The sequence below is a fragment of the Clostridium sp. D43t1_170807_H7 genome (assembly GCF_015555905.1).
Classification (GTDB): Bacteria; Bacillota; Clostridia; order Clostridiales; family Clostridiaceae; genus Clostridium.
Genome location: NZ_JADNLK010000012.1, coordinates 1 through 57,671 on the forward strand (window position 1 = coordinate 1; position 57,671 = coordinate 57,671).

At 26.6% G+C, this 57,671-nt stretch carries 59 protein-coding genes and 1 pseudogene (1 of these 60 running past the window's edge); 38 read left to right on the forward strand and 22 right to left on the reverse strand.

Annotation, left to right across the window (positions count from 1 at the left end; all coding sequences use genetic code 11):
- Positions 1-79 precede the first annotated feature (79 nt).
- A pseudogene (locus I2E98_RS09145) lies at positions 80-556 on the forward strand (alpha/beta hydrolase); the annotation flags it as partial.
- Positions 557-675: 119 nt separating this feature from the next.
- Here the strand turns inward: I2E98_RS09145 and I2E98_RS09150 are convergent.
- Positions 676-1,170, reverse strand: a complete 495-nt coding sequence (locus I2E98_RS09150; protein ID WP_195468612.1) for a DUF308 domain-containing protein — start codon at positions 1,168-1,170, stop codon at positions 676-678.
- Between the two features lie 171 nt (positions 1,171-1,341).
- Here I2E98_RS09150 and I2E98_RS09155 point away from each other — a divergent pair, with 171 nt between their 5' ends.
- The 4 genes from I2E98_RS09155 to I2E98_RS09170 all read left to right on the forward strand — a co-directional run bounded on the left by I2E98_RS09155 (position 1,342) and on the right by I2E98_RS09170 (position 5,239).
- Positions 1,342-1,968 carry a zinc-ribbon domain containing protein gene (locus I2E98_RS09155; RefSeq protein WP_195468613.1) on the forward strand — a complete coding sequence of 209 codons (627 nt, stop codon included), beginning with the start codon at positions 1,342-1,344 and terminating at the stop codon, positions 1,966-1,968.
- Positions 1,969-2,325: 357 nt separating this feature from the next.
- A complete protein-coding gene (locus I2E98_RS09160; protein WP_195468614.1) occupies positions 2,326-3,096 on the forward strand; it encodes a formate/nitrite transporter family protein in 771 nt (256 codons plus the stop codon).
- 128 nt (positions 3,097-3,224) lie between these two features.
- On the forward strand, positions 3,225-3,881 hold the full coding sequence (locus I2E98_RS09165; protein WP_195468615.1) for a superoxide dismutase: 657 nt from the start codon (positions 3,225-3,227) through the stop codon (positions 3,879-3,881).
- An 83-nt stretch (positions 3,882-3,964) separates the two neighbouring features.
- Positions 3,965-5,239, forward strand: coding sequence for an HAD hydrolase family protein (locus I2E98_RS09170; protein ID WP_195468616.1), 1,275 nt, complete (start codon positions 3,965-3,967; stop codon positions 5,237-5,239).
- A 57-nt stretch (positions 5,240-5,296) separates the two neighbouring features.
- On the opposite strand, the gene I2E98_RS16180 is transcribed toward I2E98_RS09170, so the two are convergent.
- Complete coding sequence (locus I2E98_RS16180) at positions 5,297-5,419, reverse strand: hypothetical protein (RefSeq protein WP_279324973.1); 123 nt, start codon at positions 5,417-5,419, stop codon at positions 5,297-5,299.
- 192 nt (positions 5,420-5,611) lie between these two features.
- Between I2E98_RS16180 and I2E98_RS09175 the strand changes: the two genes are divergently transcribed.
- Positions 5,612-5,947, forward strand: a complete 336-nt coding sequence (locus I2E98_RS09175) for a hypothetical protein (RefSeq protein ID WP_195468617.1) — start codon at positions 5,612-5,614, stop codon at positions 5,945-5,947.
- A gap of 313 nt (positions 5,948-6,260) precedes the next feature.
- The gene (locus I2E98_RS09180) at positions 6,261-6,848 is read left to right on the forward strand and encodes a CAP domain-containing protein (RefSeq protein WP_243251042.1); all 588 of its coding nucleotides are present in this window, start codon (positions 6,261-6,263) and stop codon (positions 6,846-6,848) included.
- On the opposite strand, the gene I2E98_RS09185 is transcribed toward I2E98_RS09180, so the two are convergent.
- Positions 6,806-8,032: a helix-turn-helix transcriptional regulator gene (locus tag I2E98_RS09185; protein ID WP_195468619.1), complete on the reverse strand. Its 1,227-nt coding sequence runs from the start codon at positions 8,030-8,032 to the stop codon at positions 6,806-6,808. The genes I2E98_RS09180 and I2E98_RS09185 overlap by 43 nt on opposite strands.
- 703 nt (positions 8,033-8,735) lie before the next feature.
- Here I2E98_RS09185 and I2E98_RS09190 point away from each other — a divergent pair.
- The 7 genes from I2E98_RS09190 (at position 8,736) to I2E98_RS09220 (ending at position 16,915) form a co-directional block, all read left to right on the forward strand.
- Positions 8,736-10,064 carry a sugar ABC transporter substrate-binding protein gene (locus tag I2E98_RS09190; RefSeq protein ID WP_195468620.1) on the forward strand — a complete coding sequence of 443 codons (1,329 nt, stop codon included), beginning with the start codon at positions 8,736-8,738 and terminating at the stop codon, positions 10,062-10,064.
- A gap of 82 nt (positions 10,065-10,146) precedes the next feature.
- Complete coding sequence (locus I2E98_RS09195) at positions 10,147-10,608, forward strand: hypothetical protein (RefSeq protein WP_195468621.1); 462 nt, start codon at positions 10,147-10,149, stop codon at positions 10,606-10,608.
- A gap of 40 nt (positions 10,609-10,648) precedes the next feature.
- Positions 10,649-12,736 (forward strand): sugar ABC transporter permease, encoded by a 2,088-nt coding sequence (locus I2E98_RS09200; RefSeq protein WP_195468622.1) that lies wholly within the window; start codon positions 10,649-10,651, stop codon positions 12,734-12,736.
- Positions 12,737-12,741: 5 nt separating this feature from the next.
- Positions 12,742-13,638: an ABC transporter permease subunit gene (locus I2E98_RS09205; RefSeq protein WP_195468623.1), complete on the forward strand. Its 897-nt coding sequence runs from the start codon at positions 12,742-12,744 to the stop codon at positions 13,636-13,638.
- 17 nt (positions 13,639-13,655) lie between these two features.
- Complete coding sequence (locus tag I2E98_RS09210) at positions 13,656-14,738, forward strand: ABC transporter ATP-binding protein (protein ID WP_195468624.1); 1,083 nt, start codon at positions 13,656-13,658, stop codon at positions 14,736-14,738.
- A 208-nt stretch (positions 14,739-14,946) separates the two neighbouring features.
- A complete protein-coding gene (locus I2E98_RS09215) occupies positions 14,947-16,572 on the forward strand; it encodes a Na/Pi cotransporter family protein (RefSeq protein WP_195468625.1) in 1,626 nt (541 codons plus the stop codon).
- 97 nt (positions 16,573-16,669) lie between these two features.
- On the forward strand, positions 16,670-16,915 hold the full coding sequence (locus tag I2E98_RS09220; protein WP_195468626.1) for a hypothetical protein: 246 nt from the start codon (positions 16,670-16,672) through the stop codon (positions 16,913-16,915).
- A 301-nt stretch (positions 16,916-17,216) separates the two neighbouring features.
- On the opposite strand, the gene I2E98_RS09225 is transcribed toward I2E98_RS09220, so the two are convergent.
- The gene (locus I2E98_RS09225; protein WP_195468627.1) at positions 17,217-18,053 is read right to left on the reverse strand and encodes a patatin family protein; all 837 of its coding nucleotides are present in this window, start codon (positions 18,051-18,053) and stop codon (positions 17,217-17,219) included.
- 186 nt (positions 18,054-18,239) lie between these two features.
- On the opposite strand from I2E98_RS09225, the gene I2E98_RS09230 reads away from it, so the two are divergent.
- The 3 genes from I2E98_RS09230 (at position 18,240) to I2E98_RS09240 (ending at position 20,322) form a co-directional block, all read left to right on the forward strand.
- Positions 18,240-18,626: a zinc ribbon domain-containing protein gene (locus I2E98_RS09230; protein ID WP_195468628.1), complete on the forward strand. Its 387-nt coding sequence runs from the start codon at positions 18,240-18,242 to the stop codon at positions 18,624-18,626.
- Positions 18,627-18,778: 152 nt separating this feature from the next.
- Positions 18,779-19,795 carry a D-alanyl-D-alanine carboxypeptidase family protein gene (locus I2E98_RS09235; protein WP_195468629.1) on the forward strand — a complete coding sequence of 339 codons (1,017 nt, stop codon included), beginning with the start codon at positions 18,779-18,781 and terminating at the stop codon, positions 19,793-19,795.
- A 107-nt stretch (positions 19,796-19,902) separates the two neighbouring features.
- Complete coding sequence (locus tag I2E98_RS09240; protein ID WP_195468630.1) at positions 19,903-20,322, forward strand: NINE protein; 420 nt, start codon at positions 19,903-19,905, stop codon at positions 20,320-20,322.
- Positions 20,323-20,369: 47 nt separating this feature from the next.
- Here I2E98_RS09240 and I2E98_RS09245 read toward each other — a convergent pair whose 3' ends face one another.
- A complete protein-coding gene (locus I2E98_RS09245; protein ID WP_195468631.1) occupies positions 20,370-21,782 on the reverse strand; it encodes an MDR family MFS transporter in 1,413 nt (470 codons plus the stop codon).
- Between the two features lie 294 nt (positions 21,783-22,076).
- On the opposite strand from I2E98_RS09245, the gene pulA reads away from it, so the two are divergent.
- Positions 22,077-25,505 (forward strand): type I pullulanase, encoded by a 3,429-nt coding sequence (pulA, locus tag I2E98_RS09250; RefSeq protein ID WP_195468632.1) that lies wholly within the window; start codon positions 22,077-22,079, stop codon positions 25,503-25,505.
- A gap of 58 nt (positions 25,506-25,563) precedes the next feature.
- On the opposite strand, the gene I2E98_RS09255 is transcribed toward pulA, so the two are convergent.
- The 3 genes from I2E98_RS09255 to I2E98_RS09265 all read right to left on the reverse strand — a co-directional run bounded on the left by I2E98_RS09255 (position 25,564) and on the right by I2E98_RS09265 (position 27,350).
- Positions 25,564-25,773: a cold shock domain-containing protein gene (locus tag I2E98_RS09255; RefSeq protein WP_195468633.1), complete on the reverse strand. Its 210-nt coding sequence runs from the start codon at positions 25,771-25,773 to the stop codon at positions 25,564-25,566.
- Between the two features lie 57 nt (positions 25,774-25,830).
- Positions 25,831-26,568, reverse strand: coding sequence for an ATP-binding protein (locus I2E98_RS09260; protein WP_195468718.1), 738 nt, complete (start codon positions 26,566-26,568; stop codon positions 25,831-25,833).
- 89 nt (positions 26,569-26,657) lie between these two features.
- Positions 26,658-27,350, reverse strand: coding sequence for a cyclic nucleotide-binding domain-containing protein (locus tag I2E98_RS09265; RefSeq protein ID WP_195468634.1), 693 nt, complete (start codon positions 27,348-27,350; stop codon positions 26,658-26,660).
- A gap of 160 nt (positions 27,351-27,510) precedes the next feature.
- On the opposite strand from I2E98_RS09265, the gene I2E98_RS09270 reads away from it, so the two are divergent.
- The 3 genes from I2E98_RS09270 to I2E98_RS09280 all read left to right on the forward strand — a co-directional run bounded on the left by I2E98_RS09270 (position 27,511) and on the right by I2E98_RS09280 (position 29,282).
- On the forward strand, positions 27,511-27,933 hold the full coding sequence (locus I2E98_RS09270) for a DMT family transporter (RefSeq protein ID WP_195468635.1): 423 nt from the start codon (positions 27,511-27,513) through the stop codon (positions 27,931-27,933).
- Positions 27,934-27,947: 14 nt separating this feature from the next.
- Entirely contained in the window at positions 27,948-28,400 is a 453-nt protein-coding gene (locus I2E98_RS09275; protein ID WP_195468636.1) for a DMT family transporter, read from the forward strand.
- A 219-nt stretch (positions 28,401-28,619) separates the two neighbouring features.
- Positions 28,620-29,282, forward strand: coding sequence for a hypothetical protein (locus I2E98_RS09280; protein ID WP_195468637.1), 663 nt, complete (start codon positions 28,620-28,622; stop codon positions 29,280-29,282).
- A 299-nt stretch (positions 29,283-29,581) separates the two neighbouring features.
- Here the strand turns inward: I2E98_RS09280 and I2E98_RS09285 are convergent, their stop codons facing one another.
- From I2E98_RS09285 to I2E98_RS09295, 3 genes are all read right to left on the reverse strand, one after another.
- Positions 29,582-30,076 carry a VanZ family protein gene (locus I2E98_RS09285; RefSeq protein ID WP_347708025.1) on the reverse strand — a complete coding sequence of 165 codons (495 nt, stop codon included), beginning with the start codon at positions 30,074-30,076 and terminating at the stop codon, positions 29,582-29,584.
- The gene (locus tag I2E98_RS09290; protein ID WP_195468639.1) at positions 30,076-31,236 is read right to left on the reverse strand and encodes an FtsW/RodA/SpoVE family cell cycle protein; all 1,161 of its coding nucleotides are present in this window, start codon (positions 31,234-31,236) and stop codon (positions 30,076-30,078) included. Before I2E98_RS09290 ends, I2E98_RS09285 begins: the two co-directional genes overlap by 1 nt.
- Positions 31,237-31,367: 131 nt before the next feature.
- On the reverse strand, positions 31,368-31,712 hold the full coding sequence (locus I2E98_RS09295; RefSeq protein ID WP_195468640.1) for a helix-turn-helix transcriptional regulator: 345 nt from the start codon (positions 31,710-31,712) through the stop codon (positions 31,368-31,370).
- A gap of 229 nt (positions 31,713-31,941) precedes the next feature.
- Between I2E98_RS09295 and I2E98_RS09300 the strand changes: the two genes are divergently transcribed.
- Entirely contained in the window at positions 31,942-32,706 is a 765-nt protein-coding gene (locus I2E98_RS09300) for a DeoR/GlpR family DNA-binding transcription regulator (protein WP_195468641.1), read from the forward strand.
- A 24-nt stretch (positions 32,707-32,730) separates the two neighbouring features.
- Positions 32,731-33,516, forward strand: a complete 786-nt coding sequence (locus I2E98_RS09305; protein ID WP_195468642.1) for an HAD family hydrolase — start codon at positions 32,731-32,733, stop codon at positions 33,514-33,516.
- A 71-nt stretch (positions 33,517-33,587) separates the two neighbouring features.
- Here the strand turns inward: I2E98_RS09305 and I2E98_RS09310 are convergent, their stop codons facing one another.
- The 6 genes from I2E98_RS09310 to I2E98_RS09335 all read right to left on the reverse strand — a co-directional run bounded on the left by I2E98_RS09310 (position 33,588) and on the right by I2E98_RS09335 (position 37,421).
- Positions 33,588-35,177, reverse strand: a complete 1,590-nt coding sequence (locus tag I2E98_RS09310) for a hypothetical protein (RefSeq protein ID WP_195468643.1) — start codon at positions 35,175-35,177, stop codon at positions 33,588-33,590.
- On the reverse strand, positions 35,170-35,880 hold the full coding sequence (locus tag I2E98_RS09315) for an ABC transporter ATP-binding protein (protein WP_195468644.1): 711 nt from the start codon (positions 35,878-35,880) through the stop codon (positions 35,170-35,172). Before I2E98_RS09315 ends, I2E98_RS09310 begins: the two co-directional genes overlap by 8 nt.
- Positions 35,881-36,074: 194 nt before the next feature.
- The gene (locus tag I2E98_RS09320; RefSeq protein WP_195468645.1) at positions 36,075-36,653 is read right to left on the reverse strand and encodes a manganese catalase family protein; all 579 of its coding nucleotides are present in this window, start codon (positions 36,651-36,653) and stop codon (positions 36,075-36,077) included.
- A 3-nt stretch (positions 36,654-36,656) separates the two neighbouring features.
- A complete protein-coding gene (locus I2E98_RS09325; protein WP_195468646.1) occupies positions 36,657-36,920 on the reverse strand; it encodes a spore coat protein CotJB in 264 nt (87 codons plus the stop codon).
- A complete protein-coding gene (locus I2E98_RS09330; protein ID WP_195468647.1) occupies positions 36,917-37,192 on the reverse strand; it encodes a spore coat associated protein CotJA in 276 nt (91 codons plus the stop codon). The genes I2E98_RS09325 and I2E98_RS09330 overlap by 4 nt, the downstream gene beginning before the upstream one ends.
- A gap of 76 nt (positions 37,193-37,268) precedes the next feature.
- Complete coding sequence (locus I2E98_RS09335) at positions 37,269-37,421, reverse strand: hypothetical protein (RefSeq protein ID WP_195468648.1); 153 nt, start codon at positions 37,419-37,421, stop codon at positions 37,269-37,271.
- A gap of 204 nt (positions 37,422-37,625) precedes the next feature.
- Here I2E98_RS09335 and pepV point away from each other — a divergent pair, with 204 nt between their 5' ends.
- The 3 genes from pepV (at position 37,626) to I2E98_RS09350 (ending at position 42,018) form a co-directional block, all read left to right on the forward strand.
- On the forward strand, positions 37,626-39,029 hold the full coding sequence (gene pepV, locus I2E98_RS09340) for a dipeptidase PepV (protein ID WP_195468649.1): 1,404 nt from the start codon (positions 37,626-37,628) through the stop codon (positions 39,027-39,029).
- Positions 39,030-39,059: 30 nt separating this feature from the next.
- A complete protein-coding gene (gene pepT / locus I2E98_RS09345) occupies positions 39,060-40,274 on the forward strand; it encodes a peptidase T (protein WP_195468650.1) in 1,215 nt (404 codons plus the stop codon).
- 358 nt (positions 40,275-40,632) lie between these two features.
- Positions 40,633-42,018 carry an FAD-binding oxidoreductase gene (locus tag I2E98_RS09350; RefSeq protein WP_195468651.1) on the forward strand — a complete coding sequence of 462 codons (1,386 nt, stop codon included), beginning with the start codon at positions 40,633-40,635 and terminating at the stop codon, positions 42,016-42,018.
- 152 nt (positions 42,019-42,170) lie between these two features.
- Here the strand turns inward: I2E98_RS09350 and I2E98_RS16185 are convergent, their stop codons facing one another.
- Entirely contained in the window at positions 42,171-42,305 is a 135-nt protein-coding gene (locus I2E98_RS16185; protein ID WP_279324974.1) for a hypothetical protein, read from the reverse strand.
- 101 nt (positions 42,306-42,406) lie between these two features.
- A complete protein-coding gene (locus I2E98_RS09355; protein ID WP_195468652.1) occupies positions 42,407-43,528 on the reverse strand; it encodes a hypothetical protein in 1,122 nt (373 codons plus the stop codon).
- Positions 43,529-43,741: 213 nt separating this feature from the next.
- Between I2E98_RS09355 and I2E98_RS09360 the strand changes: the two genes are divergently transcribed.
- The 5 genes from I2E98_RS09360 to I2E98_RS09380 all read left to right on the forward strand — a co-directional run bounded on the left by I2E98_RS09360 (position 43,742) and on the right by I2E98_RS09380 (position 47,410).
- The gene (locus I2E98_RS09360; RefSeq protein ID WP_195468653.1) at positions 43,742-44,326 is read left to right on the forward strand and encodes a BRCT domain-containing protein; all 585 of its coding nucleotides are present in this window, start codon (positions 43,742-43,744) and stop codon (positions 44,324-44,326) included.
- Between the two features lie 42 nt (positions 44,327-44,368).
- On the forward strand, positions 44,369-45,163 hold the full coding sequence (gene hisJ / locus I2E98_RS09365; RefSeq protein WP_195468654.1) for a histidinol-phosphatase HisJ: 795 nt from the start codon (positions 44,369-44,371) through the stop codon (positions 45,161-45,163).
- 26 nt (positions 45,164-45,189) lie between these two features.
- Complete coding sequence (locus I2E98_RS09370; protein ID WP_195468655.1) at positions 45,190-45,840, forward strand: hypothetical protein; 651 nt, start codon at positions 45,190-45,192, stop codon at positions 45,838-45,840.
- Positions 45,841-45,999: 159 nt separating this feature from the next.
- Positions 46,000-46,872, forward strand: coding sequence for an ATP-binding protein (locus I2E98_RS09375; RefSeq protein WP_195468656.1), 873 nt, complete (start codon positions 46,000-46,002; stop codon positions 46,870-46,872).
- Positions 46,873-47,221: 349 nt separating this feature from the next.
- Entirely contained in the window at positions 47,222-47,410 is a 189-nt protein-coding gene (locus tag I2E98_RS09380; RefSeq protein ID WP_195468657.1) for a DUF4250 domain-containing protein, read from the forward strand.
- Between the two features lie 902 nt (positions 47,411-48,312).
- On the opposite strand, the gene I2E98_RS09385 is transcribed toward I2E98_RS09380, so the two are convergent.
- Entirely contained in the window at positions 48,313-49,032 is a 720-nt protein-coding gene (locus I2E98_RS09385) for a polysaccharide deacetylase family protein (protein ID WP_243251044.1), read from the reverse strand.
- Between the two features lie 312 nt (positions 49,033-49,344).
- Between I2E98_RS09385 and I2E98_RS09390 the strand changes: the two genes are divergently transcribed.
- From I2E98_RS09390 to I2E98_RS09405, 4 genes are all read left to right on the forward strand, one after another.
- Positions 49,345-50,646 (forward strand): uracil-xanthine permease family protein, encoded by a 1,302-nt coding sequence (locus I2E98_RS09390; RefSeq protein ID WP_195468658.1) that lies wholly within the window; start codon positions 49,345-49,347, stop codon positions 50,644-50,646.
- Between the two features lie 181 nt (positions 50,647-50,827).
- Positions 50,828-51,532, forward strand: coding sequence for a prealbumin-like fold domain-containing protein (locus tag I2E98_RS09395; protein WP_195468659.1), 705 nt, complete (start codon positions 50,828-50,830; stop codon positions 51,530-51,532).
- Positions 51,533-51,704: 172 nt separating this feature from the next.
- A complete protein-coding gene (locus I2E98_RS09400; protein WP_195468660.1) occupies positions 51,705-52,145 on the forward strand; it encodes a deoxyuridine 5'-triphosphate nucleotidohydrolase in 441 nt (146 codons plus the stop codon).
- Positions 52,146-52,313: 168 nt separating this feature from the next.
- On the forward strand, positions 52,314-52,937 hold the full coding sequence (locus tag I2E98_RS09405; RefSeq protein WP_195468661.1) for a cyclase family protein: 624 nt from the start codon (positions 52,314-52,316) through the stop codon (positions 52,935-52,937).
- A 160-nt stretch (positions 52,938-53,097) separates the two neighbouring features.
- Here the strand turns inward: I2E98_RS09405 and I2E98_RS09410 are convergent, their stop codons facing one another.
- Positions 53,098-54,639 carry an ATP-binding protein gene (locus tag I2E98_RS09410; RefSeq protein WP_195468662.1) on the reverse strand — a complete coding sequence of 514 codons (1,542 nt, stop codon included), beginning with the start codon at positions 54,637-54,639 and terminating at the stop codon, positions 53,098-53,100.
- 221 nt (positions 54,640-54,860) lie between these two features.
- Between I2E98_RS09410 and I2E98_RS09415 the strand changes: the two genes are divergently transcribed.
- A complete protein-coding gene (locus I2E98_RS09415) occupies positions 54,861-56,306 on the forward strand; it encodes a hypothetical protein (RefSeq protein ID WP_195468663.1) in 1,446 nt (481 codons plus the stop codon).
- A 146-nt stretch (positions 56,307-56,452) separates the two neighbouring features.
- Here I2E98_RS09415 and I2E98_RS09420 read toward each other — a convergent pair whose 3' ends face one another.
- Positions 56,453-56,833 (reverse strand): VOC family protein, encoded by a 381-nt coding sequence (locus I2E98_RS09420; protein WP_195468664.1) that lies wholly within the window; start codon positions 56,831-56,833, stop codon positions 56,453-56,455.
- A 203-nt stretch (positions 56,834-57,036) separates the two neighbouring features.
- Between I2E98_RS09420 and I2E98_RS09425 the strand changes: the two genes are divergently transcribed.
- Both I2E98_RS09425 and I2E98_RS09430 read left to right on the forward strand, forming a co-directional pair.
- Complete coding sequence (locus I2E98_RS09425) at positions 57,037-57,564, forward strand: thioredoxin family protein (RefSeq protein ID WP_195468665.1); 528 nt, start codon at positions 57,037-57,039, stop codon at positions 57,562-57,564.
- Between the two features lie 53 nt (positions 57,565-57,617).
- Positions 57,618-57,671, forward strand: partial view of a radical SAM/SPASM domain-containing protein gene (locus tag I2E98_RS09430; RefSeq protein WP_195468666.1) — the 5' portion only. It continues 822 nt past the right edge of the window; only the first 54 of its 876 coding nucleotides appear in the window; its start codon is at positions 57,618-57,620; its stop codon lies beyond the right edge, outside the window.

Sequence of the window (57,671 nt, forward strand, 5' to 3'; positions counted from 1 at the left end):
ATCAATGTGAATTATTAGCTAGAAGTGCAGCATAAAAAAGTTTGACTTTTTGTGTCCAAAATATTGACATAAGACCAATGACTGTTTAATAGAAGAAGGATATAGATGTATTGGAATAGATCAAAGAGGATTTGGAAGTTCTGATAGGCCAGTATGCGGATACGATTATGATACATTAAGTGATGATGTAAAAGCAGTAGTAGATACATTAGGTTTAAATAAATTTGGAGATATGTTTTTTTATAAAAAGGTTAGCAAACCTTTTATGGAATGGTTTTTTCAGCTAGGCTTACAAGCGGCTGGTTGGTCAACGGCTAAAATTGCTCAGACCTGGTTAGGTGAAGAATCTTTATTTGATGATATGAAAAAAATAAAGGTTGAAACTTTAATTATACATGGTATTCACGATAGAGTTTGTTTATTTCCTTTAGCAGAGGAGCAAAAAAAATTAATTAAGAATAGTAATTTAGTGAAGTTTATCAATAGTGGACATGCTACCTTTTATGATGAAAGAGATAAATTTAATGAAGAGATAACAAAGTTTATTGAGGAATAGATTATTAAAAATTTAAATAATAAAAAATAATGGCAATAATATTTTAAAATATTTATATAGGGATTTATTATAAAAAGTGTTTTATCAAAATATGATAAAACACTTTTTATAATATTTATTTAAATTTTAAATCCTAAATATATTTCACATACTGCTGAAATTATAAAGAAAGTACCTATAATATAAGGAGTTGCTAGTACTGTAACTGAAGGATTAATTAATATTAATAATCCTAAAATAAATAAAAGAATAATATAAACAGTATGAAAATTAAAACCTAAATTTCTATATTTAATTGCCATTATGAATAAGTAAACTCCTCTAATAATAGCCCATACACCAAAGAATAGAGCAAGTGTATCAATTGTTTCAATAGGCGAGAAACAGAGAAGTAGACCAAATAAAATTGAAATTGTACCATTTGCTATTAAAAAAACATTATTGATAGACCCAAATGCTCTAATAATGCTAAATATACCAACAAGAATTATTAATACTCCACAAATATTAATAAAATTTGCTAAAGTACTGAAAGGATTTATAAAGAATAAGACACCTATTACTCCAAATAATATTCCTTCGATAATAAATAGATATTCTAAAAATCTTTTCAAAAATATCACCACCTAAATATATTTAATAAGGAAATATACTTTTAGTTTGTGATAAATTTATAATATTATAAATTTATTAAAGAACTTTTTTAAAATATATGATAACATATTAATTATACTATAAAGTTAAATAACTCTATAATATTAAAATAAATTAAAGGGAGGTTAAATGTGATAAAAAGAAATTGTAAGCAATGTGGAAAGGAATTTGTGTTAACAGATTCAGAGATTAAATTCTTTAATGATAAGAATTTAGAACTACCTAAGAGATGTAGTGAGTGTAGAAAGGAAAATAAAAACAATAATAAAAGTTATAATATAAATAGTAGTAAAAACGAAAACATAAATAATAATTATAAAAATGATAGTTCTGAGAATAATAATTATAAAAGCGATAACAAGAAAAAAACATTAAGAAATATTATAGCTGCTGGATTAGTGCTTGTAGTTTTATTTTTAGGTAAATTATTTAATATAGATATTAACTGGCAAGCAATTGGGACAAACTTTGGAACTCAAGAAAGTAATCTTTCTCTTCAATTCCGTAATGAAACAATGTGGGAAGATCACTTTGAAAAGCATGGAAGTGAATTTGGTTATAAAACTAAAGAGGAGTATCTAAAAGGAGCTAATGAAGTTATTAATTCATCTACTTCAAAACATAAAACAGAAGCAGAAGATGGTGATGAGATATACTATGATGAAGATAAAAATGAAATAGTATTTGTATCGGCAGATGGATATATTAGAACATATTTTAAGCCTAGTGATGGAATAAACTATTATAATAGGCAGTAGTAAAACTGTAATCATATAATAAGAAGAATATCTCCTATAATAAATAAGTTATAGGAGATATTTTTATTATATTATTTTAATATTTGTAAAATATATAATGATAAAAAAATATCAATATTAAATGGAAAAATAGGGGGATTTCATTTATAAGAAAAAACAAAATTTATTTAAATAATTTTTAAAATTACAATAATATAGATAAAATTAATATAAAAAGGAATTAAAATGAAAAAATATGTGTAAAATTTACTAAAAATAATAAGAATTCGTGATTTTAATCACTGTATATCTTTTATAAAGAATATATAATAACCTCATAAATTGTTATTTAAATAACAATAAAATGGAGGGAATAATATGTTTAATGAAGAGTTTAATAAAGTTGCAGGAGCAGCTAAAGCAAAAAGTGATTTATTAAAAAATAATAAGTTAGGATATTTTGTTTCGGCAATGTTAGCAGGAATTTTTGTAGGTATGGCTATAATGCTTATATTTACAATTGGAGGCTTGTTAACAGCAGCAGAATCGCCAGCAACTAAGATTGTTATGGGAATTTCATTTGGTGGAGCTTTAAGTTTAGTTGTTTTTGCAGGTTCAGAGTTATTTACTGGAAATAATTTTGTAATGGCAGTAGGTTCATTAAATAAAAGCTTATCATGGGTAGATACTATAAAAGTATGGATAGTTAGTTTTATTGGTAACTTAGTTGGATCAATATTAGCAGGATATATGTTTTACTTAACAGGGCTTGCAAAGGGGCCAGTTGGAGAATTTATAGCAAATACTGCAGCTACAAAGATGAGTTTACCAGCTCAAGAATTATTCTTTAGAGGATTATTCTGTAATATACTAGTTTGTTTAGCAGTATGGTGTACTTTTAGATGTAAAGATGATGTTTCAAAATTAATAATGATATTTTGGTGTTTATTTATATTTATTACAGCTGGATTTGAACATAGCGTTGCTAATATGACATTACTTACAATTGGACTTTTATCTCCAGGTACAGCGGCTGTAAGCATTACAGGTTATATATATAATATAGGAGTTGTTACTTTAGGAAATATGATTGGTGGAATATTCTTTGTTGCAATACCTTATTATTTAATATCAAGAAAAAATAAATAACACTATTATTATGAGAGTTAGTATAGATGCTAGCTCTTTTTTTATTAATATATTTGAAAAAGTAGTTATATTTATGAATATAAAAATAATAAATAAAATATTAGTAAAATAAGGGGTGAGAAGATTATATGAAATATGATAAGTGGCCATTACAATATAAGTATAAAGATTTAGAGCCTTATATTGATACAGAAACAGTATGTATACACTATACAAAGCATTTACAAGGATATGTAGACAAACTAAATAAAGCACTTGAGGGATATGAAAAATTTACTGAAGGAAAAACATTGGAAGAAATACTTTATAATGTTGAAAAAATACCCAAGGAAATAAGAAAGGATGTAATTAATCAAGGTGGAGGTGTAGCAAATCATAATTTATATTTTTCTATTTTATCAAAGAAGCCTAAGAAATGTCCCAATGGTAAGTTATTAATGGAGATTAATAAGAAGTATGGTGATATAGAAAAATTAAAAGATGAAATATCAAAGAGAGCTATAAATCAATTTGGATCAGGGTATTCATGGCTTGTAGTTAATGAAAAAGGAGAACTTGATGTAATTTCAACATCTAACCAAGATTCTCCATTAATTTTCAAGATGAAACCCATATTAACAATTGATGTATGGGAACATGCATATTATTTAAAATATAAAAATTTAAGGGCTAATTATATAAAAAATATTTGGAATATATTAGATTGGTCAAAGGTTGAAGATAACTATCTACGAGAATGCTCCAAGCAAAGCTTAAAGAATATCAATATTGAAATAATAAATTGATGATGATATAGTTTAAGCTATATTAACTTTACATTAAGTTAAATAATAACTAAAGAAAGATTAAATAGATATGGGGGATATTAATGAAAATTAAATCAACAGCACTTCCACCAATAGGAATGCGTATTATTAAATCATCAATTGGAGTACTGTTAGGATTTATTATTTATTTGCTTAGAGGAAAGCAAGGAGCTCCTTTTTATACTGCATTATCAGTTTTATGGTGTATGCAACCGTATCCTAGTAATGCAAAAGCAAATGCAAGACAAAGAACTATAGGAACAATGATAGGAGCATTTTATGGATTAATAATGATATTACTAGAATATTATTTTTTACCATTTGATAATGAGTTTATTAGGTATTTAATAATATCTGTACTAATAATACCAGTTATATATACAACAGTAGTAATAAATAAGAAAAACGCATCATACTTCTCGTGTGTAGTTTTCTTAAGTATAGTTGTTAATCATCTTAATGATAAAAATCCATATTTCTTTGTTTTTAATAGAGTTTTAGATACAATGATAGGAATAGTTTTAGCTTTAATAATAAATACTGCTAGAATTCCTAGAAAAAAAAGAGACAATTTATTGTTTGTTTCAGAGCTAGATAAAGCTTTATTAAATATGCATAATACATTAACTCCATATAGTAAGATTGAGTTAAACAAGATGTTAGATGATGGACTTAAATTTACTATTGCAACAATGAGAACTCCAGCAGCGTTATTAGAGGCATTAAAGGATATTAGAATAAAACTTCCTGTTATTGCTATGGACGGAGCTATATTATTTGATGTAAAAGATAATAGATATTTAAAAGTATATGAAATGACACATTCAGAAACAAAAGAATTTCTAGAATTATTTAAAGAAAATAATTTACATTGTTTTGTTAATGTAGTAGTTGAAGACTCAGTAATTATTTATTATGATGATTTTAAGAACGAGGTAGAAAAAAAGATTTATGATACTCTTAGATCATCTCCTTATAGGAATTATATTAAAGAAGAACTACCAGAACGATATGGTGCAGTTTATTTAATGCTTATAGATGAAAATAAAAAAATTGAAAATTTATATTTACAAATGAAAAAACTTGGATATACAAAAAAGTTTAAAATTTTAAAATATAGTTCCGATGATTTTCCAGGATATTCTTATATAAAGGTATATAATAAAAAAGCAATTAAAGAGAATATGATCCAATATATTAAAGAATTAACTAAAGCTGATGATATAATAATTTTGGAAAGTACTGAAGAAGGAAAGAACTTAAGAGTAAATAAAAATGAATCAAATGAAATAGTTAGAAATTTAAAAAGAATATATGAGCCTTATTTTTGGAAGTAAATAATAGTGGCTTACTTTTCGGAAGAAAAGTAAGCTACTATTACTATTTAGAAAACTTTAGTGTTTATAGCCACTTCCAGCGCCAGTTTTAGCCTTGATTTCATGTAAGTTCAAGTTGCCATCATGTTCATTAATAACATTTTCAATTTTTTGGCTTTTATGACTTTTATATTTTTTCATTTTAACCTCCTATAAAATAATAGTAGAAAATATATTTTCTATTATTGTTTTATGTTAATTAAAAATAAAGATACGTTGTTTTTATTACCATTTTAGTATTAAAATAAAAAAATATTGTTAGTATTATTTAAAAAATAAGTGAATATACATTAGTATGTAAATGTATACAAAGAGGTTTGGGAGGGATATTTAATGAGAATAAAAGTTACATTACTTTCAGTTGTTAAGGAGACAAGTATAGCTAAAAAATTAGGAAATAATAAGGTCTTTAGAGTAAAGTATATAAGAGTAAATACTGATTCTGAAAGTTTAGAAAATTACGGAGAAAAATCAGATATATTAAGGTGTTTAAAGAGTTGTATAAAGGATAATGGAAAGACAATAGATTATAATGAAATAAGCGAATTAGTTGATTCTAGTAACATAATAGGAAATAATTTCTGGAATGAGAATGAATTTGAAAAAGTTTTTAGATTTGAATATAGAGATTATTTTGATTTTTCAGAGTGTAAGTTCAATTACGTGTAAAATAAAAAGATTAAATAAAAGTCGAGCAATAGATATGATACATCTATATAAAATAAATTAAACTATTATTATAAAAGTATCATATTGAAGGTTCGACTTTTTTTAGAGTTAAGATATAAATTAATACCATTATTTAAACATATATGATAATTATTTTTTTATAGGATATATAATATAGTTTAACCAACAATATACTATTATAAAATTTATATTGTTATGTTAGCATGAAGTGGACAAGTTGTTAAAGACGTAAAAGTACATAACGACTAAAAATGAATTATTAATAATAGTTCAAATTATAGGAGGAATGGAAATGAAATCGAAAATAATTTCATTAGTATTATTAGGAAGTATATTTGTTGGGGGAGTACAAGCTCATGCAGCTACTATTAGTAATAGTGATAGTTCTAGAAAAGTAACAGTTTCTAGACCTAATAGACCAAGTAGGCCATCAAATGGAAGTGCTTCAACAATAACACCACCATCAAGTGGAGAAAGTACAGAGAATAATAGTACAACAGACAATAATACAACTGTTAGTGATAAATTTATGGCAGAAGTTGAACAAGCTATCTATAATAAAGTAAATGAAGAGAGAGCTAAGGCTGGAGTACCAGCATTAAGCTATAATACTACTATGGAGAAGTATGCGAGAATTAAATCTCAAGATATGGGAGATAAAAATTATTTTAGCCATACAGATCCAAATGGTAATTATATAACTACACAGATGAAGGCTGATGGAGTTACATATAATGCTTGGGGAGAAAATATTGCATGCATAGGTGGAATTACTGATCCAACAGCATTAGCCTTACATAAGAATAGAGGGGTTGTAGTTGGACAACCCCTCTATTCTTATAAAAATAAAGCATCTTTATATCGTCTATTAGTTATATAATAATCTTTTAATAAAGTAGTAAAAACTTTTTTTAGCTCTACTAACCTTTTAATATTATCAATTATTTTAATTAATAATTCTTCCCAAAGTGGATTTTTCATATAATTATCGTCATTAATGAATATGTCAAATAGTTCATAAATTAAACTTGATAAATCTGAGCTAACATGTTGCAATGTATATTCGCTATTTAAGTAATTAATAACAGCTTTTAGGGAAGTTTTATCACTTAATGAAAAGTAAACTAAGGATTTAATAATAGTATCAGGAATTATTATGCGATGATCTATTAATTCTGTGTTATAATTCAAGTATTCTAATGATCTTTCATAATCACTTAGTCTATAATAAGCCCAGGCTAAAATAGAATTAATATGTTCAATAAAATAAATATTATTGAACTTTTTAGCCATATTTAGAGAAATTTCTAAGTAATGAATGGCATCACTATAATTATCTAACATGAAATATACCTCTGCAAATTTCTCATAAGTATTCATTATACTTATTATGTTTCCTTCAGTAACATATAAATTTAATGCTTTTTGAATTGAATCATAAGCTTTGATAGGATTATTTTCTATTCTGTAAGAGTATGATAACCAAAAATAACAATGGCCACTTTCTTTATAGCTTAAAGCTTCTTGAAGTAGTTTTTTTCCAAGATTCTTATTGTTAGATAATATTAATATATCAATTGCAACATAAAAATTATATATAAATTTTTGTTTATTTGATAGCAAATCAAATGATGATAAAATCATATCTTTAGAATTCTCAAATTTATCTCTACAAGGAGTAGAAGAATATCTTGCAAGCTTTGCTAAAAGGTAGTCAATAATTAAAGGAGAGGCTAGATATTTATCTTCATCCTTTTCTAATATATCAAATAACTTATTTGTATAATCAAATTCGTTAAGATTAAGATTATTAAAAAAGTCTTTTAAATGACTTGTACCTCCATTTATAAAGTTTGGAGAATCATTAAATTCGAGACCAAGTCTATTAAAAATTATAGATAAAACATCTTCACTAGGTAATAATTCACCATTTTCAATACGACTTAAATATGATGGTACACATATACCTTGTGATAATTGTTTTTGACTAATATTATTATTTATTCTATTAAATTTTATTATTGATCCAATTATTTTTTTATTATTGCTGTATGTATCAATCATTTATTAACCCTTTCATATTATCCCATAAATTAAATATCATTAATAATAACAAAAAACATAAATTATATCAAATAACAATATGAAATGTTAAAAAGAAAGAGTTAAAGGATTACAATGAGAAATTCTAAAAATAATATAGAATTATATTTTTGAGGATTAAACTATTAAAAAAGTAAAATTATTTTAAAAAAAATAATAATAAAAAAATAAAAGTGTGAAAGTGTGAATAAAAAAACCATATTTAAACATTAATATGTATATAAAATTGAACACAATAAAAGTTATGAATTTTATTGACTAGTTTTTGTAAATTTATTATAATGTAAATGTAAACAAAGAAAAAAACACAAAAAATTAAAAAAATTACCAAATATAAATTTTTTAATTTTATGAATGTGTTTTTGATACTACATATATGTTTGAAACATATCAGAAACGATACCTAAAAGGGAAAAAATTCAAAAAAATATGTAGACAAGCATCCGTTTTAGAAATATAATGGATTATGTTAACAAGTTATGAAATCAATTACAAATAGATTTTCATATTAACATGATTTGGAGATGTTAGAGTAAAAGAAATAGTAGAATCAGAAATGATTTCTGTAAAAATAATTGGAATCGGTTTCTGAACCTTAGAGGGTATTTAAGTTATATTTGATTAACTTAAAATAAATAGATTTTTAAAAGTGGAGGAGAATATTATGAAAAAACTATTAGTTACATTACTTGTTGCAGCAACTTCAATTAACTTTGTAGCTTGTGGATCAAGTGATAAAGGAGACAAAAAAGGAGAGGAAAATAATAGTACTGCTACATCTACTGATGCAAAGGTAACATTAACAGTTCAAGCAGAAAAAGATTGGATGCCTTACTATGAAAAGGTTAAAGAAACAATTGTTGAAAAATATCCAAATGCAACAATTGAATTAATGGAAACAGGTTCATTTGATCATTTAGATACTATAGATAAAACTGACGCAACTAATTCAGATGTTGCAGACGTATTTGCTTTACCTGCTGATAGATTATATGGATTAGCTAAGAACCAAGTTTTAGCTGCTATGCCTGCTGATGAAATGGCAAAAGAAGTTGGTGGATTTGCTAATTTTGATAAAGGATTAGGAGGAAACTTCGAAATAGATGGTGAATACTTAGCATTCCCTTACAATATAGAAACATTAGTCGGGTATGTTAATGTTGAAAATGCTAAGGCTGCAAACATAGATACAACTCAAAATATAGAATTTACAGATTTAGAGTACAATCAAATCTTAACAACTGTTCATGATGCTTGGTATGGAGTTGCATTTACAAACTCAGTTGGTTTTGAATTATTAAACTTCAATGATTCAAAAGAATTATATTCTACAGCTACTAAAGAATGGGCTGATTTAACAGATGAACAAAAATCATTATTTGAAGGTTTATTCAACTACTGGAAAGCTCACAAAGATAATAACACATCCTTATGGGATAAAGATGCTGCAGCTGGATATATTGATGAGCAATTCAAAACTGGTGGAAGCGATGTTATAAAAATCGACGGACCATGGGCAACATCTACAGTTAGTGAATTAGTAGGAAGTGCTGATAATATGGAAATCATTCCATTAAGCCAAATCACATTTAATGGACAACCTTTAAAACACTGGAAAGGTGGATGGGGTCTTGGAATTAATGCAAGATGTGAAGAAAAACCAGAAAAAATGGAAGTTGCACAAGCTTTCATTAAAGAAATTGTAAATCCAGATAATGCAAAAGAATTATTCGAAGCAACTGGTAAGGTATTAGAAAATGCTACAATTGAAAGCTATGAAGGAATTGATGAATTACAATTAAAAGTTATAGAAGCTACTTATGCAAGTTATGAAGTAGCAGAAAGCAGACCTTTATTCAGTGAATATGGACAAGTATGGGCAACTTGGCAAAATTCTTTATTATCATGGTCAGCTAATAACCCTGCAAATGCAGAAGAAGCTTATAAAGAAGTTAAAGCTGCATTTGACGCTATGATGAGTAACTTTCAATAATTAAGATTATTTAGATTGTTTATATAAAAGGGGACTAAGTCCCCTTTTATATAAGTTAAACTGATTTTAAGGAGGATTCCACATGAGAGATAGTATAGAGATGCCTAAAGGTATATTTTATACAATTGAAGCAATATGCGCAGTAGTTATGATGATGATATCCATAGAGATGTTAATTAAAGCAAAAGATTTAGATTTATTTAATATGTGGTTATCCAATGGAAATTTAGATAAAGATTTATTAAACCAAACAATAGATCAACAATATTCAACGTATCTAAATATGTGTATATCAATATTTTTTGTTAGAGTAATAACTCCAATTGCTGTAGCTATTCATAGTTATTTTGTATTTACAAAACTTAGAGTAAATAAGATGTTTATAATAATTTGGAGTGTTATATTAGTAGGAGCATTTGCACTAACGTTTTTAGGAGAACAATATTTTTCAATATTCTTTATCGGAAGTGGAATTGGTTATCTGGCATTAGTTTTAACAATGTTTTACTTAGGGAAGTGTTTAAAAAATGTTAAGAGTTTATAGTTATAAAGTTATTCAGAGGGTATAAAAGGAGGTAGTAGTGTTGAAAAAAATCAATAAGTATTTATATGATAATATTAATCGAGAGTATGAAAGAAAAAATTTATACCTTTATGAAGTTTCGGCTTTACAAGAAGAAATTGAAGCTGCAACTGGTAAGGAAAAGGATGACTTAAAAGATAAGTTAAAGAAATTAATTAATAACAAAAAAGAACATTCTTATAATAAAAAATTAGAAGAATATAAGAATAAAGAAAGAGTATTTTTAGGAGAGTTAAAAGTTAAAGTATCAAACTATAAGTCAAAAGTTGATACTTCACTGCCTAAGAATGTTCAAAACTTACAAGTAAGACTTTTTAAAGCAAAAGAATCAGTTAATTTTTATAAAAATTATATAAAATTAACTTATGATGCAGAATTAATATATGAACAAAGTAAATTAGAAATAGCTCAAATACCACCAGTAATTGAGTTTGCTAAAGAGACTGTAAAAGAATTAAAAAGTGCTCAAGATAAGCTTTCAAAGTTAAAAAATGTAAATAATGAAAAATTTAATGCAGAATTTAAAGCTTTTAAAGAAGCAGAAAATAAAAAGTTACAAGAAAGAATAAAAGAAGTTAAGTCTAAATGTAAAGAAGGCTTAATCTCAGGACAAGCAAAAGATAATACAATAAAAGAATTAAAAAGAAAATATAAAGAAGTTGTATTAGTAAAATCATTTGAATGTGAAAAAATATACAACAAAGAAATAGTAAAAAATAAGAAATATGAACTTTCAAAAACGGTTAAACAAAAAATTAATACTGTAAACATTAATGTTGCAGATTTAAGAAGAGTTTATCCGATTGAAACAGAAAAAACTATGCCATGGGTATCTTGGGTTACATTCTTAATTCCAGGTTTAGCTCAAGTAATTAACAAACAATATGTAAAAGCGATAATTATGTTCTTTGCAACAATATATATATATTTTATGGCTATTCCATATGCTTTAGGTTACGGAAACTATAGGGGAGATGGTGTAGCAGGTCTTCTAACACTAGCAGCAGAGGGTGGTAGACTAGATAGATCAATCATATTCATGATTGAAGGTGTATTAGCAATATTCTTAGTTATAATAGGAATATTCTTAATGTTTATATGTTTTAAAGACGCAAATAATGTAGAAAAAGACACTATTAAAGGTAGTAGATATAAGACTTGGGTGGAAACTAAACAAACAGTATTTGAAGATGGATTCCCATACTTAGTTTTATCACCAGCAGCTATAATAACAATCTTTATAGTATGTATACCAGTTGTTACAACTATACTTTTAGCATTTACAGGAATGGGACCTGATACTCAAGCTAAGTTTGGATGGGAAGCATTAAAGAATTACAAGATGATCTTCTTAGGACAAGGTATGGTAGGAACAGTCTTCTGGAGAATATTAGGATGGACAATAGTTTGGACTATTGGAGCTACAACTTTAGCAATAGCTTTAGGATTTATCTTAGCAATTGTTCTTAATAACGATAGAATTAAAGGTAAAGTATTATTTAGATCAATATATCTTTTACCATGGGCAGTACCAGCATTTATCACTATACTATTCTTTAGTATATTAGCAGCAGATGGAGGTACAATAGTTAACTCATTAAGAGAAGTGTTTGGACCAGACTTTTCAATAAAGAATGATCCTTTTGTAATAAGAGTAACATTAATTTGTATGCAAGCATGGCTTGGTAGTGCATATGTATTCTTATTATCTACAGGAGTACTTCAATCTATAAATGCAGAGTTATATGAAGCTGCTGATATAGATGGAGCAACAAGCTTTAAGAAATTAACGAAGATAACAGTACCATTAGTATTATTCCAAACAGCACCACTTTTGGTTGGACAATACACATTTAACTTTAATAACTATAGTATTATAGCATTATTTAATGATGGAGGTCCTTTTAACCCAAGTAAATATGGTCAGTTAGCAGGTTCATCAGATCTTTTAATATCTTATATATTTAAATTAACAATGGAGAACAATTATCAAGCTATAGGAGCTACAATTACAGTTGTTATCTCTGTAGCACTTATGATAATTGCATATATAGGATATAGAAATACAGATGCATTTAAGAGGGGGTAGGAATGATGAGTATATTTAAAAAGAAAAAAAGTGATTTATATCTTTCTGATAAGCAACCTCTTACTGTAGGAGGAAAAATTGCACTTGCAATATCTTATGTATTTTTAATAGCATGGGCAATTATAGTAATATGGCCAATATCACAAGTAGTAATATCATCATTTAATGGAGCACAAGCAAATAGACTTATAATAGGTGGAGAGTTTAGTTTCTCATTTAAACACTTTGAAACATTATTTAAAGACACTCTTTATTTAAAATGGATGGGTAATACTTTATATATAAGTATTATAACAGCAATCTTAGTAATAATAATAGTTTCATTTACTGGATATGCTTATTCAAGATATAGGTTTAAAGGTAAAAAAGCATCCCTTATGACAGTTATGCTTATACAAACAATACCAGCTTTCGTTGGAATTACAGCACACTTTACAATGTATTCTATAGCATCAGATATAATTCCAGTATTTAGTAGACAAATGATGTTAATATTAATATACGCCGGTGGAGGTATAGCAGGTAATACTATTATATTAAAAGGATACTTAGATTCAATATCTACAGAGCTTGATGATGCAGCTAAAATAGATGGATGTTCTAGTATGAAAATATATAGCTTAATCATTATGCCAATAGCAAGACCAATGCTTGCAATAATAGGACTATGGTCATTTATAACACCATTTGGTGATTTTTTATTACCAAGAGTATTATTAAATTCAGCATCTGATTATACATTAGCAGCAGGTCTGCAAACTCTTATATCAGATGAAAGAACAATAAATCAACCAGCCTTTACAGCAGGAGCACTTTTAACGGCAGTACCAATAGTAATACTATTTATTGTATTACAAAAACAATTAGTATCAGGTCTTTCAAATGGGGCTACAAAGGGATAGGATAGGAGATAGTAGATATGAAGGTAACATTAAATAATATAGGTAAAAAATATGAAAATAGAGAAGATTTTACTTTAAGAAATATAAACTTAGAAATTGAAGATAAAGATTTCTGTGTAATATTAGGTCCATCAGGATGTGGTAAAACTACATTATTACGTATGATTGCAGGACTTAACTCAATTACTGAGGGTGATTTAATATTTGGTGAAAAAAGAGTTAATAAATTAGCTTCTAAGGATAGAGATATAGCAATGGTTTTCCAAAGCTATGCTTTATATCCACATATGACAGTTTATGATAATATGGCATTTTCATTATCAATGAGAAAAGAAAGAAAAAATATAATTAATGAACGTGTTAATGAGGCTGCAAAATTACTTCAAATAGAAAAGTATTTATATTCTAAGCCATCAGATATATCTGGAGGTCAAAGACAAAGAGTTGCTTTAGGAAGAGCTATAGTTAGAAAACCAAGCGTATTCTTAATGGACGAGCCTCTTTCAAACTTAGATGCTAAGTTAAGAGAGCACATGAGAGTTGAGTTAGTTAGAATTCATAAAGCGTTAGGTACAACTTCTATTTACGTAACACATGACCAAGTAGAAGCTATGACAATGGCAACTAAGATTGTTCTTATGAATGATGGTAAGATTCAACAAGTTGGTAAACCATATGAATTCTATGAAAAACCACAAAATATGTTTGTTGCTAAATTCATTGGATCACCTACGATTAATATGATAAAAGGTAAGATGGATGGAAAGAAATTTGTATCTGAAGATGGATTAATATCATTAACTCCATCAGATGAGGACTTAAAAGCATTAGCTAGTTATAATGGTAAAGATGTATACTTAGGAATTCGTTCAGAAAGATTTGTTGGAGATTCTGAAAAAGATGCATTTGAATGTACAGTTGATGTAATAGAAGTTTTAGGTAAAGAAAAAACTTTATATGTTAAATTAAAGAGCGGAAAAGATCTTGTTATTACAGTTCCTGGATATCATCCATATGAAGCTGGAGAAAAGCATAAGTTTGGATTTGACTTAGGTGCTTTACATTTCTTTGATGCAGAAACTGAATTAAGAATAAATTAATTTAAGTACAAAGGTTAGAGCTATTTTGTATATAGCTTTAACCTTTTTTCTTTTTAAATCATAGAGCTATAAAAATTATATTTAATAAATGTACTTATTTAATATAATATGGAATATAGTTTTAAAGGGATAAATGAAAGTTCATATATTATTTTTAGGATATCTAATAAAATTTATTATAAATAAAATAAGGGGAATTAGAGAGTATATGAATAGTTTCGAAATATTTACAGGTATATTTGGTGGATTAGGATTATTCTTGTATGGAATGAAACTAATGAGTGATGGACTTGAAAATATTGCAGGAGAAAAATTAAAAAGTATATTAGAAAAAATAACTAAAAATAAAATAATGGGAGTATTAGTTGGAACAGTTGTAACAGCAATTATACAGAGTTCAAGTGCTACCACTGTAATGGTTGTTAGTTTTGTAAATGCGGGATTAATGACATTAACTCAAGCTACAGGAGTCATATTAGGTTCAAACATAGGTACAACAATTACAGCTCAAATGGTAAGCTTTAAATTAGAAGTTATAGCACCAATATTTATTGGAATAGGTGCTATAGTTATGATGATTGCAAAGAAGAAAAAGACTAAAGACTTAGCTTATATAGCATTAGGTTTTGGAATCTTATTTATGGGAATGGGGTTAATGTCATCTTCCTTGAAGCCAGTATCTGAACTAGCTATATTTAATAATTTTATTTTATTGGTGGGAAAGACTCCAATATTGGGAGTGATAATTGGAATGTTAATGACAGCAATATTACAAAGTTCATCTGCAACTACAGGTATTTTAGTAGCATTAGGGGCATCAGGGAATATAGATATGAATATAGCTTTCCCAATTGTATTAGGGTGTAATATAGGAACTTGTATTACAGCAATATTAGCAGGATTAACAGCTAATAGAACAGCTAAGAAAGCTGCATTACTTCATTTGTTCTTTAATATATTTGGAACTATTATATTTTTACCATTTTCAGATCAGGTAGTTATGCTTGTACAATATTTAACACCAGATAATGTTGCAAGACAAGTAGCAAATGCACATACAATATTTAATGTAGTAATAACAATTTTTATATTACCAATATCAAAATATTTTGTTAACCTTGTAAATAAAATATTACCGAATGATGGAAATATGCTAGTATGTGGTGCAATATATTTAGATAAAAAACTTTTAGAAACACCTATTGTTGCAAGTACTCAGGTTGTTAAAGAAACTATAAGAATGGCCCAAATTGCAAGAGATAATTTTCAATTAGCAATGCAATCATTTTTTTATGGAAAAGATGAGGATATAAAAAATGTATATGAAAATGAAAATATTATTAATACGTTAGAGAAAGAGATTACAGAGTATTTAATAGCAATTTCTCAGCATAATTTACCAGGGGAGAATGCAGAGTTAGTTAGTGAAGTGTATCATACAATTAATGATATAGAGAGAATAGGAGATCATGCAGAAAATATTGTAGAGTTAGCTATAAATAAGCTTGATAATAATATTGAATTATCTAATGAGGCACTAAAAGAGATTGAAGAAATTTTTAAAGCAACTTTAGAGTCTGTTGATATAGCTATAAGATGTTTTAAGCAGAGAGAGTGCAATGATGAGATTATTGCTAATGAAATTGAAGAGCGTATAGATATGTTAGAAAAAAGCTTTAGAAATAATAATATAATAAGATTAAATTCTAAGCAATGTTATGCAAATGCAGGGCTAATGTTTTTTGATCTTTTATCAAATCTTGAAAGGATAGGTGATCATGCAAATAATATTGCTACTGTTAAGGAGAAGCATACACATAAAACATATGCATAATAAATGAATTAATATATTTACTAGTTATATAAATTTAAGTTTACACATATAAATTTTAGTGTAAATTGATTCTTGGGATGGGGGAGGAAGGATAGGTATGAAAAGATTAAATTATTGTCTAGATTGTCAACGAGTATTTACTTCTGAAAATATCTGTGAGTATTGTAATTCAAATAATATTAAAGAATTAAAACGTGGAAAATCTGTAAATATAATTGGAAGTAAAGAGAAAGCAAGCTATTTAAAATATAAAGAAGGAAAGGTTAGTGTAATAGTTTACGCAGAGGATAAGCAAAAGTTTATTAAAGAATATGATATTTCTAAAATAAGAAAAATACTATAGAATTATCAATTAAAAAAGTAGTTTGTAATTAAATTATAAGGATAGTTTTTTATAAGGGTATAGTTTGAATTGTATAAATTCAAGTTATACCTTTATTTTATAATTTCATTTTTATAGAATATAGATAATATATTTTATCAAAGTTAAAGTATTTTTAGTTAATGATTTTTCAGATTGAATATAGCAGAAGTCGTTATCTTATAAGGGGGCGTGCAGGAAATTGTATCTTTTAGCTTAAGGGCCAGTGATAGAGAAAAAATTGATTATATAATCAATTTTTAGTCATCACGGCATTCAAGTTTTAGATAAAGAGTGATTTAATTTCGGTTAAGTGTTTTGTTGCTAGGTCATAACCATGATCATAGCTAGATTTTAGTTTGTTAACATCTTTTTCAAAGCTCTCTAATTTATATTCAGGTCTTAATATTATTGCTTTACCTTGCTTTTCAAGTTCTTCGCAGAATTTTACAGTTTCATTGTAAGATTCATGTCTAGTTAAAAAAGCATTTTTTAAATTAGGATATTTATGATTTAATAATTTAGATACAATAACATTCTTTTTACTTAGATCCTTTTTATATCCTTTGGGTTGAGTAAGGACTATTAAATGCTTTTCATTTCCATCAGCAATTGCTTTTCTTATTGGAATAGGATCACAAAGTCCACCATCATAATATTCATTATCATTTATTTTTATAACAGGGAAAAATATTGGAAGAGCACAAGTTGCTCTAAGGGATGTAGCTTTATTATCAAGGTCTTTTCCATCTAAATATTCTGTCTTACCAGTTTTAGCATTAGTAACTCCAATTAAAACTTTACCTGTATATTTTTTATAAGTATCCATATCAAATGGTACTAACTTATTAGGTATTTCATCAAAAACAAAATCTAATCCAAATAGACTTTTACATTTAAGAAAATTTCTATATCCTAAATATCTTTTATCATTTCTATATTTAGTTAGAACCTCAAGATTACGTCCCTTTTGTTTAGAAATATATGAGATTCCATTAGTTATTCCAGCAGAAACACCTATGCAATAAGGGAAGATAATATCATTATCAAGTAATGCATCCATTACTCCTGCACTAAAAATTGGTCTAAAAGTTCCACCTTCTAAAATTAAACTTGGCATAAAGTGACTCCTTTCTAAAAGTTCTTATTTAGTAATTATAAAACAAAATAAATTTTATTACAAATATTGTAGTTAAATAGGTGAATTAATATTTTCTATTTAATATAAAATAAAAATAGATTATAATATAAGTAAAATATTATAGTTTATATATTATATAGTAGATAATTTAAGAGGGTGTAGTTATTGTTTTTTATAGGTATATTTGGAATAGATAATAAAATAAAAGAAATTAAAATTTTAACTAGCTTCTCTTGTAAAAATTGTAACATTTCAAATGGAGCAAAGTTAATTAAATCTTATAATTTCTTTCATTTTTTCTTTATACCATTATTTAAATGGAATGAGGAATATTATGTAATTTGTAATGGATGTAAATCTTCTTTTAGTATTTCTAAGGAAAAGGGAAAAGAAATTGAAAGAGGGGGAGATGTAGAAGTTACATATTGGGATTTGAAAGAAATAAATAATAATTATGAAAGTTATTATATAGTAAAAAGATGTTCTAGATGTAATAGAGAAGTTGAAGATAATTTTGAATATTGTCCTTATTGTGGTGAGAAAATTAGATAGTCCATATTGATATAATTTTATTTAGACAAGGATGTCTTTATCATATAGATAGAGACATCTTTTTTAATTTTTTTTATTATAAATTTATATAAAATGTATTATAATAGACAAGTAAATTTGGATAAAAGTACTAAAATTGGGTGGAGGTAATAATGAAGAAAAAGATAATAAGAAATATTATATTGGTAGTTTTTGTGAGTGCTGTTATGTATTCATTAATAGTAAGTAGGCCTAAAAACATAACAATAGAAGTTGATGGAGTTACTATAGAGCATAAAAGTACATGCGGTAATATAAAAGAAGTAATTGATGAATTAAATATAAACTTGAATAAGGAAGATAAAATAAATTATAGTCTTGAGTCTAAAGTTAAAAATAATCAAAATATAGTAATTAATAGAATTAATAAAAAAGAAGAAGAAGTAATTGAAAAAATTGATTTTAATGAGGTAGTAGTAAAAGATTATAAGAGTGCTATGGGTGAAATCAAAGTTATTTCAGAGGGAGTTCAAGGAGAAAATAAAAAGATTTACACAGTAACTTATGAAGATGGCAAAGAAGTTGAGAGGGTTTTAAAAAGTGAAGAAATCATACAGGAACCTTTAGATAAGATAGTATCAGAAGGAATTTTTGATGAAAATAGTTTAACTGTTTGTGTAAATAAAAATAGAACTTTATCTTCAGATTATAAGCCAGAGGATTTGGTTTTACCTAATGTTAGGACTATGAATAGTAAAAATAGTTTATATATGAGAGAAGAAGCTGCTAGAGCATTAGAAGATTTATTTAATGCAGCAGAAGAGGAAGGATTATATTTATATGCTGTATCTGGGTACAGATCATATAGAACACAGAAGAGTATATATAATCCATATAGTGGATATTCAGCTCCGCCAGGAGCTAGTGAGCATCAATTAGGATTAGCAATGGATATAACCTTAGCTGAATATGGAGGAAAACTTTATGTTAAGTTTGGTCAAAGTGAAGAAGGCGTGTGGGTAAAGGAAAATGCACATAAATATGGCTTTATTATAAGATATTTAGAAGGGAAAGAGGATATAACAGGATATAATTATGAGCCGTGGCATCTTAGATATTTAGGAATAAATCTTGCAACAGAGTTATATGAAAGAGGGATTACATTAGAAGAATATTATGGTGAATATTAATTTGAAATTAAGATAATTTTTAGGTTATTAAGTAGACCTATTAATCCTATAAAATGAAAGTTAATCATATAATTTTAATAACCATAACTTAGAGAGGAGGGGATGTTATGTATTGTAGGGATTGTGGCCAGCTTATAAGCAACGATAGTTTAAAGTGTACAAATTGTGGAACTAGAAAGGGTCTAGGAGATAATTATTGTTATAGATGTGGATCACGAATAAAGAGCCATAGTATAGAAGTTTGTGAATTTTGTGGTGCAAAGTTAAATAATAATATAGATGAATTAAATATAAAGATAAAAAATAAATTACTGGCAGGATTATTGGCACTTTTCTTAGGTGGTATGGGCATACATAGATTTTATCTAGGATATATTAAGATTGGGATAGTGCAATTAAGTTTGTGGGTTTTAGGATATTTTACTGGTGATATAACATGGGTTATTGTTCAAATATGGGCTCTAATAGAATCTATATTAATATTTTTAGGAAAGATAAAAGATTCAGAAGGAAATGATTTAGAATAAATAATATAATAGTTAAGAAAAAGAATACGGTTATTAAAACCGTATTCTTAATCTTTAACTACTATTTCTTTCTTTTTTATTACAAAGAAAGCAATTATGAGACCTAGTAATGTTAATGCAGCAGTACAAGCAAATGAAATATTCATTCCATATACTTGGGCTTTAGCTGGATCTGTATATCCAGATGAAATTGTGGATTTACTCATCAAGGTTACTATTAAAGAAGTACCAATAGAGCCGGCTACTTGTCTTAAAGTATTATTAGCAGCATTACCATGAGAATATAAATTTTTATGTAATGAATTTAATGCAGATGTTGATAATGGCATAAGAAGCATAGATATTCCTAACATTCTTATAGCATAAATAGAAATTATATAAATTAAAGGAGTAGATACTGATAAAAATGAAAGGCCAAAAGTACCTAAAGTTAAAATTGTTAACCCTGTTAGTGCAAGATATCTAGCTCCAAATTTATCAAAAAGCTTACCTGTAATAGGATTCATAATTCCCATGACAATTGCACCAGGCATTAAAGTTAATCCAGTATCAAAGGCTGAAGAGCCTCTAACATCTTCAAGATACATAGGAAGTATCAGTTCTGATGATATTAATCCTGCATAAGCTATCATTGAAATTATGGTAGAAAATGTGAAAACGGTGCTTTTAAATACAGCTAAATTAAGCATAGGTTCATCCATATTTAGTTGTCGCCATACAAAAATTATAAGAAAAACTATACCTATGATTAATGGTAAATATACCCTCATATCGGTCCAACTATAATTTCCAGCATTACTAAATCCAAAAAGTAATCCACCAAATCCAATAGTAGATCCAATAAATGAAATAATATCAAAGTGTACAGAGTTATTTTCAGTTACATTCTTTAATAAAAAGTATCCTAATATTAAATCTAAGATAGCAAATGGAAGAGTTACATAAAATAAATATCTCCAAGGATAAATATTTATTATCCAGCCAGATAATGTAGGTCCTATAGCTGGAGCAAAAGCAAGGACTATACCAACTATTCCCATAGCAAATCCTCTTTTTTCTATTGGAAAAATAATCATAAATACTGTCTGCATTAAAGGGATGATTATTCCACTAGCTAAGCCTTGAATAAGTCTAGCTGTTAAAAGCATTGTAAAGTTATTTGCAAATGCACCAATAATTGTTCCAATAGTAAATAATCCAATAGATACAAAAAAAAGGGTTCTATTTTTAAATTTATCTATAAGAAAGGCAGTAAATGGAATAATTATACCAGTGGCAAGCATATAACCTGTACTTAACCATTGTGCAGTTGAGACACTTATATTTAAATCTTTCATTATATCTGACAATGCTACATTCATAAATGTACTGTTTAAATAGCAAATAAAAGCTCCTAAAAGAAATACTCCTGCAATTATAATTACATTGTAGTCTTTATCTTTGGTTGATGCTTGAGTCATATAATCACCTCAAAATTTATATTATATAATTATATTTCCAAAAGTGAGAATAGATTATACTAGATAAATTTGAAAAAGAATTGCGTCAAATGATAAACATAATTTTTGTTGTATTTTTTTGGAAAAATAATATATGTGAAATTATTAGAGTTTTTTTGCAAGTTAACTGTAATAAAAAATGAATAATTTCACAATACAGAAAATGTTTACAATGAATCGGAGTTTTACTTATAATGAAATATGTAAAATAACTTATTAAATGTTACTTAATAAGATGCAATGGGAGGAAAATTTATGAGAAAATTTAAGAGAGCTTTGGCTGCTATATTAAGTTTAATGATGTGTATAGCCTTCATTCAACTACCAATTTCAGTCCAAGCTGTTGAAAATCCAGAAGTAAGTGTTAAAGCTTCTGAAGAGGTCTATGTAAAAATTAGATATAATAGACCAGATGGCAATTATGATGGTTGGAACCTATGGGTTTGGGAAGCAGGAAAAGATGGTCAACGTGTTGATTTTATAGGTGAAGATCAAGAGGGTAAATTTGCTGTTGTAAAAACATCAAAAGATGCAGGGCAATTAGGGTATATTCTTCGTAGAAGCGAACAGGGTAATGAATGGGCTGAAAATTATTTTGGAGCTGATAAGTTTGTAGATTTAGATAATGGGGATACAGAAGTTATTATAAATCATAAAGATGAAGATAAAGATGTAGAATTAAAGGAAATAAATAGAGATTTTGAAAAAGTAACTTTAAATGTACATTACTATAGATTCAACAATGATTATGATGAGTGGGATGTATGGGCTTGGTTAGATCCAAATCACGGAGGAGATGGACATGCATTTACTGGTGAAGATGATTTTGGAAAAACTACTTCAATAGTATATGAAAATGTAGTTGATGCAAGAGAAGAGGGAATAGGTATCATTATTAGAAAGCCAGATTGGTCAGCTAAGGATATTGAATTTGATAGATTTATTAATTTAGCTTATGCAAATAATAATGGTGAAATAAATGCATATTTAGTTCAAAGTAATTCTGAAATAGTTTTTACTGCTGAAGATGCAGTTAAGGATTTAGCGATAACAAGTGCTAAAATAGATTCATTAAATGAAATTAGTTTTATTACTAACGTAAAGATGAGTAAAGATTTAAATGTAGAAAATGTAACATTAAAGGAAAATGGAGAAGTAATAAAGGTTAAGAGCTTAGAAATTAATGAAAATTTAACTTCAGGTAAAATAGTAACAGAAAAAGATTTAAGCTTAACTAATGAGTATAATTTAGAGATAGATGGATATCTTAGCAAAGATGTAACATTAGGTAAGATATTTAATTCAGATGAATTTGCAGACTTATATCATTACAATGGAGAATTAGGAGCTTTATATTCAAAAGAAAAGACAAGCTTTGTTTTATGGTCTCCAACTGCAACAAGTGTTAAGTTAGCATTATTTGATGCAGGAAATGGTGTAGATGCTAAAGAAGTTAAAGAAATGGCTAAAGGTGAAAATGGAATTTGGACTGTAGACGTTGATACAGACTTAAATGGAACTTATTACACTTACTTAGTAACTAATAATGGAGTAGAAAAAGAAGTTACAGATCCATATGCAAAAGCTGTTGGAGTAAATGGTAATAGAGCAATGGTTATTGATTTAAGTTCAACTAATCCAGAAGGTTGGGAAAATGATGTTAAGCCAGAGTTTATAGATGCTACAGATGCTATAATTTATGAGCTACACATAAGAGATTTCACAATCGATAATTCATCTGGTGCTTCTATGGAAGTTCAAGGAAAGTACAATGGTATGTGGGAATCAGGTACAACTTTATTTGGCAATGGCGATATAAAAACGGGAATAGATCATTTAGTAGAATTAGGAATAACTCATGTACACTTATTACCTACTTTTGATCATAGATCAATAGATGAAACAAAATTAGATCAAGCACAATATAACTGGGGTTATGATCCTCAAAACTATAATGTACCAGAAGGTTCTTATTCTTCAGATCCTTATAGTGCAGAAGTTAGAGTTGAAGAATTTAAGAAAATGGTAATGGAACTTCATAAGGTTGGAATTAGAGTAGTAATGGATGTTGTTTATAATCATACAGGTGCTACAGCTGATTCTCACTTAAATTTAGCAGTTCCAGATTACTATTATAGACAAAATAGTGATGGTGGTTTTTCTAATGGATCTGGATGTGGAAATGAATTAGCATCTGAACGTTCAATGGTTAGAAAAATGATGGTAGATTCAGTTAAATATTGGGCTGAAGAATATCATATTGATGGATTTAGATTTGATTTAATGGCACTTCATGACATAACAACAATGAAAGAAATAAGAACTACTTTAAATGAAGTAGATGAAAGTATATTAGTATATGGAGAAGGTTGGACTGGTGGAGATTCACCATTATCAAGTGAAGAACAAGCATTAAAAGTTAATACTGTTAAATATGGAGACTTACAAATAGCTGCATTTAGTGATGATATGAGAGATGCTATAAAAGGACACGTGTTTGAAGATGCTACTCCTGGATTTGTAAATGGATTTGATGGACTTGAAGATGTTATAAAATTTGGTATAGTTGCATCAACACAAAATGACCAAGTTGAATATACAGGAGGACCAAATCAATATTCAGGTTATGGAACTACTGCATGGGCAAATCAACCATATCAAACTGTAAATTATGCATCAGCACATGATAATTTAACTTTATGGGATAAGTTACAAACTACTAATCCAGATGCAACAGAAGAAGAACTTTTAGCTATGAATAAAATGTCTGCAGCTCTTGTATTAACTTCACAGGGTATTCCTTTCTTCCAAGCTGGGGAAGAAATAGCTAGAACAAAGGTTAATGAAGATGGAAGCTTTAATCATAACAGCTATAATGCACCAGATAGTGTAAATAAAATTGAGTGGACAAGAAAAGAAGAATATAATGATTTATTTGAGTACTATAAGGGGTTAATAACTTTAAGAAAATCTCATAAGTCATTTAGAATGAATACAACTAGTGATATACAATCAGCACTTAACTTCTTAGATGTTACTGACTCAAATGTTGTTGCGTATACTTTAAATGGTGAACAAACAAATGATTCATGGGATAATATTGCTGTAATATTTAACTCTAATGAAAATCTAGTTGAAGTAGAGTTACCTTCAAGTGATTGGACAATAGTAGTAAATGGTGAGAAAGCTGGAGTTGAATCATTAGGAACTGTTGATGGAAATAAAGTAGTTGTTCCTGCAAAAGCATCTTATGTTTTAGTAGATACTAATAGTTATAATGAATCTCTTAACGATGATGAAGAAGAAAAAGAACCATCAGTAGATGTAGATCCAGAAACAAATGAGAAACCAGTTATTAATGCTGAGGATTTAGAATTAAAAGTTGGAGATAAATTTGATGCATTAAATGGAGTTACTGCATCTGATAAGGAAGATGGAGATTTAACTTCTAGTATTAAAGTTGTTGAAAACACTGTAAATACTAAAAAGGCAGGAAAATATAAAGTAACATACAAAGTTACAGATAGTGATAATAATGAAACAACTTTAACTATAAATGTAACTGTAAAAGCTAAAGAAATTCCACAAACAGGAGGAAGAAATTCTTTAGTAATAGTTGCTATAGCATTAGGATTAGTTGCTTCAGGAGTATTTGTTATAAAAACTAAGAAAAGAGAAGCATAATGTTTTATATTAAATAAAGTAAAAGTGGTAGAGAATAAAAATTCATCTACCACTTTTTTTAAAGTTTATGTACATTTATAGCCATAGGCCCTTTTTGTCCATCAGCTATGGAAAATGATACATTTTCACCTTCATGTAAAGTGTTATCAGGACCATTCTCTTTTAATTGAGAATGATGAACAAATATATCATTTCCATCATTAGCAGAAATAAAACCATAGCCTTTCTCTACATTAAACCATTTTACTGTACCAGTGTAACTTGACATAAAAAAATCTCCTTAATACTTAACTAATCTATATTAGTTTCTGCAAAAAGGTAAAGTTTATACCTTGGAATTTATTTTATCTATTTCGTCTTTATCCCAAATAAAAAGCTGATCTTTATTATTTAAAGCTGAGAATAGTTTATCTTTTAAATTAGGGAAAGTTCCATTAAGATTTTTAATTAACATCTTAACATCTTGTCTTTTAGTATGGCCATCAGCAGGACAAGGGTTTTTTATTATAGGATAATTATAATCTTTAACAGCCTTTTTTATCATATATTCATCGATATAAACCATAGGTCTTATTATAGTTAAATCATATTTTTCCATATAAGATTTTGGAGAGAAACAGTTAACTCTACCTTCATAAAACATAGCCATAACAAATGTTTCAACAGCATCATCTTTGTGATGACCTAAAGCAACTTTTGTACAACCTAATTTTTGAGCAGCATCATTTAATGCACCACGTCTTAGTTTTGCACAAAGAGAGCAAGGATTTTTTTCATTTCTTATATCAAATACTATTTTTGCAATATCAGTTTGGATTTCATAAAATGGAACATCTATTTCTTTACATAATTTGTGAAGAGGTCCATTATCAACATCACCAGGATTTAAAGTTATTGCTATAAGTTCAAATTTTGCTGGAGAGAATTTTTGGAAATTCTTTAATATGTGAAGAAGAGTGACACTATCTTTTCCACCTGATAATCCAACTGCAATTTTATCATTTTCTTGTATCATATCAAAATCATTTATAGCTTGACGAGTTTTGCTAAGTAATTTTTGCATCATATATTTTGACCTCCGAAATTTAATACTTAGATATTTTAACAAAGCACTAGTTTTTATACAAATAAAAATACAAATGAAAATCTTAATTAATCTCTATAAATATCTTGAGCAAGCAATGTTAATTTTTCTAAATTTAAAATTTTGATTATATTTTTATTTTTTTCTATAATTTTTAAATCGGAAAGATTTTTAATAACTCTATTTAAGTGACGATAGCTAGAGCCTAAAAGTTCGGCTAAATTATTAATGCCATCAATATCAACCAATATTTCTCCAGAAGTATTTGTTGGTAATGATGAAACTAAATAGCTTGCAAAGCGGTTTTCAATTGGTGAAAGTATATTAATGCTCATATAACTTGAGTTTCGTCTAAGTTTTTTTTGAAGAGATGATATTATAAATCTTAAGAATACTGGATCATTATATCCATATTCTTTTATCTTATTTAATGGTAATGCTAAGCACATGCAAGGTTCTAAGGCTTGAACATTACAATCGGCATATGGATTTTCTATAAACTCAATATCACCCATTACTGATAGTGGGGTATTAAAGCAAAGAAGTAGTGATTTCCCACTTGAAAGTAAGGTTGTTACTTTATATTTTCCTTCTACTAAAAAATATAGATAGAATAATTTTTCATTTAATGAACAAAGATATTCATTTTTATTGAATGTATGTATTTCTAGAGAGTTTAATAAATTTTTATTTAAGTAAGAATGTAAATAATATTTATTAATATAAGAAATAATCATATCTTTATTAGTAAGTTTTTTCATAAGTACTCCTTTAAATATAGATAAGCTTAATTAATATATATCAAATTAGCAATTTATATAAGATGAGTATACTATTAAAATTAAAATAGGACAAATGTCCTATTTTATTATTGTATCTATTTGATAATATGTTTCTAGAAATTTAAACGGAGGAATTAAAATGTATAATATTTTAGCATTATTAATAGGGGCACTTATTTCTATTATGATATCTCTTAATAGTGGATTAGAAGGTTATGTTGGTAGTACATATTCTGTAGTGATTATCCATACAGTAGGACTTATTGCCATACTTATAGTTGCCGCATTTAAGAAAGAAAAGATGGTAATAAAGGAAGCTATACCATTTTATTTATTTTTAGGGGGAATTTTTGGGGTTATGCTTACTTTAGTTAATGTAATTACAATAGGTAGTATAGGCGTTGCATTAACAACAGCATTAGCTGTATTTGGACAATTAGTATTTTCATCATTGGTAGATCATTTTGGGTTATTTGGTTTAACTAAATATGAATTTAATCCTAAAAAACTTGTGGGACTTCTTATAGTTTTTGTTGGATTAGTTATTATGACAATGGCATAAGGGGAGGATTAAGAATGTTAATGATTTTATTAGCCATATTAGGTGGAGTATTAACTACTTTATCAATGATAGTAAGCTCAACACTTGGAAAGAAAATAGGTTTAATTCAAAGTACAATAATTCATTATATAGGTGGACTTATAGGTGGAGTATTTATTTTAATTGGAATAGGTAGTGCATCAGCGCCATCAATTATAGATATGAGCAGAATGCCATTGTATATTTTCTTAGGTGGAGTTATTGGTGTTATAGTAGTATATACATCTAATATAGTAATTCCTAAGATACCGGTAGTATATAGTACATTATTAATGTTTTCAGGCCAAATGTTATGTGCAATTGTTATAGATGCAATTGTAATGGGGGATTTTTCTTGGAAAAAGCTTTTAGGAGCAATAATAGTTGTATTAGGTATTTTTTATAACTCTAAGATAGATGAAAAAGAAAATAAAGCAGTAATAGAATAGAAAAAGAAAAAACTAAAAAAGCTAGTTAATAGTATAAATGATAATAGGATGTATCAAAAATTTAATATGAATATTATAACTAAAATTATGAGATAATTTGTTAGTACTATTCATATAATTATTTTGATACATCTATTTTTATACAATAATAAGTATAATATTAACATAATTCCTAATTTGTTGTATAATTAGAATGAAATATAATAGTGAGAGGTAAAAATGGTTATAAATAATTACAATAATGAAAAATATATTGAAATTACTAATGATGAAATTATATTTTATAAATGGTATGGAAAAAGAAGATTAAAAAGAAATAAAATTAGAGCAGCATTTATGAATGATGAGTATAAAATAACAATATTATATGGGAAAGCTATTAGAAAGTTTAATGTTTGTAATGTAAATAAAAATGAAAAGGCTATATTAGAGCAATTAATAAAGCTTATGAATAAAGAAGATTTAATATTTGCTGTTAATAGATATAACGTTTGTAAAGAAGACATTTTTGTTATATTAATAGCACAGAATATTATGTTGAATTTAAGTAAAAATAATAATTTTTGGGTTTATATTGAATTGTTTTTACTAATAGGATTATTAGTTGTTTTAGTATGTTTAATTCCAAATTACTCTATTTTTCTTTATGATTATAATAATAAATATATTAGATTAGAATCTGTAAATAGAAATAAGAAAAAAGAATTTCATATAAATAGGGATAAATTCAAATTTAAGTATAATGTAGACATGTATTCTTATGAATTTGAGGGTAATAAGGTAAAAAAAGTAGTATTTCCTAGTAATATTATATATCCAATTAATTATAAAGAAAAATTAGCAGAGCTTAATGAAAACACTATGTATTGTTGTATAAAGTAGATACAAAAAAATAAAGTGTAAGTAATACTTCATATTTATCTTTTGATACAACTTGAAAATATTCTAAACTATTATTTTTAGAAAAGTTATTTATTTTTTATAAAGTCTTCCATAAACTAATGAATTATTATTAGTATCGTTTCTTGAATTAGTTTTAAAAAAGTCGTTATCAAATATTACTTGAATGATGAGATAAAAAAGCAAATAGATAGAGATTTAATTATAATATATAAGAAAGAAATGTGAAGTAGATAGTTTGTTGTTATCCTACTTCACATTTTTATTATTGAAAAAGGATACTATAAAATAAGCATCCTATATAATAATACAAAAGAGACAATTGTAAAAAGTAAAATCATTATTCCTATAGGTTTAGCTAATAATAAGATTAAATTACCATCAAAAGAACTACTAAGATTTCTAATAAAATCTCCAATGTTATAGTTTTTTAATATGGTATAAATAATATTAAATATTATAAATCCTATAACAGTACCAAATGTATTAAATATAATATCATCTATATCAGTGATGTTATATGGTGTAAAAAGTTGAAGTACTTCTATGATTAAAGAAGCTGTAAATCCATATAATATAACTTTACTTAATTTATTTTTTTTATTAAAAAATAAAGGTATACAAAATCCTAATGGTATAAATAATAATATATTACCTATAACGTTATAAAGTGCGATATGTATATCTGCAAAGTCATTTCTAAACATCTTTATTGTTTCTACAAAGGGAATGTAATTAATCCCCTTTTTAATTTCAAATTCTATTTTATATATTATTAATTAGATAAACTAGAAGATACATTTCTAAACTTATAAACATTATTGATTATAGAAATAGAAAGTACATTTATAACTAATTGACTTCCACCATAGCTTATAAAAGGCATATTTATATTTAAAATAGGAGAAAGCGAAAAGTTAGCTAAAATATTTAATATAAATTGAATTGCAAATAAAGAACAAAGTCCACTTACTAAAAGTTTTCCATAAGTGTTTTTAGTATTACTAGAAATAAAGCCAATTCTTATAATAAATGATAAGACTAAGGCAATAACAATTATTCCAACAATCCATCCAAAGCAGTAAATTATTGAAGTTAGTGCAAATTCCATATTAGCATCTGGAAGAGTTGAAGTATTAACAGTAGAGCCAGTACCAAATAATCCTGCAGAATTTCTTAATATATTTAGTTGATTATAAATCCAACCAGTATTATCTATATCTTTTGCAGGATTTAAAAATATAAAAAATCTTTCTATTCTATAGTCTGTACTAAAAATAGATAGTAATAATATAGAGCATAAGACACCAGAAGCAATAATTAAATATTTTAGTTTAAAGCCAGATATATTCATAATTGTAAAGACCGCAATTAAGTATATTATTATTGTAGATAATGATGATAATGATATAAATAATATTACAGGTATGAATACTAAAGTAAGACCTTTAAATAATGATTTTTTATTATTCCAATTATAATTATCAAAAATTCCAGAAAGAGAAATTATTAATAATATAGGGGTAACTGCTAAGTCATCAATAGAAAAAGGACCTATTATTAACCAACGTTTTATACCATTTACAGGTAAAGAAAAAGTCAATGTAAGTAAGATTAAAGAAATACTAATTATATAAAGGCTAAGAGAATATTTTTTTAAACTTCTATAATCTAATTTTATAATGCATAATGACAATACAATAGAAATTCCTAAAAACACTAATAGCTTACTAATATAATTTATATAATAACCGTCATTAAAATTATTTAATTGAAGGAATGCTGTAGTTAAAAATCCAAAAAATATTAAGCAAGTTGTCATTATTAAAAGAATCCAATCAGAGTTTGATTTATGAGCTTTATTCAAATCATGGCCAATAACTTCTGCATTACCCATATGCATTAATGCTTTATCTGTTGCAATATCTAAAGGCATGCCTATTTCTAAATAATCTTGAATAATATCATTAATATGACCTAATAATTCTTATTTAATTTCTGGATGAACTTTTTTATTTTTTATTAAACTACAAACTTTATTTATATATTCATTAACTTTATTATTTTCTACTTTAGACATAAATTCGCCTCCCATAAAACATTATTTACAGTTTCACTAAATAGCTTCCATTCAGCTTCTTTCTCAAGAAGAAGTTTTTTGCCACTAGTTGTTATTTTATAATACTTTCTTTTTCTACTACCAGCAGAATCATCCCAATATGATTCAATATAATTTGCACTTTCTAGATTATGAAGTATTGGATAGAGAGTGCCTTCTTTAAAGGAAAATATACCTTTAGAGAGTAGGTCTATTTCTTTAATCATTTCATAACCATACATATCTTTGCGATTAAGAATACTAAGTATTAGAACCGTTGTACTACCTTTTAATAGTTCTTTGTTAATTTTCATAAATTCACCACCATACATTGTAAATCAATACATCGAATATCTAGGTATAATTATATTACTATATTATAGAAAAGTAAATAAAATATATAATATTTTACTGAAAAATAAATTAATAGCTCCTAGGGGATTGAAAAGTTAGATTATAAGGTATAAGATGTAAGTGGTAACAAATGATAATAAATGATAACAAAGTGGTAATTAAGTGATATAGAGAAGAGGTTATTTATTTATGTTTATGGAAGAAAGATTAAATGAGATATTAAATATTATTAAAGAAGAAAAAAAAGTATTAGTTAAGGAATTAAGCGAAAAGTTTAATGTTTCTGAAAGTATGATTCGTAAGGATCTACAAAGACTTGAAAAAGAAGGTAAGGTAAAGAGGACTTATGGAGGAGCAATATTAGAAAGAGAGTCATCATATGCTGAGAAAACTAATTCTAGAGTTCTTGTAGACTTAGAATCAAAATCATATCTAGGAAAGTTAGTTGTTGATATTATTGAAGATAATGACATTATTTTTTTAGATATTTCAACCACAAATCATACTATTGCTATGATGTTAAGTGATACAAAGAAAAATTTAACAGTAATAACAAACATGAATAGAATTGCAATGGAGTTTGATAGAGCACCTAATGTTGATGTAATATTAATTGGTGGACATTATAATAAAAGATTAGGGGGAACTGTGGGAAGTGCAGCAGTAGAACAAATAAAGAATTTTAAAATTACTAAGGCGTTTATTGGTGCTGGTGGAATTAATGTAGAAGATAATTTTATTAGTAATTTTAATTATGATGAGGCAGCTGTCAAAAATGAGATTTTAAGATGCAGTAAAAGAAGATATATAGTAGCAAATTATGAAAAGTTATATAAAGATGGAGCTTATAAGTTTGCAACTTTAGATGATATAGATTATATAGTAACTGAAAAAGAACCAGAAGAAAGCATTAAAGAAATTTTAAACCAAAAAGAAGTAAAGGTAATATGTTAATAAGCAAATTAAGGAGTAAAAGATATGATTAAATTAATAGCAACAGATATGGATGGAACATTATTAAATTCAAGTAATGAAATACAAGATGGGTTTTACGAAGTATTCAATGAACTTCAGGAAAAAGAAATAATATTTGCAGCTGCAAGTGGAAGACAATACTATAACCTTTTAGAAAGATTTAAAGGTATTGAAGAGAAGATGATGTTTATAGCTGAAAATGGAACATTTGTTGTGTATAAGGGAAAGGAACTTGTAGTTAATTCTTTAGATATAAATCTTGCAAGAGAGCTTATTAAAGTAGGTAGAAATATAAAAAATTCTTATGTAATACTTTGTGGGAAAAAAGCTGCATATATAGAAAGTTCTGATAAAAGATTAATCGAGCAGACAGAAAAATATTATGCAAGATATGAAATAGTATCAGATTTAACTAAAATAGAAGATGATATATTAAAGGTTACAATTTGTGATTTTGCAGGATCAGAAAATAATAGTAATAAATATTACGAGGATTATAGAGACAAAGCTCAAATTGCAGTATCAGGTGAAATTTGGCTTGATATAACTGCAAAGGGAATAAATAAAGGTGTTGCAATAGAAGAAGTTCAAGAGCTATTAAATATAAAGCATGAAGAAACCATGGTATTTGGTGATTATTTAAATGATTTAGAAATGATGAGTAGTGCTTATCATAGTTATGCTATGGAAAATGCTCATGATGACTTGAAAAAGGTAGCAAGATTTAGAGCTAAGAGCAATGATGAAAGTGGAGTTGTACATGCTATAAAAGCAATATTAAATAATTAAATATAAAAGTATAAAAAGGACTAGTTAGCTAGGCCTTTTTATACTTTTTAAAGAATAGCTTACTCTGTAGATTATTTAAGTTTAAAGTTTTTGGGAGCAAACTTATAAACAAGGGTTAATGCTATTAAAGCATAAATAACAGTTACTAATATTACAGTAAGAGTAAACCATATAGACTGTGTCTCCACTTGAAGACAACTATATGCAGCTATATAAACTATAAATGAGGCTATTTTATAAATAGGACTCTTAACAGTCAATTGAGATGTATATGGTTGAATAATATAATACAAAAATAAGTAGTGTATAGAGAAAAAGCAAGATAATGTTATTATACTAATGAATATAGGAATAAATCTTACAATATCACCCTTGGCAAGTATTAATACTAATGATAGTCCAAGCCCTATACATATTGCTGGAATTAAATTTAATATAATAGTTATTTTTAATCTAGATTTAAAATTAGATAATATAATGCTTGATTCTTTATAAAAATTATATCTAAGTAAACTATTATCGCAATTAAAGAAAAATGCTTTAGTTATTTTTTCACCAATTGAGCTACAATATAAAATAAAAACAAGGAATCCACTTGACCTTAAAATGGCTGGAGATAAAGTTTTATGAGACTCTGGTGTTGTTATGGCAAATATTGAAGCTGCTATAGTTAAAATAACTATAATAAGAACTCTATGTTGAATAGGAGTAATTATTATTTTTTTATGTCTTTCAATAAATTTAGCATTTAAATAATTAAGTCCATGCTTCTCTTTATGCTTATCATTTTTTAAATCAAGTTTGGATAAGTTTTTCTCGTTAAGTTTTACGTCCATAAACATTGCTTCAGAAGAAACTGTATTTAATGTATTAAGATCATTTTTAGAAATAATATTTTTAGATAATAAAGAGTATTTTTTATAATTAAATAAATATAAAAATGCTATCAGTGATAAAACCAAAATAATAACTATAAATGTAATATTAAGTAATAGAATTTTTGAATCAAACGAAAAACCTATAAATGGCGCTCCATATGCAATAACTAATGGAATTAGCATAACAGGAACAATAAAGTACCATTTATTTGATAGTTGAAAGTTAAAGCAATTATAAAGTAATACATATAAGGCTTGAGTAATACTCCTAAATGCGATAAATTCTAAAGTAATTATTAGTGATTCAATAAATGTACAATTTAATAGCATAATAGGAAATATAAAATATATTAAATATTCAAAGTATGAAAATAATATTTTACTTAAATAATATTTTTTTGCATTTATTCTCATTAAATTAATCATATAAAAATCAGTAAGAATGTTATCTGTAAATTGATTATTTAATAATGATCCAGTTACAAAGCTTAAAAAGAAAAATATATGAAATTGAATAGATGAAACATTAATGCTTGTTTTTTCAGCTATAAACATAGCTGGAATTATAATCATTATAAAAATATATAAATATTTTCTAGCAAATCCAAATAGAAAGCTAAAAATTCTAATTATAATACTAGATACAAATTTAAGATTACCAGTATTATAAAGAGTATTAGGTATTTTCTTGCCTAAAAGTGGAATTTTCTTTATGTAATAAATCCACATATTAATCTTTTGAGCAAGAGAAATTTCATATGTTTTAAAAAACACTTTAAACATGGATGTCCTCCTTTAAAATATCCATAATTTCATTTTCAAAATTATCACTTTTTAATATGTTATTATCAATTAAAGAAAGCTTTCCATCTTTTAAGATTACAAGCTCATCGCATAAATCTACAGCTAGTTGAAGTATGTGAGTTGAAAATATTAATATATGATCCTTTTTTATTTCTTTAAGTAGATTTTTTATTTCTAAAGCAACTACAACATCAAAAGAAGTAAGAGGCTCATCTAATAGTATAATATCTGGCTTAGTAATTAAGTAACATAACATTTGTATTTTATTTTTCATACCAAATGAATATGATTTAATTAGTTTATGTCTATCATCTTCTTCAATTTTTATAAATTCTAAATATTCTTCAACTGTAAGCAAATTCTTTATTTTATCCTTGTGAATATCTATATAAAATTTAATAAATTCATAACCAGTTAAGAAATCAGGTAATATAGGATCAGAGTAGACATAGCCTATGTTAGATGAGTCTATGTTTTTTTCTAATCCTTCATCATTAATAAGTGATACACTTCCAGAGTCTAAAGGAAGTTCTTCGCTTATACAGTTAAATAGAGTAGTTTTACCAGCACCATTCCTACCAAGAAGTCCATAAATTTTACCTTTTTCAAAAGTAAAATCTACACTATCTAGTATTTTTTTGTTATCAAAATTTTTAGTAATGTTATTAAGTTTAAGTTTCATAAGTTCCTCCAAAGTTTATAAGTTTATATATTGTAAATTATCTATTTATGAAGAAAAAAATGTAATTAAATACAATTATATCATAATGATAACATGAATTGTTCGGAGGTTAAATTGTAAATGTATATAAATAAATCCACAACATACTTAAAGGTATAAATTGTGGATTTATTTTATATTAAAGAATCGTATATTTATTTACAATTAAATTTACTAGGCTTTGCGTTGTCTTGTATATCCATTAAAGCCTCACCAAATCTTTGATAGTGAACGACTTCTCTTTCTCTCAAGAAACCTAAAATCTTTTTTATTTCTGCATCATCTGTTAAGTTCATTAACCATTCATAAGTTGCTCTAGCTTTTTGTTCAGCAGCCATATCTTCATGTATATCAGCAATGACATCACCTTTTGCTTGGATATAAGTTGCAGTCCATGGATTACCTGTTGCATCTGTATAAAATAATGCTTTACCATGATCAGCGTAGTGTCCAGCTAATCCAGCAGCTTTTATTTGCTCAATAGATGCATTTTCCATTAATTGATAAACCATTGTTCCAAGCATTTCAACGTGTCCCATTTCTTCAGTTCCTATATCTGTTAGTAATCCTTTTGATTTATTTGTTGGCATTGTATATCTTTGATTTAAATATCTAAGAGCAGCTCCTAATTCACCATCAGGACCTCCATATTGTGTTATTATTAGTTTTGCCATATTTAAATCACAAGATTTCAAATTAATAGGATACTCTAAAGTTTTAACATAATACCACATAAATTAATCCTCCCTGTTACTTGCATTTTCCCAAGGCCAAGGAGTATCAATCCAAGCGTCAGGATTTTGAATATAAGCTGAACCAAAGTTGCTTAATGGACCATATGATTGCTCATAGTCCCAAATTAACTTTCTTAGTTTGGAGGAAATTAACTTATAGTCATCAATTGCATCTTTACAGTTAGGAAAATTATCTAAATATAAATTTAAGTCTATTGCGAAAAATTGTAATTTTCTAATTGCATCTAAACATTCATGTTGATTCATTTTTTGGCCTCCTCAGAATACTTAATAGCACAATAAGGACTATAGATATCCTTAAATATTGTTCCAGCATCGAATGCACAATTTATATCAAATAAATTTTGATAAGGTTGTAGGGCAATACATGCCTTTGCATAGGTTTGAGGGTCAAAAACTTTATAAGATTCATAACAGTTCTTTTTTGTGTTAGAACAAGCAATGTTACATGATAGTTCAGATGGATTATTTACGCAATCATTGCAGTCTATACAGTCATCGATTCTTTTATAGTACATAATAGTATATCCCTTCGTTAAATTCTCTATGATAATACTTTATGTAGAAAATTAGAAAAAGTGATAAAATATTGACCTATAAGATTTTACTTTCTTTATGACCACAATATTTACATTTAAAATAAATTTTACCATGAACATTATTATCATATCCATATTCATACTCATTCATTTCTTCACCACAGACAGGGCATACTAAAGTAATAGTATTCTTTTTGTTTGATGACATAGGACTTTCATCTCCTTATAAAAAGTATTTTTAATTTAGTATTTATTATGAAACAATATATCAAACTTAGCAATGATAAAATTATAATCACTATGCTTTTTTCTTTTAAATAAAATAGTGAGTATTGCTTAATAGTTTATAAATTGGACAAAATAGGATATAATAGTATCTAATATAGCTTTAAGAGAAAGTAGGTGTTTTAAAATGTATAAAGCATTAATTGAGGAGTATTTCAATAAAAATAAAGATGAGATGTTAAGTGATATATGTAAATTAATTAGAATAAAAAGCGATAGACAAGAAGCAAAAGAAGGAATGCCTTTTGGTGCAGGTGTAGTTAAGGCATTAGAAGAGGCTTTAAGTATTGCTAGCAACATGGGGTTTGCAACTAATAATTATGACAATTATGTAGGAACAGTTGATTTTAATGATAAAGAAAAAGCTTTAGATATACTTGCTCATTTAGATGTAGTTCCAGCAGGTGATGAATGGACAGTAACTGAACCATATAATCCAATAATTAAAGATGGTAAATTATATGGAAGGGGAGCTGCAGATGACAAAGGTCCAGCTATAGTTGCTTTATATGCATTAAAAGCAGTAAAGGATTTAAATATTCCATTAAGTAAAAATGTTAGACTTATATTAGGAACAGATGAAGAGTGTGGAAGTTCTGATATTGAGCATTATTATAAGATAGAAAAAGAAGCACCCATGACTTTTTCACCAGATGCAGATTTCCCGGTTATAAATGTTGAAAAAGGTGGATTAAAAGGTAACTTTAAAGCTGAATTTAATGAAGATAGTACAATACCAAGAGTTTTATCTATAAATTCAGGTGTTAAGGTTAATGTTATTCCAGATAGGGCAGAAGCAGTTATAGAAGGATTTAGCAAAAAAGAGGTAGAAAAGTATATTGAAAATGCTACAAATAAATCTGGAGTAAAATTTACTGTCAATGAAGAAAATAATAAATGTATTATAAATGCTAAAGGAATTGGTGGTCATGCAGCTTATCCAGAAAGTGCTAATAATGCGTTAACAGCTATATTGGAATTATTATCATCTATGAATTTTGCACAATCAGAAGGATTTAAAAGAATATGTGCTATAAGTAAACTATTCCCTCATGGAGATTATAAAGGGGATGCAATTGGTGTTAAAATGAGTGATGAGATTTCTGGAGAATTAACTTTATCATTTACTATTTTTGAATATAGCACTACTGGATTAAAAGGTACATTTGATTGTAGGGCGCCACTTTGTGCAAATGATGAAAACTTAAGAGATGTTATTTCAAAAAATTTAAATAAAGAAGGAATATTACTAGAACCATGTAATGTATTTGAAGGTCATCATGTTGATGAAAACTCCGATTTTGTTCAGACTTTATTAAGATGTTATGAGATGTATAGTGGTAAAAAAGGAGAGTGTATTGCTATTGGTGGCGGAACTTACGTACATCATTTAAAAAATGGTGTTGCATTTGGTTGTACAATGCCAGGTACTGATAATAATATGCATGGTAATAATGAGTTTGCAGTTATAGATGAACTTATTCTTAGTGCCAAAATATTTACTCAAGCAATAATAGAACTTTGTAAATAAAAAATAGTTTATATAAAAGGAGATAAAAACATGCAAGCATATGAAAGATTAATAAAATACGCAAAAATATATACAACATCTGATCCAAAATCAGAAACTACACCGTCAACTAAAAGACAATTTGATTTAGCTAATATATTAGTTGAAGAGATGAAGGAAATTGGAATTGAAGATGTTAAGGTAGATGAAAATTGTTATGTTTATGGAGTTATTCCAGCAACTGAAGGATATGAAGATAAACCTAGTATTGGATTTATTGCACATATGGATACTGCACCAGCAGCACCAGGAGAAAATGTTAATCCTCAAATAGTAGAAAATTATAATGGTGAAGATTTAACATTATTAAATGGAACAATTCTTTCAGTAGAAAAATTCCCGCATTTAAAGAATTTAAAGGGAAGAACTTTAATTACAACAGATGGAACTACTCTTTTAGGAGCTGATGATAAAGCGGGTATTGCTGAAATAATGACAGCTTGTGAAAGAATAATAAAGGAAAATATACCTCATGGAAAGATATGCATAGGCTTTACTCCTGATGAAGAAATTGGTAGAGGAGCTAGTAAATTTGATGTTAAAAACTTTGGTGCACAATTTGCATATACAATGGATGGTGGAGTAGAAGGAGAGATTTCTTATGAAAACTTTAATGCTTCAGCAGCAACAGTTGAAATTCATGGTGTATCAGTTCATCCGGGTTCTGCAAAAGATACAATGATTAATGCAACAAATGTAGGTATTGAATTTGATAGAATGTTACCTCAAGGTGAAAAACCAGAACATACGGAAGGATATGAAGGTTTTTATTATTTAGAAAGCTTTAAAGGAAATACTGATAATGCAGTATTAGGATATATACTAAGAGATCATGATGCATGTAAACTTGAGTCTAAGAAAGCTACATTACAATTAGCTGAAAAGTTATTAAATGAAAAGTATGGAGAAGGTACAGTAAAATTAACAATTACAGATCAATACAAGAATATGGCTGAGCATATTAAACCTTGTATGCATTTAATTGATAATGCAAAAGCTGCAATGAAAATTTTAAATGTTACACCTGTAATTGAACCAATTAGAGGGGGTACTGATGGAGCTACTTTAAGTTATATGGGATTACCTTGCCCTAACTTAGGAACAGGTGGATATGCATTTCATGGAGAGTATGAGCATATTACTGTAGAAGGAATGGAAATTGCTACAAATATAATAATTGAAATATTAAAGAAATATGCTGAATAAATTATTATATAGAATATTAATTTTAGCAGAGTAAGTAATTACTCTGCTTATTTTTATGATAAAATTTATAGTGGGGGTATTAATTTTATGAAGAGGATAATTGTTATAGGTTGTGGAGGGTCAGAAAGGGCAGATACAATAATTTTTATTAATATGCTAATATATTTTTACAATTACAGCTGACAATTAAATTTGTTGGCTTTTTGTTATTTTGAATTAAAATATTTAGATATTATAGAAAATAGGCTCTGAGTTATGATATTATCAAAAGTATGGGTAGGAATTGATATTATTTATGATATTTATAAATAATCTAAAAGTACTTAATATTAGGAAGAAGCATTAGTGAGGTGAAAAAATGATTAACTTTGATTATAGAGGATTAACTGGAGAAGTAATTACTAAAGAAGATTTTGAATATGAAGAAGAGAGAAAGGCTTGGAATAGGGCTATAGAAAAATATCCATTAGTAATTGTATATTGCAAAACTGAAGATGATATCAGAAATGCAATAATATTTGCTAAAAATAATTCACTTTCAATAAGGATAAGAAGTGGACGTCATCATTATGAAGGATATTCTACAGGAAATGATATAGTAGTTATTGACGTTAGTAAAATGAATAAAATTTATATAGATGAAAAAAATGAAACCGTAAAGGTTCAAGGTGGAACTCGTAATAGAGAACTTTATAAAGCAGTAGGAAAAAAAGGATATCCATTTCCAGGAGGAGGTTGTCCAAGCGTTGGAGTAGTAGCCTTTACTTTAGGTGGGGGATGGGGATATTCATCTAGGCTTTTAGGATTAGGTTGTGATAGATTAGTAGAAGCTGAATTGATAGATAGTAATGGAAATTTAATAGTTTGTAATAAAGATGTAAATGAAGATTTATTTTGGGCTTTAAGAGGTTGTGGTGGAGGAAATTTTGGTGTAGTTACGTCTATGACTTTTAATTTACCACCTAAAATAGATATGGCAACATTAGTTAATATTGATTTTACTAATATCGACTTTGAGGAAAATATTAGTTTGATAGAAGCGTGGCAAGAAAAATTTAAAATTTTAGATAAAAGAGCTAATTTTAAAATGGCTATTTACAACTCTAGTGAAAAAGGTAGGGGAGTAAAAATAGTTGGATTAGTCTATGGAGATAAAAAGTTAGCTAATGAGGTTTTAAAACCTATAAAGGATATTGTTTCTTCAGGAATTTATAGTTTAGAATATATGACTGTTCTTGAAGCTAATAGAATAATACAAGATAGTCATCCCGAATATGAAAGATATAAGAGTTCAGGAAATTTTGTATATAGGGATTATACTAGAGAAGAAATTATAGAGCTTTTAAATATAATAGAAGAAAGAGCTGAGGGATCTATTTATACTGCAATTACATTTTATGGATTAGGGGGAGTTATAAAAGAGGTTAAGAAAGATAGTACTGCATTTTATCATAGAGATGCAAGCTTTATATTAGGATTTCAATCTGTATGGGAAGATGCAAAATATGCGCAAATAAATAGAAGTTGGTTAGTAGAAAAATTAAAGTACATAAAATCCATAACAAAAGGAGCATTTATTAATTTTCCATGTGCAGAAATAGATAATTATGAAGAGGAATATTATGGAGAAAATTCTAGATTATTAAAGATAATAAAAGAAAAATATGATAAAGATGACTTCTTTAATTTTGAACAAGATATTAGAATAGAAAAAAGACTATGGTATAATATTCTAGTAGAATAAAAAATTTATTTTTAAATAGACGCTTTATATTTGTTAATTAAGATAAATGCAAGATTTAATTATGTATATAAAAAGGGATATTAGAACAGTAGGCGATATTTAAATCACCTACTGTATTTTTTATTATAGATATTGCTAAATTATAGATATTGCTAATTATCACTACAGATAAAGTCACTATCTCTGTCTCTATCTCTTTCTTTTACTGTAGGTGCCTCTATTAAAGTTGCAAATACAAATTCGTGACGATCTTCTGCATTCATTAGAATTGTTATAATCATCTTCATAGTTATTAGAGTTATTTCTCATAATGATATTCCTCTTCATTTGCTTTTATAATATATACTATGAAAGTAAGATAAATTTGACATAATTTTATATAATTAATTTAAATTTTTTTCCAAGAAACAAGAAAATCTATAATATTTTCTAAATTAGGACTTTTAGAATTCCTTACATAATATCCAGAGGTTGCTGTTCCAAGTACTAATGAAAGCTGTACAGAAAGACCAAGTATTTGTCCAAAACAAAAACCTGCATTAAAGTTATCTCCAGCTCCTGTAGTCAATTTAGGATTTGGTTCATATGGTCCAATAGTATGATAAAGTTTATCATTACATACTGCATAAGCTTCTTTGATAGGATGAACAACTAAACAATAAATATCTATTCTTTTTGCTATAGATTTAACTAAAATATCTAAATTTGGTTTGTTAGATGGTGATGAAATATTTAAAACTTCACCAATTTCATAGGCTTCTTTCTCATTAAGACCTAGAATTACTTTAAATTTACTAGAGAATTGTTTTATTACAGAAAGAGCTTCTAATATATCATCTTTTAATCTGTTTTCAGGATCAGCTAAATCAAAGAATATATATTTATCAGAATTATCATTTATATTAGGTATAATTTCATTTATTAAACCATTCCATATTTCAGTCATATAAGGAAGCATTGTCCAATTTTCTAATCCTACTAACTTTGCATCAGAGAAAAGTGAAATAAGTTTTTTTACTCCAACTTTTTCTTTAAGTTTATCCCAATTAACATCTTTTAGACATTCACGTTTTCCAATCATAAGTTTTCCATCTAAAAATTCAACAGCGTCTGTAAGACCAGGGTTTGATATATTTATAACTGTAGATTTTTTACTCATTTCATTAAAGACAGGATTAATGGAATCTTCTCCAACAGCACCTATGTAGGTTACATCTAAATTATAATTTGATAATGCATTACTCATGATTGGGCCATTACCACCAAGTTTACTTTGTATTGGAATAAATTCAATATTAGCACTTAGACCAGCTGCTTTAGAAATGAATTCACCAAACTCTTTAAGTGTTTCCATTCTGACATAATTATTAGCATCGGTTCTAGTTCTGACAACATGAAGAATTTGATCAACAAACCCATCAAATCCTAGTACAGCTTTAATATTTGTATCCTGATGTTTTTTCAAAAGATTTATTAAAGAATCAATATCACTTATTAAATTTTCTTTCATTATAATATCCTCCTGATTATTATATATTTAAGGAATTTTAAACAATTTCATAATATGTATACGGTTAATTTATATTAAATATGTTAGTATTTTTTATAATTAATAAGTGATATAATAGAAATTAAATATTTTTGTAATACATGATGATAATGATATTAACAAAGGATAAAGTAAAAGTTATTTTTATATTTTTAGTTGAGGAATGATATATAAATGCAAGAAAGAATAGACTATAAAAAATTTAATTTTCAATCAGCAAGAGAAGTATTAGGGGGAAAAAATATAGTATTCACAGGAAGAGGTTTTTTAGTTAGAGGAGAATTAATGCGCCTAGCCAGACAAGCAGGAGCTAACGTAGATAGTGTAGTAACTAAAAAGTGTGATATTTTAATTGTTGGTGAAAAACCAGGAAGTAAGTTAAGAAAAGCAAAAGTTTTAGGATGTGATATAATTACTATTTCTGATTTTAAAGATATATTACAAGGCAAAGTTAGAAAAGATGAAATTGAAATAGATGACACATTGAATATAGACTTAGGAAATGAAGAAAGAGAGATAATAAATATTTTAAGAAAAAACATTACATTATTTATAAGTAATGATGCAGCTAGAGAAAGAATAATTAGAAATATCAAATTAAATGGCGGGAGTATAGTAAATAATATGGACGAAAATACAGATATACTAGTATATCAACCTAGTTCGGAAGTTAATAAGATATTAGAAATGGCAAGAAGCTTAAATGTAGAAGTATTAACTTTAGGTGAATTTAATAAGCGTCTTATTATGAATAGGTAAGTTTATTATATATTTATATAAAAATAATTAGGGGGGAGTATTATGAATAAAAGAAGAGATGGACACGTTCATAGTCATTATTGTCCTCATGGAAGTAATGATGGATTTGAAGAATACTTAGAGAATGCTATTAATAGAGGAATTGAGGAAATAACATTTACAGAACATATGACAATGCCTGAAGATATAGTAATAGAAGGTATGGGAGATGATTTTTTAGAAAGTGTTTCTCCTAGTATTGAGAATATAGATAAATATATTAAAGAAGTAAAGTATTATAAAGAGAAATATAAAGATAAAATAAAGATAAATATTGGTTTAGAAGTAGATTATTTAGATGGATATGAGGAATTCACTATAAAAATGCTTGATAAATATGGAGATTTATTAGATGATGCAATCTTATCAACACATATTGGCATTTATGAAGGAAAGTATTATTGTTTTGATTGTATAGAATCTTTTGAAGAATTATTAAAAAGGATAGGAAGTGTAGAAAAAATATATAGTTTGTATTATAATACAGTATTGAAATCAATAAAAAGTAATTTAGGAAAATTTAAGCCCAAAAGGATAGGACATCCAACTCTTGTTAGGATATTTAACAAAAAATATCCAGCTAATTATTCTAATATAAAGTTATTTCAAGAAATTATGGATGAAATAAATAAAGGAAATTATGAAATTGATTATAATACAGCAGGCTTAAGAAAAGAGTTTTGTGGAGAACCATATCCTAGTGGAGAATTTTACGAAATGGCAATAAAAAATAATGTGAAAATGGTTTACGGTTCAGATTCACATTTTGCAAAGGATGTAGGTTTCAATTTTAAATAAGAATATAGACAGCTTGGAGGAAGTTTATGAGGAGTATAAGGTTGAGAAAAATATTAGTAGGTATAGTAGTATCTTGTGTTGCTTTTGGAACAATAGGGTGTGCAGAGAAAAATACCACTACAGAAAATAATTCTAATATTGTATCAGAAGATTTAAATAATCAAGAATCTAATGATAATAAAGAAGACAATGTAGAAATTACAGATAATGAAAATAATCAAGAGTCAATAAAAACTATAGAAATGATGCTGTATTCAAAAGATGTAAATACAGATGAGCAAGTAATTATAGGAGAAGTTGAAGTAAATGAAGAGTTATCATTAGAAGAAAAGATAGAAAAATTATCAGAGGGATTAAGTGAAAAAGCATTTGATAATTTACCAATTGAATTTGTTAAAATTAATAATATAGAAGGAAAGAAAGTAGCCTTATTTAACTTAGATGAATTAGGTAATAATGCTACAGATATTACTTTTGATAAATATGAGGGGATAAATTGGATTAATAATTATTTTGCTGGTTCCGCAGGAGGAAGTGTAACTGAATATACCTTGATAACAACATTATTACAAAGAAATTATACTGGTGAGTGGATAGATGGTATAGAATTTACTTATAAAAATTCTAAAATAGAATTTGATCATGTTCCAGCTCTTGGAGAAGTTAGTTATAGATAATGATTGATTAAATAATTATATAAGTTATATATAGTAGGTATGTTAAAGAAGAATTGACTTGCCTACTATTGTTTATTAAGGGAAAGTAATCAAATGGTTGCTTTTATTTTATAATTTAAGTAAAATTGATTTTGTTATTAAAAATATGAGGTGATAATTATGAGTAGTATAGCAGGTCATGGATGCGAAAGAATAGTTCCAGAAGAAGCTAAAAAAACTCTTGAGGAAATAGAAAGAAGTATAGTTAAGAGATATAGAAAACCAATTTGGTCTAAGTTTATAAAAGCTGTTAAGGACTATCAGCTTATTGAAGAAGGAGATAGAATAGCTGTTGCAATATCTGGAGGTAAAGATTCTTTACTTATGGCAAAGTTATTTCAAGAGTTAAAAAAGCATGGGCAAGTAAACTTTGAAGTTGAGTTTATAGCAATGGATCCTGGATATCATCCACAAATTAAAGATTTACTTATAGAAAATTGTGAACATTTAAATATTCCAGTACATATATATGAATCAAAAATATTTGAAATAATTGACGAAAAGGCAAAGGATTATCCTTGTTATCTTTGTGCAAGAATGAGAAGAGGTTCATTATATAATAAAGCAAGAGAGCTTGGATGCAATAAGTTAGCACTTGGACATCACTATAATGATGTAATAGAAACTACAATGTTAAATGTACTTTATGCAGGAAACTTTAAAACAATGTTACCTAAATTAAAAGCTGATAATTTTGAAGGAATAGAGTTAATAAGACCTCTTTATTATGTAGAAGAGGAAGCTATTAAGAGATTTATAAAGTACACTGGTCTTTGGCCATTAAATTGTGCATGTATGGTGGCAGCAGAAAAAATAGGTAATAAGAGACATGAAATTAAACATTTAATTGCAGAATTAAAGAAGAATTTTAATGATGTTGATAAATCAATATTTAAGGCAGCTTCAAATGTAAATATGAATTCAATTTTAGGATGGGAAAAGGATGGAGAAAAATACTCATTTTTAGATCCTGATACACCAAAAAATAAATAATAAGTATTATGGACCATATATTTTAGTGAGAATAAAACAAGCCATCTTGCTAATACTAAGTATATAGTATTTAGTGGAGGTGATATTATGGCTAAAAAAGGTCAAAGAGCAACTTGGGAAAATGATCATTTTAAAGGTCCCAAAAAACCTATGGCAGCAAGAGTGCCAGAAGTAAATAAGGTTGGAAAAGATAAATAGATATAAATCAGAATAAAAAATAAATTTATGAATTAAGCTAAAGTACATAAAGTATGTATTTTAGCTTAATTTTATATAAAATATAATTATTAGTAAACATATTTTATATGTTACAATTATTAAAGAAATAAATATAAAAATGGAGGAAATAATGGATAGAGAAGTATTATTAAAAATGGATCCAAATATATTAGTAAGTATGATTAATATGAAGCTTAGAGATTTTTATTCTAATTTAGACAGTTATTGTGAAGATATGGATATTAGTAGAAATATAATAGAAGAAAAATTAGAAAATGCTGGGTATAAATATCATAGTGATATAAATCAATTTAAGTAATTTACTAATTTATTATAGTAATATATAATTATACTAAAAACATTGGATGTAAGTAGAGGGAAGACAATGAAGATAAAAAAGATAGGAAAGTTAGCAGTTGTATTAGCAGCATCAACTGCATTAGTTGCAACTTTAATAAACGATAAAAAGAATAAAAAAAACATTAACTAAATTGCGAACTATCGCGTTAATGCCGTGATGCCGAAAATTAATGATATAACCTCCAGTAAGTCATATAATTTCGCTAAGAATTTATATTATTATTTACATAAAATTAGCTAAAGCTTCGAAGCTCGCTATAGCTTACCTTAAGTGAGATTCAAAATTTCAATTTTGCTGATCGAACTTACACATCCGACTTTAGCAGGAGGTGCTTCCTTTTAAAAGGAAACTCACTCTTCACTATCGCTCAGAGGAGTAAGTTCATCTAACTAAATCAAGATTTAGAGATTCACTTAACGCTAATTTTATTACAATAATAATTAAATTCTAAAGCTTATTATATAATACTTTCTTCCGGTGATATCATTAATTTTTCTCTATCACTAGCTTTAAAGCCTAGGTCTGCAATTTTGAAGTTGAATCCCTTTAAAGTTAACGACTTGTCATACAAATTTGTAGCAGAAGTCGTTAACTTTAAGGTGGGGGAAATAAGCAAAACAGTGAAAAGAAAAAATGAAATATTAATTTGGAGGGAAGCATTGAAATTAAGTTGTAGAATTTAATAATTGATGTAGTAAAATTTGCGTTAATAAGATTTTATTGTTTGAAGCTTTAGCAAGTTTAAAATCTTTAGTAAATTTTACGGAATCAATTATATAAATTCTTAGCGAAAATTTCACCGCTTCCCGGAAAAGTAATATTCCATTTTTAGGTCTCGCTGTGTGCGCAATAGAATTCAATTACTTCTTTAAGACATGATATATTTCAGGAGTATCTACAGTTATTTTATTAAAGGTATAGCCTTGACTCTTATAATATTTAATAATGCCTCTTACAGCTTGTGCAGTATTCTTATTAGCATGAGCATTGTGCATTAAGACAACAACATTATCTTTAGTTGATATTGCTCTATTTAGTATGGTGTCAGGACATGAGTTAGGATTAGCTCCGTCTAAAGTATCCTGAGTCCAATCATAAATTTTGAAATTATTTGAATGAACTGCATCTACCATTTCATTTGTTAATCTATATGTACTATTATTTGTTCCAAAGGGAAATCTTAATATATAGTAATTTTCACCTGTAACATCATAAAGGGCTTTTTGAACTTGCTTCATTTCATTAATAAAACCTGAGCTACAACTATATAATTTAGACCTTTCATGAGTAAAACTATGTAATCCTATGCTATGACCTTCATTTTTCATTCTTAAAATTATATCTTCCTGACCTTTTATTTGTTCACCAATAATGAAGAAAGTAGCAGGTACATTTTCTTCTTTTAATATGTCTAAAGTTTTTTGTGTCACCTCACCTCCAGGAGCATCATCAAAGGTTAAATAAACAACTTTTTTAGAATCATCTTTTTTATCACCATCTTCACTATAAACATTTAATTGCGGACAGTCTAATAAAGCTAAAAGCATAAAAATAATTAAGTTTGATAAAAATTTTCTCATAAGTAATCACTCTTTTCTATAAATATTTTATAAAGATACCTTTTACATGCAATGTAATTATATTATGTGCAAAATTAATATAATATATTTCTTGATATTTTTTTATAAAGGATATATAATAACAAAAAAAGCTTTAAGTCGAAACAGAGATTTCGGTAAGTTCAGAGTTTACAGTATTAGTATTTACAGGATAACTATAACTTCTTACCGATGTAAGAAGTTTTTTTATTTACCTTTAATAACAGTCCAGAGAGGCTGGAAAGGGAGAAAATTAAAATTTCTCCTTAAAACAATAAATAAGGAGTGGGTTTCATGACACAGTTTACAGGTAGTATTTCATCAAAAAGAGAAGCAGAAAAGGGAATTAAGGATTCGCTTTTCAAATTAGTATTAGCACTTCAGCATTTAATTGCAATGTTTGGAGCAACGGTATTAGTTCCAATGCTTACGGGATTAGATCCATCGGTTGCATTATTTTCAGCAGGAGTGGGAACTTTGATTTTCCATTTATGTACTAAAGGAAAGGTTCCTGTATTTCTAGGATCATCATTTGCATTTATTCCAGTAATTGTAGCGGTAGCAGAGAAGTATGGTGATTTAAGATATGCTCAAGGTGGAATTATTGTAGTTGGAGCAATTTACGTTTTAGTATCACTTTTAATAAGAAAAGTAGGATTAAATAATGTTAAGAAAGTATTGCCTGCTCAAGTTGTAGGACCTATGATTATAGTAATAGGACTTAACTTAATACCAAGTGCATTAGAGATGACGGGTGTAACAGAATTAATATCAGGCACAAAGGGTGCTTTAATAAGTGTAGTAATTTCAATAATAACTTTAAGTATAGCATTATTAATTAAAAAGTTTAGCAATGGTTTTTTATCACAAGTTTCAATATTAATAGCTGTAGCTATTGGATATACAATAAGCTTAGTATTAGGACAAGTATCTACTGCTGAGATTCAAAGTGCTAGTTTAATAGCAGTTCCTAGTTTTACATTACCTAAATTTGATATAGGAGCAATAGCAATTATAGCACCAGTAGTATTAGCTGTATTCATGGAACATGTTGGAGATATAACTACTAATGGGGAAGTTGTTGGACAAAACTTCATAGAGGATCCAGGTTTAAATAGAACCTTATTAGGAGATGGGCTAGCTACTTTAGCAGCAGGATTTATTGGAGGACCGGCAAACACTACATATGGTGAAAATACAGGGGTTCTTGCAATAACTAAAAATTATAATCCAGCAATATTAAGAATAACAGCAGTATTTGCAATATTACTTAGTTTTGTTGCCAAATTTGGGGCTGTTATTAGAACAATACCACAACCAGTAATGGGAGGAATAAGTTTAATATTATTTTCTATGATTGCAATTGTTGGAGTTAAGACTATAAAGAGAGAACAAGTTAAATTTAGCTTCTTTAACATTATAGTTATAGTTTCTATTTTATTTGTTGGATTATCAGGAAACTTTTTAAGTCATCCAATTTCAATTAAAATAACAGAAACAGTAAGTATATCTGGATTAAGTTTAGCTGCAATAGTTGGAGTTGTGTTAAATATAATATTTACACAAATAAATAAATTTACAAAAAAAGATATTTAATTAATATATAAACACTATACATAAAAAACTATCATGTATAGTGTTTTAATTTTTGCGTAAAACTAAAATCTATATTAGAAAAATTTGAAGTTATTAAAGAAATGATTTAAAAATAAATATTTTTATCACAAAAAAACTTCCAATTGCGTATTATGTAAATATATGCTTTTAGGAGGTTTTTATGCGTATCAGAATAGAGGATGATTTTGATAATGATTTAGATGTAGAATATAAATCAATTGATAATGATACAATAGTAGGAAATGGAGCATTATCAAAAGATAATATTCCTATAATTGATGTAAAATCAGAAGATATAAAAGAAGAAGAGTTAGTAGATGATCAAGTGAAAAATAGAAGTATCAGACAGGAAGAAAGTAATAAATATAATTTAGGTAATGGATTTACTATTGAAATTCAAGGTGCAACATTACTAGATGATGATGAGAGTAAAAATTATATTAATAATAAAACTTCAAATTATAATAATAATTTAGAAGAAGATAGAACAAATAAATCAGAACCAAGAAATAAAAGTAATAGAATAAAAGAAAATGATGAATATATTGGGCAACGTATAAAAGGAAAAATTACAGTAGGTGTCAGGTTAGGAGATAGAAAAGGAAAAGCTATATCAGAAGCAAAAGTAAATCTTTATGCATTAAATGGACTATCCCCTAAATTAGTAAGTTCAAAGTTAACAGATAAAAATGGAATTGTTGTATTTGATGGCTTACCAGAGGGAAGTTATAGAGTCATAGAGATAGTTAATAGAAAGTACTTTGAAAAACCAACATATATTCAATGGAATGAAGTAACTATTAATAAAGATTTACGAGAAGAAAGTATTATTGTAGTCAATAGAATAAAAAAGCATCCAAAATAATTTAAATAATGATAAAATAATAATTACTGATTATAGAGTTAGGATATATTAAAGAGGAAGTATTCTAACTCTAACCTTTAAATATATAAAACTTGAATAAATCATTTTATATAAAAAATATAATAAAAATATGATAAAATGATTTTAAACGAAAGAAATGAGGGTCTAAGCTATGAAAATGAAGATAAAGTATTTTGATGATGCAACTAAATTGAAAAAAATTAGTAAGGGAAATTGGATAGATGTTTATGCCAATAAAGATATATTTGTACCTTTAAATGAGAGAGCAATGGTACCTCTTGGATTTGCACTAGAGTTACCAAAAGGATGGGAAGGACATTTAGCACCAAGAAGCTCAACATTTAAAACTTGGGGAATAATTCAAACAAACAGTGTAGGAGTTGTTGATGATACATATATAGGTGATAATGATCAATGGCATATGCCAGTATATTGTTTGCAGGCTAAAGATGAAAATGGAACTTGGATAAGAAAAGGTGATAAAATAGGTCAGTTTAGAATTATGGAAGTAATGCCAGAAATAGAATTTGAGGAAGTAGAATTCTTTAACAATACTGATCGTGGTGGTTTTGGAAGTACAGGAGAAAGATAATTTATTAAGTATAATTTTGTATATATTCATTATGCAGATAAATTAAAAATAGTGTTTAAAAATTAGAAATAATACATTGTAATTAAATGTAAAACATGATAAAATAAACAAACAAAGGGTGGGTAAAATTATTAATATAACCAAACAAAAGGGAGAAAGTGGGAAATTATGAAGTATATTGATTTATCTTATGATATAAAAAGCGAAATGCCTGTTTATCCAGGTGATATGGAGCTAAATTCAAATAAAGAAAAAGATTATGAGAAGGATGGATTTAATTTATATTCATTTTCTACATCTATGCATGTAGGTACTCATATAGATGCACCTTTACATATGTGTAAAAATAAAAAATTCATTTCTGAATATTCAATAGATAAATTTATAGGTAATGCAGTACTATTAGATGTACGTGGTGAGAAGGTAATAGGAATAAAGGATGACTATTATAGAGATATAAAGGAAAATGATATAGTTTTATTATTTACTGGATGGGATAGTTTTTATGGGAAGAAGGAATACTATAACAATCATCCTGTAATTAGTGAAGAGTTAGCAGAACTTTTAATTAAAAAGAAAATTAAGATGTTAGGAATGGATATGCCTTCACCTGATAATGGTGAATTTGATATTCATAAAAAATTATTTGAAAACGAAATATTTATTTTAGAAAACTTAACAAATTTAAATAAGTTATTATATAATGAAGAAATACAAATATTTGCACAACCATTAAAAATTCAAGGTGAAGCAAGTTTAGTAAGAGCAATTGCTGTATATAAGGGATATTAAAATAATATATAGTTATAAAATAACAGAGTACATTTTGTATTCTGTTATTTTTATATATTAAGATAATGGTTAATATATTAATAGAATAAATTGTTTGATTTAATTCAAGGTTGATAAAAGAATCAACCTTGAATTATGTTAAATATATTAGTTTTAATTTTTATATTGCATAAATATCAGAAAATTCTATATTACATTTTTCCACTTTAGAATGGCTAGTATCATCAATATCATATATAATTTTAGAATTAGGTATAACAGCTTTAGGTAAAGTAAATGTAAATTCTGATCCTATTCCTTCAATGCTATAAACGGCTATTTTGCCACCATGCATTTCTACTAAAGATTTAACTAAAGAAAGTCCAATTCCACTACCTTCACATTTTCTTGTAAGAGTATCGTCTACTTGCATAAATCTTTCAAAGATTATAGATTGGTTTTCTTTTGATATACCAATTCCTGTATCTTTAACTGAAATTATAACATTAGTATCAGTAGTATCAATATTTACATTGATAGTACCATTAGAATTAGTATATTTTATTGCATTTGATAAAAGATTTAGCATTATTCTCTCAATTTTATCAGGATCGCAGCAAATAATAAGTTCTTCAACAGTTGTATCAAATAATAGTTCTATATTTTTATAATTAACATATTGAGCAACAGAAAGAGTGATATCTTCTATTATTGAAATAATATTACAGTTTTTCTTATGAATTTCATAATGTCCTGTATCTATTTTAGTAATATCTATAAGATTATTAGCTAATCTTAATAATCTATAGGAATTTTGTTTAATAGAAGCTGTATATTTATTAAAGTTAAAATCATTAGCTATGATTATATTGTTATTATTTAGATTTTGACCTATAACTTGTAAACTAATTAAAATTATGTTTAATGGAGTTTTAAATTCATGTGAGATATTAGCGAAAAACTCATTTTTTACACTTTCAACGTGAAGGGCTTCTTCCATAAGTTTTTTCTCTACTTCCAATCTTTTTTCTTCAGTTATATCTCTACCTGTTGTTATAATAATATTTTCTGATTGTATATAAGAGAAAATCCAATGAATCCATTTAATATTATGATTTTTATCTATAACTCTTGTACATGCTTCTGAAATTGATTCAGAAGCTAGACTATTATCTATCAAAGATTTAATTATATCAATATCATTTTCATGAATAACATCATACCAGTTTTTGGTTATCAGTTCATCTGAAGTATATCCCAAAAGATTATGCCAACCTTCATTAATTTTTATAAATGAGCCATTAACAGACATAATAGAAGTTATATCAGTAGCTGTTTTTAGAAGGAAATATAATTCTTTTTCAGTATTTGTATGAATTTTAAAGTTTTCTTCTAAATTTTCTGATAATAAGTAATTACTTGTAATATCTCTTAATAAAATAAAAATACTATCAGAGTTATTGAAACTACTAAATGATAAATTTAATTTGAAAGGTATTGTAGAATTATTTTTTGTTAATATATCTACGATGTATTCTTTATTACAGTTAATATCTATAGTATTAAATTTTATGTTTGAGTTAATTATTAGGTTATATATATTGTCAAGATCATCTAATTGATATTGTAGCTGATTTAATAAAGTTTTATTGCAAAACAAAATTTTTCCGGAATAATCAATAATTAGAATTTTATCTTGTAGCTTATCAAAAAAATCTTCCATTGTTCCCCCAATTTTAGTGTGATACATTAAGTTTTATTCTCTTTAAGTAATTATACTAAGAAATAAATGAAATTTGTAGTATTTTTAATAAAAAATGTTCAAAATAAGGAAAAATGTTTAAAAAAGTAAAGAAAAAAAGATTTAGATAAAATTTAATAAATATTTTCACTTTATAAAATTAAGGAATAGTATATAATATAAACAATTAAAAGGAAGTAAATATGAGGAAAGAATCTATTATTGATATAAAAAACGGAAATGTTTATGGAGGAGCTAAAGAAGAAACCATAATTTTAAAAGGTGATTATTTACATGAAGATAGCAATTATGTTGAAAGAGCAACTATTGTTATTAAGGATGAAAATAATAATATTGAAGAATATCCACTTAAACTTAATGGCTATAATATTAAGATTTTTGTTGGAAAATTTTCAAGTAACAATAGTGATGACATATATATTTATGGAGAAACAGGTGGATCAGGTGGATATGCAATTGCTTTAGTATATAAATATAATAATGGAAATTTGGTAGAGATATTTAATGGTGAAGACTTTTCAGAGAAGTATAGATGTGTTTCAAAGTATTTAGAGGAATATAGAATAGAAGTTCTTTGTCAGGCATATGAAAAAAAATATATTATGGATATTAGAAATAGTAGTAAGGATTATTTAAAACAGATCTATGATAGAGATGGTAAGATAAAAACTAATGAGGATCCTAGTATTTCATATATTAATAAAGTAGATTTAATATATGATTTAGAAGATGGATTAATTAATTTATTAGTTTATCAAAAAATAATAGGAATTAATAATAGTAATATTTTAGGTGAGATTAATAGTGTAATTTCTTTAAAAAATAATGAAGCTAAGGTATTGAATAAGTATATTACTAATAATGGAGAAAATATTTCTATTATGACTAGAACAAATGATATTAAGGAAGAAATTATAAGTCAACTTCCTGATGATGCAATTCTTATTAATCTTAATAAGTTTGGTGGTAGTAATGGATTAATTAATAAGGATATTGATGGAGATGGAATTGATGAAATAATTTGTGGATATAAATCTAAAGATACTCAATATATATCTGTATTTAGAGAAGTTGAAGGAGTAATAAAGCATTTAGATACAATTGTGGGGGAAGGGTATGATATATCTGATTTAGTAATTACTAAGTTAAAACCAAAGTCTAATAATAATATTCTTATTGGATGGAGAATTGGTTCAATATGGTCTGTTTTGGATATAGTAGAATTTAAAGAAAATAAATTTAATAAATTACTAAAGGGCGATAAGATAAATTACTCTAAAGTTGAAATAGTAGAGTTTGATAATAGAAGAAGTGGAACATCTGATATTGCTTTATGGAGTCATGAAACTGGAGAGGCTTATAAGGTACAAATATATTCATTTAGAGGAGATAGCTTAGAAAAAACATCTAAATATGATAGGGATTACTTTGAAAAGGTTGAGGAGTACTATAAGAAATTAATTGATAGGACAAGAGAAACACCACAATATTTATATTATTTAATTGATGCAGAATATAGAAGTGGTAAGAAGAGGGAAGCTATAGCAAATATAAATAAGGCATTAAAGCATTCTAAACCTTATCCATCAATAGAAGAACTAAAAAGATTAAAAAAAAGAATTAACTAAATTGTTCGTTAAAGCTTGAATGCCGTGATGACGAAAATTAATGATATTCCCTACAGAAATTGTGTAAATTCTAAAACTCATTTACAATATTTCTTCCAGTAATATCATTAATTTTTCTCTTCCATGTGGTGCGTAATATTATTCAATTATGATCTAATTACTTCAACTTTATATCCGTCTGGATCTGTAACAAAGTAGTAACGAGGTGGTTCACCAGGTAGTCCTTTTAGGTCTGTTACTTCGTAACCAAGTTCTATATGTTTCTCTCTTAAAGATTCAATGTCTGGATGACCTATAGCTATGTGGCTAAACCCATTTCCAAGGTCATAAGGTGTTTCAGGATTATAGTTATAAGTTAACTCTAATTCATAACCACCTTCTTTATTTGATAAATAAACTAAAGTAAATTTATGTTCAGGAAAATCCTTTCTTCTAGTTTCGATTAATCCTAAAGCATTTTTATAGAATTCTAATGATTTTTCTAAATCCATAACTCTAACACAAGTATGTAACATTTTAATAGACATAATATACCTCCAAAATTATATAAAAATTTATGTTTATTAATTATATCAATATAGGAAGTTTATTACAAGAGTCAAGTTTGGAATATTAAGGTTAGTAGAAATAATTAATTAAGTATGATAATATTAATAAGTATATGGTGAAATATGAATATATTTATTATATTCATTATAGATATATTTTAAATTTATTTAGGGGAGTAAGTATGTTAACAAATGTTAAGTTAATGGATTATGAGGAATATTTAAGGAATGCTAATGATGAAGAAATGATATTTATTAATGAATTATATGATCAAGGTCAAATTTTAGAAGAAGGACTAAGAGATATAATAAGTTTAAATAAACATATTAAAATATTGGTAATAACATCAACTAGATGTAAGGATTCAGCAACAATATTACCATTTTTAATAAAACTTTCTCAATTTAACGAAAATATTGAAGTGAAATTTTTATTAAAAAATGATAATGAAGAATTATTAAGTAAATTATCTGGTGAAATGAAAGTACCAACTATTATGGTTATAGATAATAATAATGTAATTAGAAAATTTGTGGAGTTTCCTAAAGGCGTAAAGGATATTTTAATAAATAATCCTAAGGAAAAGACACAGGAAATAATTGATGAAATGAGAAATGGAAAGTATAATGATTTAATTCAATTAGATTTAATTAAGTTTATTACTGGTAAGAAATATGAATATATATCATTTAATAGATTAGATAAGTAAGGTTAAACCTAGGAGATTTCTCCTATGTTTTTGTATAAGGAGAAGATTAACAAATGAGAAAGTTTAAAAAGGTATATATAGAGATTACAAATGTTTGTAATTTAAGT

Excerpts from the sequence above, each read along its gene's own strand:
- I2E98_RS09325 (WP_195468646.1), bottom strand. The coding sequence starts at position 36,920 with ATGAATCAACATGAATGTTTAGATGCAATTAGAAAATTACAATTTTTC.
- I2E98_RS09175 (WP_195468617.1), top strand. The coding sequence starts at position 5,612 with ATGAGAATAAAAGTTACATTACTTTCAGTTGTTAAGGAGACAAGTATA.
- I2E98_RS09300 (WP_195468641.1), top strand. The coding sequence starts at position 31,942 with ATGTTTATGGAAGAAAGATTAAATGAGATATTAAATATTATTAAAGAA.
- I2E98_RS09375 (WP_195468656.1), top strand. The coding sequence starts at position 46,000 with ATGAGTAGTATAGCAGGTCATGGATGCGAAAGAATAGTTCCAGAAGAA.
- I2E98_RS09295 (WP_195468640.1), bottom strand. The coding sequence starts at position 31,712 with ATGAAAATTAACAAAGAACTATTAAAAGGTAGTACAACGGTTCTAATA.
- I2E98_RS09305 (WP_195468642.1), top strand. The coding sequence starts at position 32,731 with ATGATTAAATTAATAGCAACAGATATGGATGGAACATTATTAAATTCA.
- I2E98_RS09195 (WP_195468621.1), top strand. The coding sequence starts at position 10,147 with ATGAGAGATAGTATAGAGATGCCTAAAGGTATATTTTATACAATTGAA.
- I2E98_RS09420 (WP_195468664.1), bottom strand. The coding sequence starts at position 56,833 with ATGTCTATTAAAATGTTACATACTTGTGTTAGAGTTATGGATTTAGAA.
- I2E98_RS09205 (WP_195468623.1), top strand. The coding sequence starts at position 12,742 with ATGAGTATATTTAAAAAGAAAAAAAGTGATTTATATCTTTCTGATAAG.
- pepT (WP_195468650.1), top strand. The coding sequence starts at position 39,060 with ATGCAAGCATATGAAAGATTAATAAAATACGCAAAAATATATACAACA.
- I2E98_RS09355 (WP_195468652.1), bottom strand. The coding sequence starts at position 43,528 with ATGAAAGAAAATTTAATAAGTGATATTGATTCTTTAATAAATCTTTTG.
- I2E98_RS09220 (WP_195468626.1), top strand. The coding sequence starts at position 16,670 with ATGAAAAGATTAAATTATTGTCTAGATTGTCAACGAGTATTTACTTCT.
- pulA (WP_195468632.1), top strand. The coding sequence starts at position 22,077 with ATGAGAAAATTTAAGAGAGCTTTGGCTGCTATATTAAGTTTAATGATG.
- I2E98_RS09185 (WP_195468619.1), bottom strand. The coding sequence starts at position 8,032 with ATGATTGATACATACAGCAATAATAAAAAAATAATTGGATCAATAATA.
- I2E98_RS09290 (WP_195468639.1), bottom strand. The coding sequence starts at position 31,236 with ATGCCTTTAGATATTGCAACAGATAAAGCATTAATGCATATGGGTAAT.
- I2E98_RS09180 (WP_243251042.1), top strand. The coding sequence starts at position 6,261 with ATGAAATCGAAAATAATTTCATTAGTATTATTAGGAAGTATATTTGTT.
- I2E98_RS09260 (WP_195468718.1), bottom strand. The coding sequence starts at position 26,568 with ATGCAAAAATTACTTAGCAAAACTCGTCAAGCTATAAATGATTTTGAT.
- I2E98_RS09190 (WP_195468620.1), top strand. The coding sequence starts at position 8,736 with ATGAAAAAACTATTAGTTACATTACTTGTTGCAGCAACTTCAATTAAC.
- I2E98_RS09165 (WP_195468615.1), top strand. The coding sequence starts at position 3,225 with ATGAAATATGATAAGTGGCCATTACAATATAAGTATAAAGATTTAGAG.
- I2E98_RS09390 (WP_195468658.1), top strand. The coding sequence starts at position 49,345 with ATGACACAGTTTACAGGTAGTATTTCATCAAAAAGAGAAGCAGAAAAG.
- I2E98_RS09320 (WP_195468645.1), bottom strand. The coding sequence starts at position 36,653 with ATGTGGTATTATGTTAAAACTTTAGAGTATCCTATTAATTTGAAATCT.
- I2E98_RS09410 (WP_195468662.1), bottom strand. The coding sequence starts at position 54,639 with ATGGAAGATTTTTTTGATAAGCTACAAGATAAAATTCTAATTATTGAT.
- I2E98_RS09275 (WP_195468636.1), top strand. The coding sequence starts at position 27,948 with ATGTTAATGATTTTATTAGCCATATTAGGTGGAGTATTAACTACTTTA.
- I2E98_RS09425 (WP_195468665.1), top strand. The coding sequence starts at position 57,037 with ATGTTAACAAATGTTAAGTTAATGGATTATGAGGAATATTTAAGGAAT.
- I2E98_RS09265 (WP_195468634.1), bottom strand. The coding sequence starts at position 27,350 with ATGAAAAAACTTACTAATAAAGATATGATTATTTCTTATATTAATAAA.
- I2E98_RS09225 (WP_195468627.1), bottom strand. The coding sequence starts at position 18,053 with ATGCCAAGTTTAATTTTAGAAGGTGGAACTTTTAGACCAATTTTTAGT.
- I2E98_RS09245 (WP_195468631.1), bottom strand. The coding sequence starts at position 21,782 with ATGACTCAAGCATCAACCAAAGATAAAGACTACAATGTAATTATAATT.
- I2E98_RS09160 (WP_195468614.1), top strand. The coding sequence starts at position 2,326 with ATGTTTAATGAAGAGTTTAATAAAGTTGCAGGAGCAGCTAAAGCAAAA.
- I2E98_RS16185 (WP_279324974.1), bottom strand. The coding sequence starts at position 42,305 with ATGAAGATGATTATAACAATTCTAATGAATGCAGAAGATCGTCACGAA.
- I2E98_RS09360 (WP_195468653.1), top strand. The coding sequence starts at position 43,742 with ATGCAAGAAAGAATAGACTATAAAAAATTTAATTTTCAATCAGCAAGA.
- hisJ (WP_195468654.1), top strand. The coding sequence starts at position 44,369 with ATGAATAAAAGAAGAGATGGACACGTTCATAGTCATTATTGTCCTCAT.
- I2E98_RS09350 (WP_195468651.1), top strand. The coding sequence starts at position 40,633 with ATGATTAACTTTGATTATAGAGGATTAACTGGAGAAGTAATTACTAAA.
- pepV (WP_195468649.1), top strand. The coding sequence starts at position 37,626 with ATGTATAAAGCATTAATTGAGGAGTATTTCAATAAAAATAAAGATGAG.
- I2E98_RS09405 (WP_195468661.1), top strand. The coding sequence starts at position 52,314 with ATGAAGTATATTGATTTATCTTATGATATAAAAAGCGAAATGCCTGTT.
- I2E98_RS09210 (WP_195468624.1), top strand. The coding sequence starts at position 13,656 with ATGAAGGTAACATTAAATAATATAGGTAAAAAATATGAAAATAGAGAA.
- I2E98_RS09170 (WP_195468616.1), top strand. The coding sequence starts at position 3,965 with ATGAAAATTAAATCAACAGCACTTCCACCAATAGGAATGCGTATTATT.
- I2E98_RS16180 (WP_279324973.1), bottom strand. The coding sequence starts at position 5,419 with ATGAAAAAATATAAAAGTCATAAAAGCCAAAAAATTGAAAATGTTATT.
- I2E98_RS09255 (WP_195468633.1), bottom strand. The coding sequence starts at position 25,773 with ATGTCAAGTTACACTGGTACAGTAAAATGGTTTAATGTAGAGAAAGGC.
- I2E98_RS09235 (WP_195468629.1), top strand. The coding sequence starts at position 18,779 with ATGAAGAAAAAGATAATAAGAAATATTATATTGGTAGTTTTTGTGAGT.
- I2E98_RS09385 (WP_243251044.1), bottom strand. The coding sequence starts at position 49,032 with ATGAGAAAATTTTTATCAAACTTAATTATTTTTATGCTTTTAGCTTTA.
- I2E98_RS09310 (WP_195468643.1), bottom strand. The coding sequence starts at position 35,177 with ATGTTTAAAGTGTTTTTTAAAACATATGAAATTTCTCTTGCTCAAAAG.
- I2E98_RS09395 (WP_195468659.1), top strand. The coding sequence starts at position 50,828 with ATGCGTATCAGAATAGAGGATGATTTTGATAATGATTTAGATGTAGAA.
- I2E98_RS09240 (WP_195468630.1), top strand. The coding sequence starts at position 19,903 with ATGTATTGTAGGGATTGTGGCCAGCTTATAAGCAACGATAGTTTAAAG.
- I2E98_RS09415 (WP_195468663.1), top strand. The coding sequence starts at position 54,861 with ATGAGGAAAGAATCTATTATTGATATAAAAAACGGAAATGTTTATGGA.
- I2E98_RS09380 (WP_195468657.1), top strand. The coding sequence starts at position 47,222 with ATGGATAGAGAAGTATTATTAAAAATGGATCCAAATATATTAGTAAGT.
- I2E98_RS09315 (WP_195468644.1), bottom strand. The coding sequence starts at position 35,880 with ATGAAACTTAAACTTAATAACATTACTAAAAATTTTGATAACAAAAAA.
- I2E98_RS09280 (WP_195468637.1), top strand. The coding sequence starts at position 28,620 with ATGGTTATAAATAATTACAATAATGAAAAATATATTGAAATTACTAAT.
- I2E98_RS09335 (WP_195468648.1), bottom strand. The coding sequence starts at position 37,421 with ATGTCATCAAACAAAAAGAATACTATTACTTTAGTATGCCCTGTCTGT.
- I2E98_RS09330 (WP_195468647.1), bottom strand. The coding sequence starts at position 37,192 with ATGTACTATAAAAGAATCGATGACTGTATAGACTGCAATGATTGCGTA.
- I2E98_RS09400 (WP_195468660.1), top strand. The coding sequence starts at position 51,705 with ATGAAAATGAAGATAAAGTATTTTGATGATGCAACTAAATTGAAAAAA.
- I2E98_RS09370 (WP_195468655.1), top strand. The coding sequence starts at position 45,190 with ATGAGGAGTATAAGGTTGAGAAAAATATTAGTAGGTATAGTAGTATCT.
- I2E98_RS09270 (WP_195468635.1), top strand. The coding sequence starts at position 27,511 with ATGTATAATATTTTAGCATTATTAATAGGGGCACTTATTTCTATTATG.
- I2E98_RS09215 (WP_195468625.1), top strand. The coding sequence starts at position 14,947 with ATGAATAGTTTCGAAATATTTACAGGTATATTTGGTGGATTAGGATTA.